47 protein-coding genes and 1 tRNA gene (1 of these 48 running past the window's edge) are annotated in these 57671 nt (G+C 40.1%); 25 read left to right on the top strand and 23 right to left on the bottom strand.

Translation table 11 applies throughout. From position 1 onward, the window contains the following. The 3 genes from yaaA to B879_RS07295 all read left to right on the top strand — a co-directional run. A protein-coding gene (gene yaaA, locus B879_RS07305) for a peroxide stress protein YaaA (RefSeq protein WP_009184517.1) crosses the window boundary here: on the top strand, positions 1-731 show its 3' portion. It extends 19 nt beyond the left edge of the window; 731 of the gene's 750 nt are visible here — the last part of the coding sequence; its start codon lies beyond the left edge, outside the window; it ends in the stop codon at positions 729-731. 165 nt (positions 732-896) lie between these two features. Further along, positions 897-4325, top strand: coding sequence for a T9SS type B sorting domain-containing protein (locus B879_RS07300; RefSeq protein WP_238542102.1), 3429 nt, complete (start codon positions 897-899; stop codon positions 4323-4325). Positions 4326-4482: 157 nt separating this feature from the next. Further along, complete coding sequence (locus B879_RS07295) at positions 4483-5688, top strand: MFS transporter (protein WP_009184515.1); 1206 nt, start codon at positions 4483-4485, stop codon at positions 5686-5688. A gap of 147 nt (positions 5689-5835) precedes the next feature. Here B879_RS07295 and B879_RS07290 read toward each other — a convergent pair whose 3' ends face one another. From B879_RS07290 to purN, 7 genes are all read right to left on the bottom strand, one after another. Then, complete coding sequence (locus B879_RS07290; RefSeq protein WP_009184514.1) at positions 5836-6984, bottom strand: galactokinase; 1149 nt, start codon at positions 6982-6984, stop codon at positions 5836-5838. Continuing rightward, positions 6981-8051 carry an aldose epimerase family protein gene (locus tag B879_RS07285; protein ID WP_040400351.1) on the bottom strand — a complete coding sequence of 357 codons (1071 nt, stop codon included), beginning with the start codon at positions 8049-8051 and terminating at the stop codon, positions 6981-6983. The genes B879_RS07290 and B879_RS07285 overlap by 4 nt, the downstream gene beginning before the upstream one ends. 25 nt (positions 8052-8076) lie before the next feature. Then, positions 8077-9108, bottom strand: coding sequence for a LacI family DNA-binding transcriptional regulator (locus B879_RS07280; RefSeq protein WP_009184512.1), 1032 nt, complete (start codon positions 9106-9108; stop codon positions 8077-8079). Between the two features lie 24 nt (positions 9109-9132). Continuing rightward, positions 9133-10113, bottom strand: a complete 981-nt coding sequence (locus B879_RS07275; RefSeq protein ID WP_009184511.1) for a M28 family peptidase — start codon at positions 10111-10113, stop codon at positions 9133-9135. Next, positions 10103-11596: a cysteine--tRNA ligase gene (gene cysS / locus B879_RS07270; RefSeq protein ID WP_009184510.1), complete on the bottom strand. Its 1494-nt coding sequence runs from the start codon at positions 11594-11596 to the stop codon at positions 10103-10105. The genes B879_RS07275 and cysS overlap by 11 nt, the downstream gene beginning before the upstream one ends. A 201-nt stretch (positions 11597-11797) precedes the next feature. Continuing rightward, positions 11798-13324: a bifunctional phosphoribosylaminoimidazolecarboxamide formyltransferase/IMP cyclohydrolase gene (gene purH / locus B879_RS07265; protein WP_009184509.1), complete on the bottom strand. Its 1527-nt coding sequence runs from the start codon at positions 13322-13324 to the stop codon at positions 11798-11800. A 115-nt stretch (positions 13325-13439) separates the two neighbouring features. Beyond that, positions 13440-13997 carry a phosphoribosylglycinamide formyltransferase gene (gene purN, locus B879_RS07260; RefSeq protein WP_009184508.1) on the bottom strand — a complete coding sequence of 186 codons (558 nt, stop codon included), beginning with the start codon at positions 13995-13997 and terminating at the stop codon, positions 13440-13442. Between the two features lie 254 nt (positions 13998-14251). Between purN and B879_RS07255 the strand changes: the two genes are divergently transcribed. Continuing rightward, entirely contained in the window at positions 14252-15028 is a 777-nt protein-coding gene (locus B879_RS07255; RefSeq protein WP_009184507.1) for a prohibitin family protein, read from the top strand. Between the two features lie 68 nt (positions 15029-15096). Here the strand turns inward: B879_RS07255 and B879_RS07250 are convergent, their stop codons facing one another. The 8 genes from B879_RS07250 to B879_RS07215 all read right to left on the bottom strand — a co-directional run bounded on the left by B879_RS07250 (position 15097) and on the right by B879_RS07215 (position 23702). Next, positions 15097-15912 carry an enoyl-ACP reductase FabI gene (locus B879_RS07250; RefSeq protein ID WP_009184506.1) on the bottom strand — a complete coding sequence of 272 codons (816 nt, stop codon included), beginning with the start codon at positions 15910-15912 and terminating at the stop codon, positions 15097-15099. A 99-nt stretch (positions 15913-16011) separates the two neighbouring features. Further along, positions 16012-17664: a DNA repair protein RecN gene (gene recN, locus B879_RS07245; RefSeq protein WP_009184505.1), complete on the bottom strand. Its 1653-nt coding sequence runs from the start codon at positions 17662-17664 to the stop codon at positions 16012-16014. A gap of 45 nt (positions 17665-17709) precedes the next feature. After that, complete coding sequence (gene porD / locus B879_RS07240) at positions 17710-18615, bottom strand: type IX secretion system protein PorD (protein ID WP_009184504.1); 906 nt, start codon at positions 18613-18615, stop codon at positions 17710-17712. Positions 18616-18655: 40 nt separating this feature from the next. Then, positions 18656-19864 carry a bifunctional phosphopantothenoylcysteine decarboxylase/phosphopantothenate--cysteine ligase CoaBC gene (gene coaBC / locus B879_RS07235; protein WP_009184503.1) on the bottom strand — a complete coding sequence of 403 codons (1209 nt, stop codon included), beginning with the start codon at positions 19862-19864 and terminating at the stop codon, positions 18656-18658. Continuing rightward, entirely contained in the window at positions 19864-20178 is a 315-nt protein-coding gene (locus B879_RS07230) for a DNA-directed RNA polymerase subunit omega (RefSeq protein WP_009184502.1), read from the bottom strand. Before B879_RS07230 ends, coaBC begins: the two co-directional genes overlap by 1 nt. Before the next feature lie 3 nt (positions 20179-20181). Beyond that, positions 20182-21117: an outer membrane protein assembly factor BamD gene (locus B879_RS07225; protein WP_009184501.1), complete on the bottom strand. Its 936-nt coding sequence runs from the start codon at positions 21115-21117 to the stop codon at positions 20182-20184. Between the two features lie 68 nt (positions 21118-21185). Then, a complete protein-coding gene (locus B879_RS07220; protein ID WP_009184500.1) occupies positions 21186-21893 on the bottom strand; it encodes a T9SS type A sorting domain-containing protein in 708 nt (235 codons plus the stop codon). Positions 21894-22046: 153 nt separating this feature from the next. Then, complete coding sequence (locus tag B879_RS07215) at positions 22047-23702, bottom strand: OstA-like protein (RefSeq protein WP_009184499.1); 1656 nt, start codon at positions 23700-23702, stop codon at positions 22047-22049. A 50-nt stretch (positions 23703-23752) separates the two neighbouring features. Here B879_RS07215 and tilS point away from each other — a divergent pair, with 50 nt between their 5' ends. The 5 genes from tilS (at position 23753) to B879_RS07190 (ending at position 31300) form a co-directional block, all read left to right on the top strand. Further along, positions 23753-25075, top strand: coding sequence for a tRNA lysidine(34) synthetase TilS (tilS, locus tag B879_RS07210; protein WP_009184498.1), 1323 nt, complete (start codon positions 23753-23755; stop codon positions 25073-25075). After that, on the top strand, positions 25072-25608 hold the full coding sequence (locus tag B879_RS07205; protein WP_009184497.1) for a Crp/Fnr family transcriptional regulator: 537 nt from the start codon (positions 25072-25074) through the stop codon (positions 25606-25608). Before tilS ends, B879_RS07205 begins: the two co-directional genes overlap by 4 nt. A gap of 146 nt (positions 25609-25754) precedes the next feature. Beyond that, on the top strand, positions 25755-26693 hold the full coding sequence (gene mdh, locus B879_RS07200; protein WP_009184496.1) for a malate dehydrogenase: 939 nt from the start codon (positions 25755-25757) through the stop codon (positions 26691-26693). A 200-nt stretch (positions 26694-26893) separates the two neighbouring features. After that, positions 26894-29515 carry a hypothetical protein gene (locus tag B879_RS07195; protein WP_238542101.1) on the top strand — a complete coding sequence of 874 codons (2622 nt, stop codon included), beginning with the start codon at positions 26894-26896 and terminating at the stop codon, positions 29513-29515. Between the two features lie 114 nt (positions 29516-29629). Next, on the top strand, positions 29630-31300 hold the full coding sequence (locus B879_RS07190) for a mechanosensitive ion channel family protein (protein ID WP_009184494.1): 1671 nt from the start codon (positions 29630-29632) through the stop codon (positions 31298-31300). On the opposite strand, the gene B879_RS07185 is transcribed toward B879_RS07190, so the two are convergent. From B879_RS07185 to B879_RS07170, 4 genes are read right to left on the bottom strand one after another with little or no spacing between them, the layout of a single operon-like run. Then, entirely contained in the window at positions 31297-32904 is a 1608-nt protein-coding gene (locus B879_RS07185; protein ID WP_009184493.1) for a hypothetical protein, read from the bottom strand. The two genes, B879_RS07190 and B879_RS07185, sit on opposite strands and share 4 nt — an antisense overlap. Continuing rightward, positions 32901-34052, bottom strand: a complete 1152-nt coding sequence (locus tag B879_RS07180) for a DUF4249 domain-containing protein (protein WP_009184492.1) — start codon at positions 34050-34052, stop codon at positions 32901-32903. The genes B879_RS07185 and B879_RS07180 overlap by 4 nt, the downstream gene beginning before the upstream one ends. Continuing rightward, positions 34052-36805, bottom strand: coding sequence for a TonB-dependent receptor (locus tag B879_RS07175; RefSeq protein WP_009184491.1), 2754 nt, complete (start codon positions 36803-36805; stop codon positions 34052-34054). Before B879_RS07175 ends, B879_RS07180 begins: the two co-directional genes overlap by 1 nt. Beyond that, the gene (locus tag B879_RS07170; protein ID WP_009184490.1) at positions 36792-37508 is read right to left on the bottom strand and encodes a hypothetical protein; all 717 of its coding nucleotides are present in this window, start codon (positions 37506-37508) and stop codon (positions 36792-36794) included. Before B879_RS07170 ends, B879_RS07175 begins: the two co-directional genes overlap by 14 nt. A gap of 158 nt (positions 37509-37666) precedes the next feature. Between B879_RS07170 and B879_RS07165 the strand changes: the two genes are divergently transcribed. Beyond that, entirely contained in the window at positions 37667-38587 is a 921-nt protein-coding gene (locus tag B879_RS07165; RefSeq protein WP_009184489.1) for a sugar phosphate isomerase/epimerase family protein, read from the top strand. Positions 38588-38651: 64 nt separating this feature from the next. Here the strand turns inward: B879_RS07165 and B879_RS07160 are convergent, their stop codons facing one another. Further along, entirely contained in the window at positions 38652-40073 is a 1422-nt protein-coding gene (locus B879_RS07160) for an SLC13 family permease (RefSeq protein WP_009184488.1), read from the bottom strand. 213 nt (positions 40074-40286) lie between these two features. Here B879_RS07160 and B879_RS22840 point away from each other — a divergent pair, with 213 nt between their 5' ends. Beyond that, positions 40287-40442 (top strand): ORF6N domain-containing protein, encoded by a 156-nt coding sequence (locus tag B879_RS22840; protein WP_009184487.1) that lies wholly within the window; start codon positions 40287-40289, stop codon positions 40440-40442. 72 nt (positions 40443-40514) lie between these two features. Here B879_RS22840 and B879_RS07155 read toward each other — a convergent pair. The 3 genes from B879_RS07155 to B879_RS07145 form a co-directional block, all read right to left on the bottom strand. Next, positions 40515-40598 (bottom strand) — tRNA-Leu (locus B879_RS07155). Positions 40599-40757: 159 nt separating this feature from the next. Beyond that, on the bottom strand, positions 40758-41054 hold the full coding sequence (locus B879_RS07150) for a putative quinol monooxygenase (RefSeq protein ID WP_009184486.1): 297 nt from the start codon (positions 41052-41054) through the stop codon (positions 40758-40760). Next, positions 41054-41830: an SAM hydrolase/SAM-dependent halogenase family protein gene (locus B879_RS07145; RefSeq protein ID WP_009184485.1), complete on the bottom strand. Its 777-nt coding sequence runs from the start codon at positions 41828-41830 to the stop codon at positions 41054-41056. The genes B879_RS07150 and B879_RS07145 overlap by 1 nt, the downstream gene beginning before the upstream one ends. A 105-nt stretch (positions 41831-41935) precedes the next feature. Here B879_RS07145 and B879_RS07140 point away from each other — a divergent pair, with 105 nt between their 5' ends. The 14 genes from B879_RS07140 to B879_RS07075 all read left to right on the top strand — a co-directional run bounded on the left by B879_RS07140 (position 41936) and on the right by B879_RS07075 (position 57648). After that, positions 41936-42937, top strand: a complete 1002-nt coding sequence (locus B879_RS07140; RefSeq protein WP_009184484.1) for a PhoH family protein — start codon at positions 41936-41938, stop codon at positions 42935-42937. Beyond that, positions 42894-43331, top strand: a complete 438-nt coding sequence (locus B879_RS07135; RefSeq protein ID WP_009184483.1) for a GNAT family N-acetyltransferase — start codon at positions 42894-42896, stop codon at positions 43329-43331. The genes B879_RS07140 and B879_RS07135 overlap by 44 nt, the downstream gene beginning before the upstream one ends. A gap of 36 nt (positions 43332-43367) precedes the next feature. Next, positions 43368-43907 (top strand): hypothetical protein, encoded by a 540-nt coding sequence (locus B879_RS07130; protein WP_009184482.1) that lies wholly within the window; start codon positions 43368-43370, stop codon positions 43905-43907. 91 nt (positions 43908-43998) lie between these two features. After that, positions 43999-45963 carry a ComEC/Rec2 family competence protein gene (locus B879_RS07125; RefSeq protein ID WP_009184481.1) on the top strand — a complete coding sequence of 655 codons (1965 nt, stop codon included), beginning with the start codon at positions 43999-44001 and terminating at the stop codon, positions 45961-45963. Between the two features lie 69 nt (positions 45964-46032). Next, on the top strand, positions 46033-46812 hold the full coding sequence (locus tag B879_RS07120; protein WP_009184480.1) for an enoyl-CoA hydratase/isomerase family protein: 780 nt from the start codon (positions 46033-46035) through the stop codon (positions 46810-46812). Between the two features lies 1 nt (position 46813). Beyond that, entirely contained in the window at positions 46814-48724 is a 1911-nt protein-coding gene (locus B879_RS07115) for a RecQ family ATP-dependent DNA helicase (RefSeq protein WP_009184479.1), read from the top strand. Then, complete coding sequence (locus B879_RS07110; RefSeq protein ID WP_009184478.1) at positions 48724-49314, top strand: hypothetical protein; 591 nt, start codon at positions 48724-48726, stop codon at positions 49312-49314. The genes B879_RS07115 and B879_RS07110 overlap by 1 nt, the downstream gene beginning before the upstream one ends. Positions 49315-49318: 4 nt before the next feature. Next, the gene (locus tag B879_RS07105; RefSeq protein WP_009184477.1) at positions 49319-49870 is read left to right on the top strand and encodes an NUDIX hydrolase; all 552 of its coding nucleotides are present in this window, start codon (positions 49319-49321) and stop codon (positions 49868-49870) included. A gap of 16 nt (positions 49871-49886) precedes the next feature. Next, positions 49887-50327 (top strand): acyl-CoA thioesterase, encoded by a 441-nt coding sequence (locus tag B879_RS07100; protein ID WP_009184476.1) that lies wholly within the window; start codon positions 49887-49889, stop codon positions 50325-50327. 113 nt (positions 50328-50440) lie between these two features. Beyond that, positions 50441-51151 carry a tetratricopeptide repeat protein gene (locus B879_RS07095; protein WP_009184475.1) on the top strand — a complete coding sequence of 237 codons (711 nt, stop codon included), beginning with the start codon at positions 50441-50443 and terminating at the stop codon, positions 51149-51151. Next, the gene (locus B879_RS07090; protein ID WP_009184474.1) at positions 51151-52125 is read left to right on the top strand and encodes an L-threonylcarbamoyladenylate synthase; all 975 of its coding nucleotides are present in this window, start codon (positions 51151-51153) and stop codon (positions 52123-52125) included. The genes B879_RS07095 and B879_RS07090 overlap by 1 nt, the downstream gene beginning before the upstream one ends. A gap of 83 nt (positions 52126-52208) precedes the next feature. After that, complete coding sequence (locus tag B879_RS07085; RefSeq protein ID WP_009184473.1) at positions 52209-53408, top strand: phosphoglycerate kinase; 1200 nt, start codon at positions 52209-52211, stop codon at positions 53406-53408. Between the two features lie 208 nt (positions 53409-53616). After that, complete coding sequence (locus B879_RS07080; RefSeq protein WP_083847932.1) at positions 53617-53946, top strand: hypothetical protein; 330 nt, start codon at positions 53617-53619, stop codon at positions 53944-53946. Positions 53947-54204: 258 nt separating this feature from the next. Continuing rightward, positions 54205-57648, top strand: coding sequence for a ThuA domain-containing protein (locus tag B879_RS07075; RefSeq protein ID WP_009184471.1), 3444 nt, complete (start codon positions 54205-54207; stop codon positions 57646-57648). The last annotated feature ends 23 nt before the right edge of the window (positions 57649-57671 follow it).

Raw genomic sequence — 57671 nt, 5'->3', positions numbered from 1 at the left:
CCGCCAAAACCCTGGATTTAAGTTCAACAGATGTAAGCATACAAACTCAGCCTGAGTTTGTGTCTCAGACTATGGAGTTGGTCAATATCATGAAGCAGAAAAGTACAGATGATATCATAAAATTGATGGGCGTCAGTGAAAAGCTTGCTCAGTTGAATGAGGAGAGGTATAAAAATTTTAAAAAGAGCTTTGGGCCTGAAAATGCCAAGCAAGCACTTTTGGCCTTTAAGGGTGATGTATATACCAAAATAGATGTGGATAATTATTCAGAAGAAGATTTTGAATTTGCCCAGGTCCACTTACGCATTCTTTCAGGGCTATATGGTTTGCTTAAGCCCATGGATTTGATCCAGCCCTATAGATTGGAAATGGGGATCAAATTGGAAAACAAGAAAGGAAAAAATTTATATGAGTTTTGGGGGCAAAGGATAGCCAAAGCCATCAATGAAGCTGCTAAAGGAAGCCCAATTATCAACTTGGCTTCCCAAGAATATTTTAAAGCGGTTGATACTTCTGCCCTTTCTTCTGAAGTGATTACCCCGGTTTTCAAAGAATATAGAAATGGAAAGTACCAAATTATCGGATTATTTGCAAAACAGGCAAGGGGAATGATGACGGATTTTATTATAAAAAATAGGATCCAAGAACCTGAGTCCCTAAAAGTTTTTAACGAAGGAGGGTACGAGTTTAAAGAAGTTTTGCCAAAAGGAGAGTGGCTTTTTATCAGGTAATTTATTGATACAAAGATATTTCTATCAATTAAATTTTTGTAAATGTAATTGAGTTAACCTTGGATTTCTTAATTTTGACTAAGGTAAGAATTATTTCAGAATTAAGATTTTGTGAAGGTTAGACGCTCATATCTCATCGTTCAATTACTTTTTTTAGCTTCAATTTTGACAGCGCTTAGCTCCTCATCGGAAAATTTTAGAGAAGTTGGACTGGAAGAAAATAAAAAGGAGTTTGAATTTGATGATTTTACCCTTGATGGTCCAGATATACTTTGCCTATATTATGGAAGTATTATAGGAGATTTTTTCGGCGGGGGATTGCCTTCAGATGTCTTCCGCTGGCAGATTTTTGATGCTGACGGTAATCAGGTTATTCAGCGGGAAGGCGCTTTTCAAAAATTTAGTTTTACTTTTTCAAATGAAGGAATATTTAAAGTGGTTTTGAATGTCCGGAGAGGTGCTAATTTGGTTTTTTCTGCAGAAAAGGAAGTGGAGATTCTTGGTGCTCCTGAACTTATTTTACAGAACACTTATTTTTTATGTGAGGCCGGTCAGACCAGCATGACACTTGTAGCTCCTGAGGAATATCTTCCAGAAAATATTTCCATTGAATGGTTAGATCCGGAGGGGCAAAGCCTTGGTATAGGGAATACAGTACCTGTCGACAAACCTGGTATTTACACGGTTAATTTTTTTCAAATGAATGATAATGTTGCATTTTGCCCATTCTCTCTTACTACCAATGTAATCGATCCATCTGAATTCAATGTGGATATTTCACAAGTGGAAGCATGTGATGGTTTTACGGAAATTTTTCTGGATGCCGGAGAAGGTATTTTTGGCACCTGGTTTTATAGTAAAAAAGATGAAGGGGAGCGAGTTTTATTATCCAGTGATGCAAGCACCATATTTTACCCTTATGATTTAGATGGGCCGGGAGAGTATCAATTGATTTTTGAAGTAGAAACGATAGGTGGAGAGTTTTGTGAAATTGAAAAAACATTGAATTTTACTGTTTTGCCTCAAGCAGAAATTGAGTTAGAAGTTCTTTCCAACGTTACGGATTGCAATCAGGAGGATGGAGAAATTCTTATTAAAGCCAATTCAAGAATTGAACGATTGGATTTAAGAAAAGGCTTAGATAATATTATTACTTTTTTCGATTTACAGGAAGGGGATGAGCGCATTGTCTCAAATTTAGAACCTGGTATTTATGCCATTAGGACTTTTCTGGACGGTTGTAGTACTTGGTATCCTTTTACCATTGAAACAGATGATTTGCCTGATGAAATGGGCTTTGAAATTATTGAGGTTATTCCTGAAACATGTACTGAAACAGGAAAACTTGATGGCAAAGTGAGGGTGAAACTGAACGACCCTGGGTTTTTGGGAGAGTTTCAGCTTTTTGATGTAAACGGCTTGCCTTCGACTTTGGCTGGAGGAGTTATTGAGGCAGATGAAGACGGTGTTTTTGAATTTTCAGTGCGTGCAGGAAGATATTATATTGAAATCATCAGAGATGATGGCTGTAAAAACGCTTCTCAAGAGGAAATAAGAATATTTTTTAAAGGACAAGTAGAATTTTCCGTGCCCAATATTTTGACTGTCTGTGAATTCTTTGATTTTCTTCCAGCTTCAAATCAGCCTCTGATTTATGAATTGACCTTTCCAAACGGAGAGACGCAGCTCAGCGATTCAGGGGATTCTTTCAGGTTGGATCAAGAAGGTATTTATAGAATCGTGGGCAAAGATCCCAATCAAGATGATGGCTTCTGTCCTAGAGAGAGATCTTTTAGGGTGGTCTTGATAGAGCCGATTGAATATGAGCCAGTTTTAATTGAGGAAGATTGTTTCGGTAATAAAAAATACGAAGTTCAATTCTCCAGACCTGTGGATTTAAGTCAGGTCGACATACAGTGGATCAATGAAAATGGAGAAGTGGTTGGCCGTGGAAATTTTCTTTTCCCAACAACTTTTGGGGAATTTACCCTAGAAGTCCAACCTATTGGAAGTCAGGCATGCCCTACTCCTCCAAAAACCTTCCAAGTGAGAAGACCCGATTTCCAATTGGAAATTTCACATACAGCTGATTTTATATGTCCCGGAAACCCAGTTTCTAAAATTGAAGTCCAGACCGATTTTGATGAAGTTGATCGTATTTCCTGGCTTTTTTATGAAGGTGAAACAGGTGTTGAATTGCCTGAATTTGAAGGACTCTCCGAAGTGGAAGTGACTCGTGCAGGAGCTTATGAGGTGGTGCTTTTTAGTGAATTTGGCTGTGAAATAGGAAGAAAACTTATTCTTGTAGAAGAAAGCGATCGAGATGCAGAATTTGATGTTCCTAATCAAATTATTATTTGTGAGTTTTTTGACCTGATTCCTGAAACTCAGTTGGACCTAATATTTACCATAACAGATCCGAACGGGCAAACCTTCACCATCGCCTCTGGGGATTCTTTTCAATTGACATTGGAGGGAGAGTATATCTTTGAAGCTAAGGCTGGGGAAGAGGAAGACCAACTATGTCCTGTTATAAAGACTTTAGAAGTGATATTCACGCGTTCAATTGATTTTCAGCCGGAACTTTTCCAAGAGGATTGTAGCGGTGACAAGGTTTATCGAGCTAATATTTTTGGGGAAGATCCAAATTCCGTAGACTTCTTCTGGTATGACTCAAGCATGAATCGAATTGGTGATCAGCAATTATTTCTTCCTGTTACATTTGGAGAGTTTTTCTTAGAAGTAAGACCAAAAGGCAGTCAAACTTGTCCAGAGCCGCCGATCTCATTTTTTGTTGAAGCGCCTATTCTTTCAGTACCCCTTACATTGACTGGGGAGGTGATTTGCCCTGACCCTGGCTTCACCTTTTTGGTTGTGGAAACACCTTTGGAGCAGGTAGACCGATTGATCTGGTATTATACGGATAGCAGAGGGCTCAGAACTGAAATCAGTAGGTTCGAGAACGAGACTTCTATTGCGGTTTCTGAAGAGGGATTGTATGAAGTAGAAGCTTTAAATTCGATAGGTTGTGTACTTGCATCTGAGTCGGTAATGATCCAAATAAGTACCGATCCGAGCAGACCGGTTACTGAAGAACAATACCTTGTTTGCCCCTTCTATGGAAAAGGGGAGGAGATAGATCCAGGAGATTTTGATCAGTATTTTTGGATGTTGGATGATGAAGTTGTTTTTGACCAAAGATTTTTCAGTCCTGAAAAATCAGGTACTTATACTTTGGAAGTAATCAGCAGAGAAGGCTGCAGCTATTTTACAAGCTTTGAGGTAGTAGAAAATTGTGTACTCCAAGTTGTGTATCCAAATGCCATGCAACCATCTGAAAGCGGTAAGCATTTTGAGATATATGCCAATGAACTGGTCGACGAGGTTCAGGTTTGGATTTATAATAAATGGGGGCAATTGTTGTTTTATTGCTCCAATCCTAATGCTGCAGATTCTGGGGCATTTTGTAAATGGGATGGAACGTACAATGGTGAGAAGTTAGCCCCTGGGATGTATGTGCTTAAAATTCAGTACCGAAATCGCTCTGATGAAAGTTATCAGCAACTTACTGATGGCATTCTCCTCATAGATTAATTTTTTTGGGTAAAGAAGGAAGTAGCGATATATTTCGATTTCAGCTATATTTTTATCAATGGCAAAAAACTAATCCAAATATTTTTTTATATTTTCCGAATAATTTAACCAATCATCCTATTAATAAGTCAATTTAAACCTTTTAAACCCAACTACAATGAACGAAAACATCAATAAGAGTGCCTTGTTTAATGCAAGTTGTCTGGCTCTTATTACCACCGCACTTTCATTCTCCATCCGGGCAGGAATCCTGCCGGAATTAGGCAGTGAATTCGGCTTATCTGCGGAGCAGCTAGGCTTTATCAACTCCATGTGGTTTTTAGGCTTCCCTATTTCCATGATTTTGGGTGGGATATTTTACCACACGGTAGGTCCCAAGAATATCATGAGGATTGCCTTTGTGACGCATACCTTAGGCATAGTTCTGACCATTTATGCGCAGGGCTATGGATTGTTGTTGCTTTCCACCCTATTTATCGGTTTTGGTAACGGATGTACTGAGGCGGCTTGTAATCCAATGATTGCCGATATGTATTCAGGCGTAAAGATGAATAAAATGCTCAACAGGTTCCATATGTGGTTCCCTGGAGGTATTGTAATCGGCGCATTAGTGTCCAAGTTTATGACTGATAGTGGATTTGGATGGCAGGCCCAGATGTGGGTAATTATGATCCCGACGATTGCTTATGCAGTGTTGTTCTTTGGAAAAGCTTTTCCAAAACCAACGGTGGAAGGTGTCACCTCTTTGGCGAGCAATGTAAAAGCGTTGTTTTCTCCGGTTTTCATTTTCCTTTTCATTTGCATGGCCTTGACTGCCATTACCGAGTTTGGCCCGCAGCAGTGGGTAAATATCGTTATGAGTGAAAGTGGTGCCAGTGGCATGCTCATCCTAGCTTTGACTACTGGAATTATGGCTGTGGGAAGATTCTTTGCAGGGCCGGTCGTCAAAAGCCTGGGTCAAACTGGCGTTCTATTAGGTGGAGCAATCTTTGCAACTGTAGGTATTTACTTATTCAGTATAGTTACTGGTCCAATGGCTTATTTCGCTGCTGTTATCTTTGCCATAGGTGTTTGTTACTTCTGGCCTGTTATGGTAGGTGCAGTTGCCCAAAGGGTTCCACTGAGTGGGGCTTTAGGAATGTCCATCATAGGTGGTGTGGGAATGTTCTCCACTGCTATTTTCCAACCAATCATTGGTGGTTGGATTGACTCTGCAAGACTTGTTCATGATACAGAACTAGCCGCTGGTCAGGCCACCCTTTTAAAAATGGTTTCATTTCCAGGAATATTGATCGTGTTATTTATCATTTTCTTTATTTGGCAGAAAAACGCCAAATCAACTGAGGTGATTGCCGCACATTAAACCCGAGGGTTAAATCAAAAAAGCAGCCCCCACAAAGGGCTGCTTTTCTTTTTTTGAAAAACTTAATGCTTGCTCTGCCCTATTTTTCAAGGATTCGGGATTTTAATTTGGTGATGGATTTCCAAGAGGATGATGAGCATTTTGTTATCAAATTTCCCTTGTACCATCACCAAGGCTGATTTCATAGAATTTTGGGGCTTTTCCGAATTTGGACAAATATGCGGAGGCAATGATATCCTTAAATTGCCCTACCTTTTCTTTTTGTAATATATTGATGGTACAACCTCCAAAGCCACCTCCCATCATCCTGCTTCCAATGACAAAATCCAATGATTTTGATTGGTCTACCAGGAAATCCAGCTCTTGGCAACTAACACCATATTTTTTGCTTAATCCTTCATGAGAAGCATACATCAATTTTCCAACTTTTAAAATATTCCCCTCTTTCAAGGCCTCAGATGCCTCTATGACGCGCTCATTCTCTTCAATCACATATACTCCCCTGCCCAAAACCTCGCGGTCTATGAAAGGTTTGATTTCATTTAAGTGCTTCAACTTTAGGTCCCGAAGGGAGGCTACGCCCACTTGGTTTTGCTGTGCCATTAGCACCACTTCCGCACATTCATTTCTCCTACGATTATACGCGGAGTCAGCCAATGAATGTTTTACTTGCGTATCCACTAATAGTAGCTTAAAGTCTCCCAAATCTAGCGGGAAATAGTTGAAAGATAAATCTCTACAGTCCAATTTGATTACATGGTCTTTTTTACCCATGACTGAGGCAAATTGATCCATGATGCCACACTGAACTCCTGCAAATAAATGTTCAGCTTTTTGGGCATAATGCATAAGAGAATGTTTGGGTATATTAAACCCAAATAAGGAGGATATGCTAAAGCCAACAGCACATTCTATGGCGGCAGAAGAGGACAAACCTGCCCCCACTGGCAAATCCCCTCCAAATACCATATCAAAACCTTTTACAGGGTAGCCTGCCTGCTGTAGTTGGGAGATAACCCCCATGATATAAGTTGCCCAATGGCCTTTTTTGGGTGCTAATGAATTTAAGTTGATTGAAAACTCTTCATCGAAATCTAAGGAGTAAATCCTACAAACATGTAATTCGTTGGCCGATATAGCAACATAAATTCCTAAATCAATGGCTGCTGGCATGACAAAGCCCTCATTATAATCTGTATGCTCACCAATCAAATTTATTCTTCCGGGAGAAAAATAGAGGGAATAAGGCTCTTGTTGAAAGATCTCTCTGAATTTATCGCTGATTTTGATTTTCATTTTTCTACTGAAAATGCAAAAACTGTCCTTGATTGGAAGACCTCCCCGGGAAGCAATAAGGTGGAAGGGAATTCAGGTTGATTAGCCGCATCAGGAAAATGTTGGGTTTCTAAACAAATGGCAGCTCTTCTATCAAATTTTACCCCACCTTTTCCAGCAAAAGATTGATTCAGGTAATTGCTGGTATAGACCTGTAAACCAGGGGCGGTGGTGCTTAAGGTGAGTTTTCTTCCAGTTCCAGGATGAAAAAGCGTAGCACAGGTTTCTGATTCCTTCAAAGCAAAACAATGGTCAATACCTCCTGCTAATTTGAGCTGCTCATCTTTTTTGTGAATTTGCTCGGAAATGGGTTTAGGGGTTCTAAAATCAAAAGGAGTTCCTGCAACATGGGCCACTTCTCCAGTGGGCAGGCTATTCTCATTGATGGGTAAATAGTGGTCTGTGTCAACAAAAAATTCATGGGCTTCTATAGACTGACTGAAATCTCCGGATAGATTGAAATATGAGTGATTGGTTGGATTGATAACCGTTTTTTTATCTGAAATAGCGCGGTAGCTGATTTCCAGTTTTCCGGTAATATCTAAAGTATAGGTCACCCACACTTCTACTGTTCCAGGATAATTTTCCTCTCCATCTGGACTTTTGTAATAAAAGGTAATGCCAACAGAATTGTCGGTTTCAAAAGGAGCGGCTGCCCAAATTTTTTTATCCCAGCCCTCTATGCCCCCATGCAAATGGGTTTCCCCTTGGTTTGGTGGTAAGTGATAAGTCTTATCATCAATGGTAAATTGATTTCCGCTTAACCTACCGGCAACTCTTCCTACAGTTGAACCTATATAACAGTAATTGTCCTGGTAATCTTTCTGCAAGTAACCTTCCAGGTCATCAAATCCCAGTACGGTGTCTTCCATTTTTCCATTGCGGTCTGGAAGTAACAAATGGGTCCAAGTGGCCCCATAGTTCATTACAGATACCTTGATTTGGTCTTTAATAAATAAGGAAAATAGAGTGATTTCATCACCTTTGGGAGAAACACCAAAGGTTTTTGATTCTAACTGTGGGCTCATAGGCTGTTTAATTTCTTTGCCCGGATCAGGCATTAGGTTTCTTTTTGGAGGAATTTCTAGGTACAAGTGTGGTAAGTAGTACAAATGATTGTGGCTCATCTGGTACCAAATCGTCTAATTGGTCTAGTAAATGGTTGGCGGCAATCTGCCCCATTTCGTAACCCGGCTGAGAAACAGTAGTTAATGAAGGTTCTATAACTGCTGATGTTGGATTATTGGTAAATCCAGCGAGTGCTATCTCTTCAGGAATCTTAAGCCCCTGTTCTTTTAATACCATCATAATATCGATCGCCAAGGGATCAATCATGGCAAATATCCCATCAGGTCTATCTTCACTGGCCAGCATGGCCAAGGTTACCTCCCGGTTTTTTTCTGAAGTAAGGTCAGTCATGTAAACTTTACTTTCACTTGCTGGAATGCCAAACTCAGATAAGGCTTTTAAATATCCCTCTTTTCTCTTTTTGCTGATGTATAAGTCCTCAGGGCCTGAAAAATAGGCTACTTTTTTACAGCCTTGTTCTAATAGATGCTTGACTGCCAAATAAGCACCATGGGCGTCATCTACTGTTACTTTGGATACAGGAATATCCTCTGTTACCCTATCAAACATGATAAATGGAATTTCCCGATTGTACAACTCCATAAGATGTTCATAGTTTTTTGTTTCCCGACTTAGAGAGATCAGTAACCCATCCACCTGTGAGGAAACCAAGGTCCTTACGTTAGCTTTCTCCTGCTCAAAGGATTCGTTGGACTGGCAGATCATGATATTGTACCCTCTTTTGTACGCTGTGTCTTGAATACCACTTATATTACTGGAAAAAAAATGAGAAGTCAATTCAGGAACAATAACTCCCAATACTTTACTTTTACTGATTCTGAGACTTTGGGCCAATAAATTATATTGATAATTCATGCTTTTGGCCATCTCCACAATCCGCTTTTTGGTTTCAGGATGAAGTTCCGGAGAGTCTTTCAAAGCCCTTGATACGGTAGAAACGGAAACGCCAAGTTTTTTGGCAATTTCTTTCATGGTAACCTGATGGCCTTTTTTCATGGTAGTGAGTGGTTTTGGAATACTTTATTCCTGATACAAGGTGAACAAAACTGTTTGCCCGACTGCTTTCAAAGTTCTTCTGTCAATGATGTCCATATTGTCTGCATGGGTATGGTGATAATGACCAAATCCATAATCAGGAGAAAATTCAACAATATTAATCATGGGGATTTTGGCATCTCTATTTACAAAGACGTGATCATCAATGATTTCAGGAGCATCCCTTGCAATAAAGAAGTCTGAATATCCTAATTCTGAGGCAAAATTCCACACTTTATTTACAATGTTTTTTGCATAGCGCATAGAATAGCCTTCTCTGTAAAATCTTGCACCTTTAGCCCCTACCAAATCTACCAAAATACCATAATAGGCAGTATAACCGGGTTGATGTGGGTTTTTAGCCCAATGCTGGGAACCCAAACACCACCATACTTGTGAACTGTTTCTGGAATTACTGTATTCAGGCTCTCCATCATCCTCGCCGTCAAACAGGATGAAATCAATACCAATTTCAAGTTTATCATCCGAAGAAGTGATAACCCGTGCAATTTCCAAAAGAACAGCTACTCCAGAACCACCGTCATTAGCTCCATCGATGGGCTCATCGATCCTTTCTGTATCCTTATCTGCCATCCGCCTTGTATCCCAATGGGCCCCTAGCAAAATCCTCTTTTTTGCAGATGGATTATAGGAAGCAATAATGTTACTCAAATTCCAAGTTAGGTTATCGTATGTTCTAGCCTGAAAATCCTGGGTTTGCACCTCCAAACCATAACTCCTGAATTTTTCAATCAACCAGGCTCTGGTTTTTCTGTGACCCTCAGTATTTGGTACCCTAGGACCAAAATCAACCTGTTGCTGGATAAAAGCATATGCTGAATCTGCACTGAAATCCGGTGCAGACCTGTAGACGACCGGTTCCTGAATACGGCCGTTTATCTTATCCCCACTGCAAGACCAAATAATTGCAAGTAAGATGACAAAAATTAAAAATCTATTCTTCATATGCCCAATCAATTTTATCCTTCATGTCTTTAACCACATAGCCCATTTCTTTTAAGGCAGCTCTAATTTCATCTACTCTATTGTAGTTTCTTGCAGTTTTTGCTTCACCATAAAGTTGAAGCAGAACTTCAATAAGGGCTTCTTGGGTCTCAGGTTTTTCATCCTTTAGTCCCAGTATTTTTTCTACAAACACAATAAATGTACTGATTAGTTTTTGAAAAACTTCTTCCCCGAAATGACCTGGTTTCAATTGACCTGTGTACAGGGAGTTGATTTTTTTGAGCAAGTTAAATAGATGACCAATGGCTTGAGCTGTGTTAAAATCGTCATCCATTGCCCTATAGGCCTGCTGAATGCTAGATTCAACCTGCTTGATTTGCTCCTCATCTAAGGCTACATCTACATCTGCAAAATATTCGAGTTTTTTAGCAATCCTTAAACCATTGATGATTTTTTTATAGCCCTTTTGAGCCGCCTTCAATGCTTCATTGGAGAAGTCCAAAGTAGACCGATAATGTGCGGTCAACATGAAATATCGAATGGTCATTGGGCTGTAAGCTTGCTCTAGAAGCTGATGGCTTCCAGTGAAAAGCTCCTGCAAGGTGATAAAATTACCCAGTGACTTACCCATTTTCTGGCCATTAATGGTAATCATGTTGTTATGCATCCAATATTTGGCGGGATCCTGATGATTGCAGGCATTACCTTGTGCAATTTCACATTCATGGTGGGGAAACATGAGGTCCATCCCACCTCCATGGATATCAAAATGTTTCCCTAAATATTTGGAAGACATGGCCGTACACTCCAAGTGCCAACCTGGGAAACCTAATCCCCAAGGCGAATCCCATTTCATGAGGTGTTCTGGCGCAGCTTTTTTCCATAATGCGAAATCAACCTGATTCCTTTTTTCACCCTGACCATCCAGATCCCTCGTGCCAGCCATTAATTCTTCCAACACCCTACCTGATAACTTACCGTAGCGCTCTTTTTCATTGTACTTCAGGACGTCAAAATACACTGAACCATTTACCTCATAAGCCAAACCTTCTTCTAAAATTGCCTGTACCAAAGCAATCTGCTCTGGAATATGTCCAGTAGCTCGTGGTTCTATGCTTGGCTTGATGGTGTTGAGCAAGTCCATATCCCTATGGTAAGTGTCCGTATATTGTTGGGCCACTTCCATAGGTTCCAATTGTTCCAATTTGGCCTTTTTTGCAATCTTATCCTCGCCCTCATCCGCATCTCCAGTCAAATGGCCAACATCGGTAATATTCCGGACGTATCTAACCTTGTAACCTAAATGGTTTAAATAGCGGTAGACCGTGTCAAAGGTTACTGCAGGACGGGCATGGCCCAAATGTGCATCTCCATAAACTGTAGGCCCGCATACATACATACCCACAAAAGGTGCCTTTATGGGTTCAAAACTTTCCTTCTTTCTTGAAAGTGTATTATGAATTTTAAGTTGGTGTTCTCTCATTGTAGATTAGTACGGAGTATAATGACGGAAAGTGACATGCAAATCAGTATAAAGTCCAATTTGAATACTTTTCTGGTGTCCTTAAACCAAAATGCAAAATAGTAGATAGAATCCGGTAAATAAAAAAACCATCAAGGTTTTCCTTTGGAGCACCCTGATGGCTTGATACAAAACATGAGTAAATCAGCTTTGCCGGCTTTTTTAATGTTTAAAGTGTCTGATACCAGTCATCACCATGCTCATGCCATGGGCATCACAGAAATCAATAGAGTCTTGGTCTTTTATTGACCCTCCAGGTTGTACAACTGCAGTAATACCGGCTTCATGGGCGATTTCTACACAATCAGGGAAAGGGAAAAATGCATCTGAAGCCATGACAGCGCCATTAAGATCGAACCCAAATGATCGTGCTTTTTCGATAGCTTGTTTTAATGCGTCTACCCTAGAGGTTTGCCCCACGCCTGATGCAAAGAGCTGGTTGCTATTGCTTAAAACAATGGTGTTGGACTTGGTGTGTTTACAAACTTTTGCAGCGAAGACCAATGCCTCCAGTTCTCCTTTGTTAGGTGAAACTTTTGTCGCTACCCTAAAGTCCTCTTTGCCCTCTGTCTGTAAGTCCTTGTCCTGTTCAATAAAACCATTTAGTAAGGTTTTGATCTGTTTTGTGCCAGGAACGGCAATTTTTTGAAGTAAAAGGATTCTGTTTTTCTTACCTTTTAACAATGCTAAGGCTTCGGTATCAAAACCGGGGGCAATCAATACTTCGAAAAACAGACTGTTCATTTCTTCAGCGGCTGCCAGGTCAACGGTTTGGTTTGTTACCAAAACACCTCCAAATGCTGATGTGGTATCTGCGGAAAAGGCCTTTTGATAGGCTTCCTTGACAGTAAACGCTGTTGCAACACCACAAGCATTGGTATGCTTTAGGATGGCAAATGCAGTTTCTCCCTTAAATTCGGAAATCAAAGCTACAGCAGCGTCAATATCGACCAAGTTGTTATATGAAAGCTCTTTTCCGTTCAGCTGATCAAACATTTCATTCAAGTCTCCAAAGAAATGAGCCGCTTGATGTGGGTTTTCCCCATAACGTAGGGATTTCGCTCTGTTTTCAGAGATTTTCAAAGCAGGGATTTCCTCTGACTGGTTGAAATAATTAAAAATATGGGTGTCATAATTGGAAGAAACTTGAAAGGCCTGTGCCGCAAAATACCTTCTGTCATCCAATGTTGTAGCTCCGCCTTGAGCTGTTAATTTTTCCTCCAATTCCCCATATTGTGCTTTTGAAGCGATGATGGTTACATCTTTGAAATTCTTGGCAGCGGCTCTGATCAAAGAGATGCCTCCGATGTCAATTTTTTCTATGATGTCTGCTTCTGAGGCTCCTGAAGCAACAGTTTCTTCAAATGGATAAAGATCTACTATAACCAAATCAATGGCAGGTATGTCATATTCAGAAGCTTGGGAAACATCTGAATCCAAATCTCTCCGGTGAAGGATTCCTCCAAAGATTTTGGGATGGAGTGTCTTGACCCTACCCCCAAAGATGGACGGATAGCCGGTTAATTCTTCGACAGGTACTACTGATGCCCCCTGTTCTTCAATAAACTTTTGGGTCCCTCCTGTAGAATAAATGGTTACACCATGTTCTTTCAAAAGGGCGATAATAGGTTCTAGGTTGTCTTTGTAATAGACAGAAATGAGTGCAGTTTGGATTTTTTTGCTGGCCATAATTTTTGAAGACCACAAAGTAGACGCTAAGGAGACACAAAGGTGTGAGGCGTAACTTTGTGGCTATATTTTGATAGATAAATTTTCAAGTTGCAAAGGTAGGAAAATCAAGGCATTAAAGCAGACTTTCTATCACATTTGGAAAGTATTTGTATTCCAGTTGATGAACTTTTTTTGCTATGGTATCGGGGTTGTCCTCTGGATCTAGCTGAACAGCTGCTTGAAAAATAATCTTTCCTTCATCATACTGTTCATTTACCAGATGGATGGTTATACCTGTTTCAGTATCTCCTGCACCCTTTACCGCCTCATGCACTTTCATACCATACATTCCCTTACCACCATATTTGGGTAGAAGGGCTGGATGAATATTGATGATTTCGTTAGGATAAACCTCTAACAGGTTTTCAGGAATTTTTAATAAAAATCCTGCCAATACCACCAAGTCCACCTTGGCATCTTTAAGTATTTGGGTAACCATTCCCTCCTCCAATTGGGTTTTGTTGAAAATAAAGGTAGGAACATCAAACTTCTTGGCCCTTTCCAAAACATAAGCCTCTCTTTTGTTAGATCCGATCAGTATAACTTTCCCTTTCTTTGAATCCTGAAAATGTTTCATGATTTCCTCGGCATTGCTACCACTACCGGATGCTAATATGGCTATGTTTTTCACGCTGGACCTAGATTTCTTTTGTCAAAAATAGGGATATGTAATTAACTCTCCAAAATCCCGATATCCATTAGGTAGTATTGTCTTAAATCCAAAAAATAAACCCGTATGCGTTCTGTTGCTGGTCAGTTTGTAACGTAGATGGTTTTAAAATGTTGTAAAAAAAGAAATATAATTTTAATATTTTTCAAAAAATAAAATATAATGAATCCAAAGCTTTCTTTTACCGTATAGGATGTTAAACTATTTGATGTGTTATGAGAAATATCTTTGTATTTGTTTTGGTTTTATTACTCAGTGCTTCCTGTGCTGTAATTCGGCAGGGAGAAGTAGGTGTCAAGAGTAAATTTGGAAAACTTGCACCTGAACCCTCAGAAGCCGGTTTGGTTGGATTTAATCCATTTACCACTAGGGTAATCAAAGTTCCAGTACGTACAGTGAATCAAGAAGTCAAACTCAATCTTCCAAGTAAAGAAGGCTTGACAATTGAGTCTGAAATCTCTATCCTGTATAGTATTGAAAAAAATAAGGTCCCCTTTATTTTGGAGGATGTAGGTGTTATGTATGAAGAGGTTTTGATTTTAAATGTTTTTCGTTCTGCAGCGGCCGATATTACTGCGCAATACATGGCCAAGGACATGCACTCTGGTATGAGGGCTGAAATTGAAAAACAGATTCAAAACCGTATGCATGAAAACTTAAGGGAAAGAGGTTTTGTTATCGAAAGAGTTCTGATGAAAAGTATTCGCCTTCCAACAGAATTGAGCCGAGCCATCGAAAGAACGCTCAAAGCTGAGCAGGATGCCTTGCAAATGGAATTTATTCTCGACAGGGAAAGAAAAGAGGCTGAAAGAAGAAGAATTGAAGCAGAAGGAACAAGAGCAGCACAGATGATATTAGCAGAAGGATTGGTAAAGGAGATTATTGAGCTGAGGAGCATAGAGGCTTTCCGGGAACTGGCCAATTCCCCCAATACAAAAATCATCATTACCGATGGGAAAACACCATATCTGATTAATTCACCTGATCAATAAAAAAGAGGGGTTTAAGCCCTCTTTTTTATTTGATTTCAACGGGGAATCGGACTTTTATCTGATCCCAATTATAGGTCTTTGAATTGTTCCATTAATTCTTCTGAAATACCAGTCGTAGAATACCCTCCATCATGGAAAAGATTCTGCATGGTCACGTATCGGGTCAGATCAGAAAACATGGTGATGATATAATCTGCACATGCTTCAGCAGGGGCATTTCCTAGTGGTGACATTTTATCAGCAAAGTTGAAGAAAGCATCAAAACCACCAATACCGGTTCCAGCAGTGGTCTTTGTCGGAGATTGTGAAATGGTGTTAACACGTACCTTCTTGGATTTACCAAAGCGGTAACCATATCCTCTGGCGATACTCTCCAATAAAGCTTTGGCATCAGCCATGTCGGTGTAGAAAGGATAGACACGCTGAGCGGCAATGTATGACAGTCCCATGATAGACCCCCATTCGTTCATTATATCCATTCTCTCTGCCACATGCATCATTTTATGAAATGAGATGGCTGATACATCGTAGGATTTATTGACCCAGTCATAATTTAAATCCCCGTAAGAACGACCTTTACGGATATTGGGAGACATACCGATGGAATGAAGTAAAAAATCGAAGTTTCCTCCAAGATACTCCTTGGATTCAGTATAAAGTTTTTCAATGTCTTCCAGGGAAGTGGCATCAGCAGGTATTACAATGGTTTTACATTCTTCTGCCAGCTCTTTAATGGCTCCCATTCTCATGGCAATTGGAGCATTTGTTAATACAAACCTTGCACCTTGTTCATGGGCCTTTAGAGCAGTTTTCCAAGCGATGGAATTTTCATCCAAAGCTCCGGTGATGATGCCTAATTTTCCTTTCAGTAAATTCTCCGCCATAGTATCTATTGTTTGATTGGTTCTATAATTCAGATTGAAGCGGTAAAAATAAGGAAAAAATTAGGATATTGAGACAGAAGTGCCTTAAGGAGGACCAAATCAGTAATTAAGCAGCTCTTTAGCACTTTCAAAGGCAGAAGCAGAGGGGTTGGCACCTGCTATCATTTTGGCAATTTCCAAGATTCTCTCTTCTGAGCTGAGTAATTTGATTTTACTGATAGTCTTATCACTACTATTGTCTTTAAAAACGAAGTAATGCTGATCTCCTTTGGCTGCTACCTGTGCCAAATGCGAGATACAGATGACTTGGTGCTTCTTAGCAATATCCTGCATCATTCGTACCATTTGTAGGGCAATTTCTCCTGAAACACCTGTGTCAATTTCGTCAAAGATTAAAGTTGGAAGGGCCATTTTATCTGCCATAATGTATTTTATAGCAAAGATTAACCTTGAAAACTCTCCACCAGAGGCCACCTGCTTTAAGGGTTGAGCATTTACACCTTTATTGGCAGAGAAAAGAATGTCCACCTGATCCAGTCCTTGAAGGTTGGGTGTGATTGCTTGGTGCGACATTTCTATTTTGGCATTTTCCATACCCAAATGACGCAGTAAGGATTCCAATTCCTCACTGAAAGCTTGGAAAGCAGACTTTCTTTTATCACTTAATGCTTTTCCTTGGGAAAGCATTTCTTTCTCTGCAGCTGCTTTTTTGTGTTCTAGCTTTTCTATTGTTTCATCCAGATTTTCAACTTGAAATACCTTGTTGGCCAACTCCCGCTCTAATTGCATCAAACCCTCTACCGAATCTATGCCATGTTTTTGCTGCAAGTGGTAAATTTTGCTCAGTCGCTCTCTGACTGACTCCAGTTTTTCAAAATCCACCTCGATGCCTCCATCTTCATCCTCAAGACAATCGGCAATGTCCTTTAATTCAATTAAGACACTTTGGAAGCGTTCATAATATGTTGAAAATTTTTGTGCTAGTCTCCCCAAATGTTGAATGCCCTGACTGGCTAGGGAAAGTGTGCGTAAAGCGCCAAACTGTTCGTCTTGAAATTGGCTTAAAACTTCCTGGATCTTTGTTTTGATTTCCTCCGCATTTTCGAGCAATTCCTGTTCGTTTTCAAGTTCTTGTTGTTCCGCCTCCCGCAACTGCAAGGAGGAAAGTTCCTCGAGTTGGAATTTATTGAAATCCGCTTCTTTTTTGAGTTCTTGGGATTCTTGGAATGCTTTTTCTAATTCCTTTTTTGTTGCATTGTATCTCCGGTAGGCTTGTTGATAGGCTTCTTTTTCTGACCGAGATGCTGAATAGGCATCGATCAAGCCCAATTGATAAGCACCGTCCGCAAGCATAAGGCTATCATGTTGGGAATGGATATCCATTAAAGATTTCCCCAGTTCTTTGAGGGTTTCCAACCGGACTGGTGTATCGTTAATAAAGGCACGGGATTTTCCTGAGGGGCTTATTTCCCTTCTAATGATACACTCTGGTTCAAAATCCAAATCCTCTTCCCGGAAAAAGTCCTCAAGACCATAATTTTTGATCATAAAACAGCCTTCCACCACACACTTTTTTTCAGGATCAGAAAGCGCTTTGGTATCTGCCCGATTGCCTAAAAGTAAGCCCACTGCCCCCAACATGATTGATTTACCGGCACCTGTTTCCCCGGTAATCATACTCAATGTAGGACTTGGTGACATTTCCAGTCCCTGAATCAATGCATAATTGGAAATACTGAGTGATTGAAGCATCTGCTTGGTCAAAAATTGGCTGTAGGCAAATCTAATAAAAACTAATCAACCTTTCAGGATATCGTTATACCTTCTGGCATTATTGGGATCAATTTTCATTAAATATCCCACAGCTTCGGTTCTCACTTCCATAGGAGCTCTTTTGAGAATTTTACTGATTTCATCCCCTTTAGCATCAATAAAAGCAATGGTAAATATACCATTGGGCTGAAGGGTATTGACCTCTGAAACTAGTTTAATAGCCTCGGTAATGTTTCTAAAGGCTTCATCGGGGTCAGTTGTCAAAAGGTCCAGTCCCTTTCTATGGTACAGGTAGACTGCCTCCCTTATAGGAGCGAATACTGAGGAGGTATAAATGTCATTGACAAGCCAATAACGATTCCTTCTGTCATTTGGATTAGGTTGCCAACCCGGACGGGGAGATTGCTGTGCATTATTAACGATGTTGTTGGCTATTTCAAAAAAAGGATCTCCCCCCCTTAGAGAAAAGCTATCGTAATCAAATCCCAAAGCAATATAAGCATAATAGGCAAGGAGCGAGCTAATATTATTTAAAAACGAAAACCTATTGAATTCCAGCGGTTGGGACTGCAAGAACTCAAAGGACCAGTTTCTGTCAATAAAGTTCAGGACCATGCTTTCGTAATTGGTGCCATAGACAGGTCTGACTGTCTGGATCTGAACGGTAGCATTGTAAAATCCTACCTGGGGCATATCGCTAATTGTGATCAGTACATTGCCTTTAATCCGTTCAAATGCTTGGAATTGATCTGTCGTCCATGATCTACCATTGAGGAATTGTTCAAAGTTGATCTTCATGTCCTCAAAAACCCCAGTCTCTTGTGTTCTGGCCCGGTCGCTGTTGATGATCACAGTGAAATTCAATTCTTGAGCCGATAAAAGGCTGAAGCTAAATAAAAAAAGAAGCCCTATTAATCCCGTTTTGATCATAACATGCGTTCAATCAATATACATAACGCCACAACATCAATTAAATTTTTACCGGAACTTTTTTTACACCTTCTAAGATCAATTGAGCGATTTGCTCTTTGGGCAGTACCGTTGACTCCAAAGAGGAACCATCCTCAAAAAATAAATTCACCTTATTGGTATCTACCTGAAAACCTGCCCCCTCTTGTCTCATGGAATTAAGTACAATCAAATCAAAGTTTTTCTTTTCCAGCTTTTGTTTAGCATGAAAAATCTCATTTTCTGTTTCCAGTGCAAACCCTACATGGATTTGGTGAGGTTGTTTGGCTTTTCCTAAACAGTTAGCGATATCTACGTTTTTGACCAGTTCGATGGTCATGCCTTCCCCTTCTTTTTTGATCTTCTCCAAGGCGATATCTTTGGGAGCATAATCAGCTACAGCCGCGGCAAACACACAGATGTCCATTGCCTTATGAATGCTGTTGGCTGCCTGAAACATATCATTCGCGCTTTTTACAGGATAAATTTTTATGTTTTTGTTTTTAGGCTTTTTGGCTCCTGTACCCAAAATTAAATGTACTTCTGCACCGCTTCTTGCAAAAGCATCTGCGATGGCTGCTCCCATTTTACCACTTGAATGGTTGCTAATGAATCTTACAGGGTCAATTGCTTCTTGGGTAGGGCCTGAGGTAATCAGTATCTTTTTCCCATAAAAATCAGTATTACCGCTAAAATGGCTGATGACTTTTTCCAGAATATGTTCAGGTTCCATCAACCTTCCCTGTCCGGAAAGCCCACTGGCCAGTTCACCACTTTCAGCATCCAGGATGATATTTCCAAAAGAGGCAACAGTTTCAAGATTTTTACGCACGGATGGGTGCTGGTACATATCCAAGTCCATGGCTGGGGCGATCATTACCGGACATCTGGCAGATAAGTAAGTAGCTGTAAGGAGATTGTCACATCCCCCATTAGCAAGCTTGCTCAAAGTATTCGCACTGATAGGGGCGATCAAAAAAAGATCAGCCCAAAGACCAAGGTCAACGTGGTTGGTCCATGAACCTGTTTTGGCATCAAAAAATTCATGGTGTACGGGACCTTTTGATAAGGTTGCCAGCGTCAATGGTGTAATAAAATCAAGAGCAGAAGTACTCATGATAATTTGTACTTCTGCTCCTTCTTTTACTAATAATCTGGTCAGGTGTGCGGATTTATATGCCGCTATACTTCCCGTAACACCTAATAAAATTTTTTTACCTGTTAAAAGCATTATTCTTCATTAGTTTCGTCCGGATGGCGGAAATATAATTTGCCTTCCAAGAACTCTTCCATTGCTAATGTACTAGGTTTTGGCATCCTTTCATAAAACTTAGATATTTCAATTTGCTCTTTATTTTCAAAAACTTCCTCAAGGTTATCCACAGTTGAAGCAAATTCTGATAATTTGTTATTCAGCTCTTCTTTCATGGAAGAAGAAATTTGCTTTGCTCTTTGCCCAATTACATGAATGGATTCATACAAGTTACCGGTAGATCCTGAGATTTTATTTAAGTCTCTGGTGATGATTGATGGATTGATTGCCATATATTAATTATTTGAAATTTCTAATACGTTTTCTGATTGATTGACTTCAGCAGATGGGATAGCTGCATCCTCTTCCAATTTGGCTTTCGCTAAGGATTCTTCATATTCCTTCTTGACCTTTAAATGTGCAGTTAATTCCTTTTCAGCCTTATTCAGTAGCGGGTCAATTGCCCCTATGTATTTGCTATCAGGGTATTTTCTCTTGAATTGATCAGCATAATTGAATACCTCTTTTAGCCTTTCCTCCTTTTTATCAAATACACTTCGGGTCCCATAGGCCAAAGAGACTTCTACTAATTTGTAGGCCAGTTCCTCATTATATTTACTGTCGGGAAAGTCTTTGGCAAAGTTTTGAAAATTGATCTTGCATGCCCTGTAAAAATCCCCAGGGAACAGCCCTTCTGTCAGGCGAAGGTACAACATAGATTCTTGATAAGCTTTTTCTTCAAATCTTTTCTGAAGGTCATCGATCATTGACATTGCTCTTTCATAAGAATCAGATTCAGGGAACCTATTGATGAAAAGCTGTATCGCATTGACCGCGTCTCTACTGCTTTTTTGATCTAAATTATAATCCGGGGAGTCCAAATAAAGGGAATAAGCATTCATGAACAAGGCCTCTTCAGCCAATGGACTTCTGCTGTAGGTCTGATAAAAAGTATTAAAATAACCCGCTGCTTCAATATATCTTTTTGTACGGAAATGACTGTAAGCATAGTTAAAATCAGCCATTTCAGATTTTTCACTTCCTCTGATTACAGGAAGTACTTTATCATACAAAATAATGGCTTTGTTAAATTCACCTTCATTGTAGTATGCATTGGCAGCATCGTAGATTTCTTCCCAGTTTGTACTTTTTTCAAGCTTGTAGAATTTGCCACAAGAAGAAAAAGCCAGTACGATTATTACTGCCAGTATATATAAGTAGTTTACTTTCATGATTTTTAGAGGCGCAAATATAAGGGATTTAATGTTGTTATCAAATTTAACCTGTGGACATAAGGGGCTTACTTTTTAACAACGAGTTTCTTGGTAACTATATTTTTATTTTCCACAAATAAGGTGTAAAAATAAATACCCGGATTCAAATCTGCCACATTGATGACCAAGGTATTTTGTAAGGGGTCCAGTTGAAATTCCGCAACCGGATTACCAATAAAGCTATTGATGGCAATTCTGGCCGAAACATTGGGATTTTTGAAATGATAATCTATTTGTGCGATTTTATGGCTTGGGTTTGGATAAACACTTCCTAAGGTTATGTCCCGATGATTGGTTTCATCTTCCACTGGATTATAGACCTCGTAAACAGCTTCTACCACGAAGATGTCCCTAATATTGTTTGTGTTTACAAAATGTAAATCAAAACTACCACGCAGCTCACTGATTCCAAAATCAAAATCCAGGTATAAATCAGTGAAAATTTCGTTTGGCTGAAGTATTAATCTTACTTTGCTTAATTCTTTTTTGGGGTCAAAGCATTTCTCTGAAATGCATATTTTTAAATTCTGAGAAGATCCTATGTTACCTCTTAGAAATTTTAATTGGTATTCTTTGGTTTGGTTTGATTCGTTTTGTAGGATGAGCGATTGCCTTTGAGAGGTGCCTATTTTTCCACTGAACTCTAAATTCTCAGACAAAACACGTACCTGAGCTTCCCCAAAAAGCGGAAGCAATAGAAGAATGCATACAGAGAGAACAAAGAGGTTTTTCATGTAGATTTTTCCAATAAGCTTTCAGTTTATATATTACTGATTCTATTTCTATTACGTTTAAATTTACCAAAATGATTTGAACTTTTTGGTAAAATCCGGTTAAATTTTGTTAACCCCCTTAAAATTTTTTTTGGCAAATTTCGTTCCGAAAAATCAATCTTCTACTCTGAGCTCCTCTGAATTATTTTCCTTCTTGGATTTGGTCTTTTCCTCCAATAATTTTTGTATTTCATCCTCTGAAGGCATAGGTATAATTACATCTGGTCTATCAAACAAATTGTCTGTTGGCCTCTCCCTTCTTTTAGGGGTGCGCCATGAAAAAATTGTTTCCATGCTTGGTTTTTCATCTTCCCTCCAGACAAAACCTTCTAGTCTTTTATCATCTTCCTCAATCATATGGGGAGGATTAAATGCCCCTTCCGGTTTAACAAGCCAATTGATTTTTTTGATATTGCCCTCCTCAAAAAACATCATGATATTGGCGCAGAGCATTTTGTTCATACCTCTTAAGACGGAGTCACCTATGATGTCAAAATAAATCGATTCACCATTACCCTCTACATGAAACCTGCTGATTTGGCCTTCTGAAAAATAACCGGTCATTTTTCTCCCCTTAATCTGGTTAAAGTTTCCCAAGGTATCTTTGGTAATGTTAAAAGCTCTTCTGTTCAGGTATATCCGATCAATCTCCTCATTAGCAATCAAAAAACTTACGCTGTCAGCTGTAATCTGACTTTTATTGTTCCACATTACCGGATCCTCATACAGGTAAACAGTGGAGTCTGAATAAATATAGGCCAAAGAGTCCGCTACTCCATAAAGATCTGACTTGATCATTTTAACTTTATTGAACGCCAATAGGTGCCTTTGGGTAACATCTTCACTATCTTGTGATATGAGCGTGTCAGCAATCAAATAGAGCGTATCCATCTCAAAGTATTTCTGCACCAGGGCATTGCCATAGACCAAACTGTATTTCCTGTCTTCCCAATATTTGCCCTCTTCTCCAAAAATCTCCACTTCCCTTTCTTTGTTCAGCATACTTACATTGCTTCGGCCTTCATAGTATTTTGCCAGCTCATCATAAAACAAATAATCTGCATAAATCTTATTGGTTTCAGTTTCTACTTCTCCCTCAAAAAAGCGAAACTGTTTTCTTTCAGTATCATAAAAGCTACCTTTTACTGCATTCAACCGATCTCCTTCTGCTGATAAAATATTGGTTATGCCTACAGTCTCCGCCGTTTTTGGAACAGTCATGTAAATCAGGAAATTGGTCTTCATGGTGTAATCCGGGTTAACCAAAATTACATCCTCCGTAAAAGTTATTTTTTCTGCCCTTGTATCATAGACCGCATTGATGCTTGTAAGTACATTGGTAGAATCTACCACTTTGCCATTATTAAAATAATTGGCCATGCCCGTTTCCCTATTATAATCCAAAAAGTCAGTGTATAACGTAGTTTCTTCGTTTTTTAAGACCACATTATTTCTCAATTTGGCTATTTTGGTAAAACCGTCATACTCCGCATAACGGCTGGTCGTAACCACTGGATCCTCTGTATCAACGATTCTTACCCTGCCGTATAATTTCGCCATGTTGTCAGCTCTGAAAAAATGGGCAGAATCACAATAAATCAATGAATTTTGGTGCTTCATACGCACATTATTGATCAAACGCTCAAAGCCACTCGCTCCCTGTAAAAGGTCAGCTTGCTGGATTTCGAGCAAATTACTTTGCTGGGCGAAAATGCAGTTCCACATCAAAACGAATGAGCTGATCAAGAAAATGAGCGTCTTTTTTATCATTGTCAGTAAAGGTCGGCGACAAAATTAGCCAAAAATGATATTTTTGGGTTATGGTAAGCGCTTTTATCGAACATATACGGCAAAAAAATCTTTTTGATCAAAGTAGCAATTATTTATTAGCCGTCAGTGGAGGTATGGATAGTGTTGCACTGGGATATTTGTTAATTGAGGCGGGAGTTTGCTTTGAAATCGCTCATGTCAATTTTGGTCTAAGAGGAGAGGAAAGTGATGGGGATGAATTTTTTGTTAAAAAACTTGGGCTCAAATGGGGTGTGATTGTTCATCTAATGCGGGTTGATGATAAAGCTTTTTCAAAACAAGGTGCTTCGGTGCAGATGACTGCAAGAGAAATTCGTTATCAGTGGTTTGAAGAGCTGTTGAAGGAGCGGTCCTTACAGGGAATTTTGGTTGCACATCATTTTGAAGATCAATTGGAGACAGTTTTATTGAATCTTTTGAGAGGTTCAGGTATTGAAGGGGTTTATGGGATGTCTGATCGGAGAGGAATGATCATTAGGCCTTTGCTACCATTTAGAAAAACTGAAATATCTCAGTTTATGCTTGAAAACCAATATGATTGGCGAGAAGATAGCTCAAACATACAGGATAAGTATAAAAGGAATTTCATTAGAAATCAGATTTTACCTTTGATTGAGCAAAAGTTTCCCGCTGGGTTGTCCATGATGGGGCAAAGTTTTCAAAGGGTTAAGGATACGGGAAAAGCATTCTTCTATCTGTATCAGGACTGGAAAGGAAAGTACATCAGGCAAGAGGGGCCGTATCAGCTTTTAAGTGTCCGGGATTTCTTGACTTTGCCAGGAAGCCATTCCTTTTTATTTTATTGGCTTAGGGATTACGGTTTTGGTCCAGCTGATATTGAGGATATTATGCATAGTGCACAAAATCGAGTCGTAGGGAAAGTGTTTCATGCAGGTAATTATACCATTAATCTGGATAGGGAAGAATTGATTTTAGGTGAAAAAGGTCAAGATTGGCAACCTTTTGAAATCCATAAGGATGAAATAAGGTTTGCTATCCAAGGTGATGTATACGATATACTTCGTGTAGAACAGGATTTTCCTTTGGACAGGAATAAAACAAATGCGATGTTGGATTTAGACAAACTTTCCTTTCCACTTAGCGTTAGAAAATGGAGGACTGGTGATAGGATGGTTCCCTTGGGAATGAAATCAGAAAAGAAAATATCGGACATCCTAATTGACCTCAAATTACCTTTGTTGGAAAAAGAAAAGATAGCGGTTGTGTTGTCCGGGCAAGATATCGTATGGCTCGTAGGTCACAGGATCAGCGATCGTTATAAATGTGAAGCTGAAAGCAAAAATATTTTATATTTGAAAAAGATTAAGGTATGATCAACCCGTTTTCTAGAACCTTTAGCGTCAGTGAGTTAGAAACTTTTCAGTTTTTATCACAAGTTAACCTTTTTGAAAAACTGAAAAACATGGAAATGGCCAGGTTTTTACCGGCACTTCATTACCGAAAATACAGGAGAAATGAGGTGGTTTTTTTCGCGGGGGACCCCAGTCAGGCCCTATATGTCGTTAAATCAGGCAGGATTCATCTCACGATAGATATCAAAGCAAACTTTGAAGTGATCAACGAAGTGAATAAAACTGAAGCCTTTGGCGAAAACTCTTTACTGGATAACGTTACAAGAATATATACGGCTATTGTGGCTTCGGAAGAGGCTGAGCTTTTGGTAGTCCCACATTTTGCTGTTCAGGAAGTGTTTGACAGTAATCCTAAAATAAAAGCTAAAATGATGTCATCCTTGGCTGAATTTTATAATCAAAACAATAAAAGGCTGTTTAAATCTTACAAAAATTCCTTTGGCTTTTTCAATCTTCAAGAGATGTTTGACAGGAATAAAGAAGAGATCAGATAGTCATTTATTCTTTGTCTATATCAATTAGCAAGTATCTGCTTTCTAAGCCCGAGGAATCAGCAGGATTGTTTTAGAAAATGTTCTTTCTTTAATAAATTAGCGCTTCTTTTGAAATTCAATGTATCAACTTAAATAAATCCATAATCATGACAAAAGTAACCGTAGTAGGTGCCGGAAATGTGGGAGCAACCTGTGCCGATGTTTTGGCATACAGAGAAGTTGCTGAACAAATCGTTTTGGTAGACATCAAGGAAGGCGTAGCAGAAGGTAAAGCCTTGGATATTTGGCAGAAAGCTCCAATCAATCAATACGATAGCAGAACCATCGGTAGTACCAATGACTACAGTAAAACAGCAAATTCCGATGTGGTCGTTATTACTTCGGGTTTGCCCAGAAAGCCAGGGATGACCAGAGATGATCTTATCGAAACCAATGCCGGAATCGTGAAGTCTGTTACTGAAAATGTCATCAAGCATTCACCTGATGCTATTATCATCGTGGTTTCCAACCCACTGGACGTGATGACTTATCAGGCCCATATCACTTCAAAGCTTCCTAGAACTAAAGTAATTGGGATGGCGGGTATTCTTGATACAGCCAGATATAGGGCTTTCATAGCAGAAGAATTAAACATTTCACCTAAAGAAATCCAGGCAATTCTTATGGGTGGGCATGGAGATACCATGGTTCCACTCCCAAGATATACCACTGTAGCTGGAATACCTGTCACTGAGCTGATTGGAAAGGAAAAGCTGGATGCCATCATCGAAAGAACTAAATTTGGAGGTGGTGAATTGGTGAAACTTATGGGAACTTCTGCATGGTATGCTCCAGGTTCAGCATCTGCACAGATGGTAGAAGCCATTTTGAAAAATCAAAATAGGGTGTTCCCAGTTTGCATCAAATTGGATGGAGAGTATGGTATTGATGATTGCTATTTGGGAGTTCCGGTTATTTTGGGCAGAAATGGAGTCGAGAAAGTCATCGAACTTGACCTCAATGAGGAAGAAAAAGCCCTTTTGGAAGTTTCTAGGGGACATGTAAAAGAAGTGATGGATGTACTGGATAAATTATCAGGGAAATAATTCCTAGCAATCAGAATATTAAATCCCGGTTTTTAATCGGGATTTTTTTATTTATTTTGATTTCCAGTTTTCTCAATCAAAAAAAGTATTAAGTGAGCAATAAGAAAATTTTAATAGGGCTGCTTTTAATATCAGTCATTCTGGGCGCAATATTTTACATAAACAAATTTGGATTATCGCTTTCCTCAAAGAGAAATGCCTTGGAACTAGTATCTTCTGAGGCTGTACTCGTTTTTGAAACTACTGAACCTGTTATGGCTTGGAACCAATTGGTGACACAGCCATTTTGGGAACGGTTGGCAGAGTTGCCGGCCTTGGATCAGGCACAGGTTCAAATTATGGCATTGGATAGTGTGCTCGGGAAAAGTGGCAGGCTGGAAAGAGCACTGAAAGGGAATCAGTTTGTGATATCTCTGCACCCTGTTGGCAAGGAGGAATTTGATTTTTTATATACCATAGCTTTTAATGATAAATTGGGATTGGAAATATTGAAAGACCTGGAGGATAACCTGCCTGAACTTTCAAGGATTAATACCCGAAGTTATAGTAATGTCCAAATTAAAGAGTTTCAAAGTCTTGATCTGGAAAGAAACCTTAGTTATACGCTCCTTGGAAATGTTTTTGTTGCCAGTTACAGTTCATTTTTGATAGAAGAAGCTATCCGTTATGCCCAGGGAGGTAATCTTTCAAATTTCAAGTCTGCCCATAATGCCCTCTTTGATGCACTTCCTAATCCAAAAGGCCTGGGTGTTTTCAGGCTTTCTTCTCCAGGGTTTGCTAGAATTCTAAGTGGCATTACCAGAGATACTGATCTCGGGATGATTCAATCCTTTTCAAGAAGAGGGATTACTGCCAATTTAGAATTAAAATTTGTTGACAGTAAGATTGTCATGGAAGGAAGTGCTTTTTTTCCCGATGGAAAAGCCTTGGATTTTTCCACTGCTGCAGGCGGTGAGATTAAAAAGTTTCAAAACCTCATCAGTAACCGAACTGCAGTCTTGCACCAGTACCATTTAGCAGACTTGATTCAACTGAAAACAATGGAGGATGATGGGTTTGAGTTTACCAGTACCTTAAAAGGAGACATCCAGAAAGAGTTGGTTGAAAAAGGTTTTTTTAAAAATCTAACGGGTGAACTGGCATTTATTCTTTTTGAACGCATACCCAATGAACCACTCGACAAAGTACTTTTGGTACAAACAAGGTCCATTGAGCAACAAAAAGAGCTTCTCAATTCATTTGCACTGAACCTTATCCGTTCAGAAGGAGAAATACTCCCCACTGACTATTATCAGCAACAGGAAATTTTCATGATTTCTAATGAGGATTTTCCAGCACATCTTTTTGGAGGAAAATTTCAAGGTTTTCCTGACACTTATATTACCGTGGTGGACGATATCCTTGTTTTTTCAAATAGCAGCAAGTCCATGAAATTGTTCATAGATGATGTGAATAATGACAATACTTGGGGTAAATCATTAAATCAAAAAGTGATGCTGGATAACTTAAATGAAGAATTCGGGTATCATTTCCTTCTGCCTATACCTAGATTCTGGTCGGCAGTTTTAGAAAAGAGTTCGCCCAACTGGCAACCTTTTTTTCAAAAATATGCGCCCCAACTCAAATCTATGGATTTGCTAAGCTTTAAAGTCAGGCAAAAGGATAAAGGCAATCAGGTTATTATGGAATGGGGTTACAATTTGGCTCCCATTAAGGCCGTTCAGGATGTGCTTTTGACAGAAAACCGCTCTGTCCAATTCCAGAATAGATTGACTTATGGACCTGTCATCGTTCAGAATTTTATAGATCGTAGTCAGGAATTCGTTTTGCAGGACCTTGAGCATAACCTATTTCTATTATCAGCCGAAGGAGAACAAGTCTTTGGATACCCATTGGATGGGCCTATTGTTTCGGAAATCTTTCAAGTGGATTTTTATAAGAATGGTAAACTTCAACTGCTTTTTGCTACAGAAAACCAATTGTATATTATTGATCGACTTGGGAATATGATACCGGGTTATCCCATTAGCATTTTGGACGAAACGATAGTTCACCTGAACCTAGTAGATTATAACAACACCAGGGATTACAGGTTTTTTATTGGTACAGCTGAAGGGAAGTTATTTCTCTTGGATAAAAACGGAACTCTTTTGGAAGGATGGGATCCTAAAGTTATCAGTGCCCCCACTGCTGTAAAACCAGCACACCATAGAATAGCCGGAGTAGGGGATAGAATGGTAGCGCTGTCTTCTGCAGGGGAATTGTATTTCTTCAACCGTCGGGGAGAACCAGAGCATGGAAGCCCCATCAGACTAGGGAATGGGCTTTCGTCGGATTATATACTTTTGGAAAGGGGAAGCGCTAAAGAAAGCCGATTGGTTACCATTACTACTGATGGAGAAGTGGTACAGGTCAACTTGAGAGGTGAACTTACTTACAGAAACCAGCTTTTACGTCCTGATAGAGAGAGTAAGTTTGCGCTGATCAAAGACCAAAAAGAGGACCGGTACTTATTTGTGGTCCATGAATATAATAAGGTGACGGTCCTGAATAATGAATACCAAACATTGTTTAATGTGGATATATTTTCAGAGGAGCTGGATTTTCAGTTTTTTTCTTTCGGTACCGATAAAAATATATTTGTCATCATAGACAAAAATCAGGAATTCATCTACCTCTACAACCTAGAAGGGTCTCTACTGAATACTTTGCCGATTACTGGTGAAAATCAAGTAGTGATCAGGTATTCAGGAAGCCAAAATGACTATATCATATTCACGGTTTCTGGAAATAGATTTTCTGAATATAGGCTGCCATTGTAATAATAGTTTATTCCGTAGAAAACCTGAGGGATAATGAATGACAAACCTCTTTTTTCTTTTTGTTTCCCTCTTTTTGCAGGAGTTATTACCTTTGCGAAAGTTAAAAGTTAAGTTATGCCTCATTTGAAATTAGATTTTACACTTTTTGTACTCACATTTTTCATCAGTTCAATACTATCTGCCCAGGTAATATTAGATGATCAACTCATTCCTTTGGAGGAGTCTGATTATCAAAGCTTGAGCAGTCCATACCATACTACGTTGACCTTTTTTTATAACCTCAGAGAGGATAATTATGATCCCAAAGTTGCTGCAGGTGCACTTTTTTTAGAGGATAAAGATCAAGCAAAAGCCGAAAGGTTGGCGGTAAAACTCAAGCAGATTTTTGATGGAAACGGTGTGTATGTCAAAATCTCAGAAGTGCCGAATGATCCTAATTATATTGACTCACTATATACCAACCAAGCCAGATTCTTTTTCGATACCAGGAGACTTCCCATGGTATACCTGGAAAAAATTAATGGAGAATGGAAGTTCAGTGCCTTTACGGTTTCCAACATTGACGAAATGCATAAAGAAACCTACCCATATGGGACTGATCGCTTGTTAAATATCCTTCCCAAAATGGGAAATGAAGTTTACTTAGGCCTTCATTTTTGGCAACTCGCCGGACTGTTTCTATTGATCTTGAGCCTTTTTGTAGCCCATAAATTGATGACATTTTTACTCGATAGAGGGTTCCTTTATGTAATTAGACGCTTGGGTTATGGCTATGTGGGCGAAAAATACCTGCTTCCCGTAGCTAGGATTACCAGTATTTATCTAATAATAGTCATCTCTTCACTTTTTATCAGATTGCTCCAGCTCCCAATTGAAGTAGTTTCAATGGTTCTAAAGCTTCTGAATGCAGCCAAGCCATTGGTGGTTACCATTGTGTTTTACAAGATTGTAGATATCGTTGCACTGTATTTTGCCAGGCTGGCTCAGAAAACAGAATCCACGTTAGATGACCAGTTGGTGCCTTTACTGAGAAAAACATTGAAGGCATTTGTAGTGATCGTAGGTACGTTGTTTGTCTTGAAGGAAGGACTTGAGGTAGATATTGTACCCTTCCTTACCGGACTGTCCATAGGAGGTTTGGCGTTTGCTTTGGCTGCCCAAGATACCATCAAGAATTTTTTTGGTTCCATCATGATATTTATTGATAAACCCTTCCAAGTAGGGGATTGGATTACTTCAGGAGATGTTGATGGGACTGTGGAAGAGGTTGGTTTTAGATCCACTAGGGTAAGGACCTTTAGAAATTCGGTCATGTATATCCCCAATGGCAAAATAGCAGACGCAACTATTGACAACCACGGGCTACGACAGTACCGGAGGTTTTTCACCACACTGACCATCACTTATGATACGCCTCCTCATTTGGTAGAAGCCTTTGTGGAAGGGTTGAAGCAGATTGTTGCCAATCACCCTGATACCAGAAAGGATTATTACAATGTTTATTTCAATAATCTTTCTTCATACAGCCAGGACATCATGTTTTACATCTTCTTTGAAGTGCCTACCTGGCCGGAAGAATTGAGGTGCAGACATGAAATTCTTATTCAAATTGTGAAATTGGCCAATTCATTGGGGGTAAGGTTTGCGTTCCCTACACAAACTTTGCATATGGAGAGTTTTCCGGAAAAGCAGACGTTGACCCCTAAATATGCAGAAGATGCCAGGGCTTATAAAGCGAAACTACAGGATTTTATGACCAAAGAGCTAGGTAAAAAGGATAATTAATCGATTACCTCTATATTGGTTTTAAAAGATTGAGGTATGCCGTTTTCATTGAAAAAGGATACCGTTATTTCGTATTTACCAGTGATTTCTGAAGTGTAAAATTTGAGTTGCTCAGCGGATTGGGTTGTGTGCCAAATCAGGCAGCTCCTGAAATCAGGGTAGTTGGCTACACCTATGTTTGGATTAAAGTGTGGTGTTTCAAGTTTTTTGGGCTTTAATATCGGCCAGTAATTCAAGTACAAGGAGTTTGTAGGGAGTTCGAATTTCCCAAAATCATTTTGGAATGAGGTCAAACTCATTACTCCGGCAAACTTGTCTTCATTAAATGAGAATTCCCTAGTGAGTACTTCTAATTTTTCTATATCCTTTGGATCAAATTTTGCCAAAGCATCGGTGTCAAATACTGGCATCGCATCAATCAAGATGAGGGGGTTTTCTTGAAAAAGGCCATTTAATGGGCTGTTGAGCAATTTAAAAACGGTCTTACGATTTTGTCTTCGGACCAGTACCTCAGGGACATATTCCCTAAGGGTGGTTTCCATATTTTCAAAGCGGGAATAATCATCCAGGAAGTAGGTTTTATCTGCCACCAAGCCCGTGACAATGGGCTGTGGTTCAGGTGCTTTCTCGGGGATAAAGTGTGGGTTGAGCTGGGCAGCCAAAATCAATACTTCCAAAAATTCCCGATCTTTTTCATTCAACTCGAGCGATGGAAAAATTAAATCATCCTTCAATCTTAGGTTCCAAAAAGGGGATTGGGGAGCAAAATTGAGCTGTTTTTCATAATTTAGGGACTGGGCAATTAAAAAGTCATATGCCTTCAGGGGGCCAAGTTCGAAAAACATGTTGCCCTCTTGGTCAGGATTAGCTGAATGCAGTACGGATTGTCTTCCATGTGCAGAAAGGAAAAAAGTTTCTGTGGGATCAGCCATCTGATCAAGATTTTTCCCATGGACGATATGTCCGTATAGCTCTGGGATCACTGTATTTTTTTCATCCAAAGGTTGGTAGATTTCCTGTCCGATGAAGCCTTGAAAATCTTCAGGAAGAAAAGGGTTTTCTATCGCAATTGAAATACAGTACGGATCTTGGAGGGTAGTTTGAGTCAAAATATTTTCAGAATTTTTCCTTACGCTACTTTCCGAAATATGAAAAACTCCGGCTCTTTGGAATTTGTATGTTTTTTGAGATTGCTTTTGCCTTGGTGAAATGGGCCCTTTTTTAGGATTGATAATGGTGATCATTTGATTGAAAACACCTTTGTCACTTTTCTCATTGAGAGGGCTAATTCTTGTATAAAACCGTAGGAGATAGTGGTCAGATTCTAGGTGTGGTGGTATTTCCAATACGCCTTCAGCCCTTCCCTGATGCAAAGGGATGATCAACTGCATAACTGGCAGGCTCTCTCTGTCTATGATTTCTGCATAAGCAATTTTAGAGGGGCTGGCTTGATCATTATTGCTCACCGAAAGGTAGAACCAAATTTGTTCGTTGACCAGACTGATATTTTTGGAAATATGTGCAAAGACTTCTTCTTTTTCCAAAGATTGGCCAAAAGCGCTAAAACTTACAAAAAAGAGTAAAATCAGTTTCAATGGTTTCATTGTTGGTCCTCCCAAAATTCAGGTCTGACATTGGTCCCTCTTAAAGTGCAATCTGTACAGGCACGGTTGGAAGCCCTGTAACCTAATAAAGCCCCCATTTGGTTAAAAATATCCCTGGCTGGAATAAGGTTGCCAGAGGCGAATTGAGTGCTGACTAAATTCGGAGGGATAGTATCGTTGAGTACAAAGCAAAACTCATATTCAGGAATGAATACCGGCCATGGAAATACATCATCTAAATCAATGTATATCCTTTTTGTGCTGGTTTTTCCCATACTTATATGTCCGATTGCTTGTGGTACTTCTTCGGAAAGGCTTTGGATGTTTCCATTGATCAAAGAAGGAAGAGGACTGAAAATACCTCCCACATCTTCGGAATTCCTTCTCAAAATGTCCCAAAAATCAAAGGCAGATTGATCTATGGCCATTTGCCGCACTTCAATGCTATACCGTTGTGTCAGTTTTTCAGATAGATTCGGGATACGGACCAATTCCCTTTGAAGGATTCTATTGTCCTCAAACCTTGCCGCATTTTGAAGTACAATGGAGGGATTGAGGTTGCTATCCCAGCACCTGTCAATGCGCTCCTGTTCAGATCTCCGCCTTACAGTGCCATTTTCATAAATGAGTTGGGATACCACCCCCGGCTGAAAGATCCAATGCTCTTCAAAAGTCCATAAGAAATATTGCGCAGCCTCTGTCCCTCGGGTACTGACAAAAATTTCTACACCATCCTCATCCCTTATATAATCCAAAACTTCAATTTCCGGACTAATCACCGGGATTAAGGGTTCGGACCTGTAGGTATGGCCATTTCTCAATTGTATGTGCAGAAAATAGGTGCTGTTTTCTGAAAAACTCCCCTCCAATGAATAAATTCCTTCTTCTAATTCTACAAAGTCCCACCTATTGTCTTCCCCATCGCTTAAGGAGATAAATGCAGATGAAACCAAATTCCCGGTAATCTCACTTTGTAACGGGCTGGTTTTACTCAATCTTACAATAGACTCACCCTCCAATTCAATAAAGCCCTCTACCACCAGAACTTCAGTGGAAAATGCGCTCAGTTCAGGCTCAAATGGATCTCTACAGGAAACCATGGTAACCAGAATAAAAAGGCCATATTTAAAGAGAGAACAAATACGCATCAGATTTTAAAATTGTAAGTGATGAAAGGAATTGGTTGGGCAAATATCGAAAGTTGATAACCTTGCAATGTGCCATTGACCGGCGTGAAAAAGACGGAATAGGGATTCCTTCTTCCAAGCAAATTGTACACCCCAAATGACCAGGAAGAATGCGCCAGTTTTCTGACTTTATGGTTGCCCTCTATGTTGACAGAAAGGTCAATTCTAAAATAGTCCGGGATTCTGTAAGCATTTCTGTCTGAGAAAAATACCCTTTCAGAACCTCCGTATTGAAATTTGGCCACTGGTAGGGTGATAGGTCTTCCGGTACTGTAATTGGCATTGATGGACGTACTGAATCTTTTGCTCCACTCATAATTGCCTACCAAAACCGCATTATGGGGTTGATCAAAATTATTGGGATACCATTCCCCATTGTTGATTTTTTCTGCTTCTTCATCTTTTGCGGTTCTCAACAATGACCTGGAATATGTATAACTCACCCAACCGTTCAATTTGCCTGTATTTTTTCTCAGCAGTATTTCTGCTCCGTAAGCCCTTCCCTCTGATCGAACCACAGCTTGTTCTACGGTATTGTTCAAAATCAAGGTACTTCCTGATCTGAAATCCAAAAGATTCCGAAGGCTTCTGTGGTAAGTCTCTACAGAAAACTCATACCTGTCCAGCTTCAAGTTCCTGTAATATCCCAAAGATATTTGATCTCCCCACTGAGGAAGGATATTGTTGTCACTGAGCTTCCAAATATCCGTTGGAGCGATGGCGGCATTATTGGTAACCAAATGGATAAACTGTCTTCCGGTATTGTATCCTGCCTTGATGGAAGAGATGTTATTGAGTATGTACCTGCCCGATATGCGGAATTCAGGACCATGGTACGTTTGAATCACATCCCCTTGGTTAAAGGTTTCTTCTCTGCTGAGCGTGGTGGATGAAATAGGAAGTCCGGGGGTGTAAAACCTGCCGGTATTTGGTCCTAAAAAGTGATACAGCACATATCTTCCCCCTAGACTTAGGGTTAATTGCTCACTGATTTCAATGTTGTCTCCAAAATAAAAAGCACTCTCCAGGGCATGTTCCTGATTGACTTCTTCTGTAACTACGATTGATTCTAATCCTGAGGGTTGGATTTTGCCTGGGTTTAACCTGTATCGGGTACTTTGGACGCCAAAATTGAACTTATGCCTAAAATTGTAATCGTAGTTGAAATGTATTTTTGCGAAGTCCTGCCTGATATTGAATCCAAAGTCATAGGCATTGCTTGGATTGTCCCTTCCTTCAATTCCAAAAGCATAATTGTCCCTTCCAAGCACCAATTCAGCTTCCAGCCTTTCATTGAAATAATGTGTCCAGCCTATATTGAAATTCAGGTTTTCATAGCGGAAAGTGGTGTCTCTATCAAATCTAAAGTTGTCATTGCTGTTGTAGGCATTGACCCGGATAATGTTTTTGTTGTTCAGTTGATGGGACATACTGAAATTGAGGTCATAAAATGAAGCCCTGCCATCATTGAAATCTGTGTTTTCTTCTAATAACTGAAGGAGCCAATCCGAGTAGGTACTTCTAGCGCCTAAGGAAAAAGTGGTGCGTTCGCCAATTGGGCCATCTACACTCAATCTTCCCGTCAGAAGGCCTATACCTCCTGTGACCCGTATTTTCTCATTATTGCCATAATTGGCTTTGATGTCCAGTACGGAAGATAATCTGCCACCATATTGGACAGGAATACCTGCTTTATACAGCTCTACTGATTCTACAACATCCGGATTAAAAGCAGAAAATAAACCAAATAAATGAGAGGGGTTATAAATGGTACTATGGTTATAAAGAATAAGGTTTTGGTCAGCAGCACCACCCCTGACATTAAATCCAACCGAAGCTTCTCCAACAGTCTGTACTCCAGGTAAAGTAAGTATGGAGCGGATGACGTCCACTTCTCCCAAAATGGCCGGGATTTTTTTCATGGACTGTATATTTAATTTTTGAACACCCATCTCAGGACGGGAAACGTTGGTCATTCGGTCAGAGCTTACCGTGACCTCAGACAGGGAAATGATATTTTCCTCAATGGCCACATCCAGGATACCATCTCCTTGAAGGCTGATTTGCCTTTGTTCAATAAAGCCGCCCAGATTTTGAATAAACAGGGTATGTCTTCCCACCGGCAACAAGATTTGGAAATATCCATCTTCATTGCTGATGGCCCGCCTGTATTCAGCCCTTTCAAAAACGACAGCGCCGAAAACAGGATTTCCGGTTTCAATTCCGGTAATTTTACCGCTTAAAGTGGCTTCTTTTTGGCTGCTAGGATTTCCGATTACATACAGTTTATTTCTTGAATAAGCCCTCTCGATATCAGTTTGCCGATTGAGACTATCTAAATCTTCTTTCGAATTGCCCCTTTCAAAAAAGTCCTTTGCCAGCTTAAGGTCTAAGGGTTGGTGCTTGGTGATAAATACTCTTTCTTCACTATCAATGCTGAATTTGAAATCTGTTTGGTCAAAAACAGCCTCTAGAATTTGTGATAAAGTGTTGTCCTTTGCGCTGATGTTGACCTGAAAATCCTGAAGGTCATCCGGTGAAAAATAGAAACGGTAGTCCGTCATTGAAGTCACTTGTTGGGTAAACCTTGGAAAAGGTATTCCTGGAAATAAGCCAGAAATTTTTTCTTGGACCTGGGCATGCGATGGGGCATGAAAGAGTGAATTGATCACCAATGAATAGATTATAATCAAGAGCAATTTATTTCTTTTCATCCTGCGCTTGATTATAAAGTTCCACCAAAAGGGAAAGGTAATCTTTCTTGTCTGTCCTGAAATATAAATTAGAGGCTCTACTTAACCGCTTGACAGCCTTCTTTTCCAAGGCTAAAAAATCTATGGCCTGTTTTCTATTGGCTACTTTGAGAATTTCCCCATTTTTTTTCAGAAAATAATCCTGCTCTTCATAAAACTCTTTACTGAAAATGCTGACCTCCCTTTTTGATCGGGTAAGCTTTCTATGTTTGATCAACAGTCTTGCGGGGCCATCTCCAAGGGATTCATAAATGCCACTGCCATGATGGCTATAAGATGGATTGTCTTCCAAACGTACAAATGACACCGAGGTGTCTAGTTGAAGGGTAAATGCATTAATTTTATCCGATCTGATCAATATTTTTTGTTTGTGGATGGGATGAAAGGTCAAGACCTGATCTTCCCAAATATTGTATAAAAGGGGTACTCCTTTATAGTTTAAACCGTTGATGGTTATTTCGCTTGATTCAAAATTTCTGGTGATAAAATAGGGATGGCCCTCATATTCCTTTGGAGGATCCACAAAATAGCCCCCGCTGATTACCTCTTGGTCTAAAGTAATGTTCTTTCTGTAAGTGATCTCCAGTCCGTTACCGTTTTGGGAAAATACCTCATTTATATACGGGGAAAACACCAAAAAAAACACAAGTACAGGAGCTTTCATGTAAAAGATAAAACTGATCAAAAATTAATTTACCAAATTAATTTAGTTCAAATGGATTTAGTCTGAATATTTTTATGAATGGTTGATTCTTGAGTGTTAATTCGCTTATTTTTAAGTTCTGATGTAAGATTATCCATCAAACCTAAAACCTCAATTACATGATATCCAGACGAGATGCCATCAAATCAATGGGCCTTGGAGCCGGTGCTTTTTTGACAGCCAATGCATTGCAGGCCAGTCCTGCCCAAGCAGCTGCTCAGTTTAGTTTTTGTTTGAATACCAGTACGATTATGGGGCAGCAACCGGGTCTGAAAGGTTATCTTGATATTGCAGCAAGAGCTGGATATGACGGAGTGGAATTATGGATCAGGGACCTTCAGGAATATATTAAGGCCGGGAATTCAGTGGGCAGTTTGAAAAAGCTTATCGCTGATAGCGGATTGAAATTTGAAAATGCGATTGGATTTGCCCCTTGGATGGTAGATGATGAGACTAAAAGAAAAGGCGGCTTTGATCAAATGGAGCAGGAAATGGAACTTTTGGCCGCTTTAGATTGCACACGGGTTGCAGCCCCCGCATTTGGAGTGGATGCTGACTTGGATTTGTTTCAGGCAGGAGAGCGCTATAAAATGCTTTTGGATCTAGGAAGAAAAACGGGTGTGATGCCTCAGTTGGAGTTTTGGGGTGCTTTTCCATACTTTCATCATTTGGGCCAAGTCCTAATGGTGGCAGCGGTAGCCAATGATAAGGATGCAAGGATTCTTCCTGATATTTATCATTTGTTTAGGGGAGGTTCCGGCTATGATGGCTTGAAAATGGTTCAAGGACATGTCATAGAAGTTTTTCATATGAATGATTTTGTCACCCATATTCCCAGAGCCGAACAGCAGGATAAGGATAGGGTTTACCCTGGAGATGGGGCCGCTCCTATGAAAGAAATATTAGCTGACTTAAAGGCGATGGGAGGGAAGAAGGTCCTATCCTTGGAGCTATTTAATCCGGATTACTGGAAACAGGATGCTTTAGCAGTGGCTAAGACCGGATTAGAGAAGATGAGGGCTTTGGTGGCGCAAGTTTAATTTCAATAGCTTTTATTAACCTATTTTCCGGTCTTCTTTTGACATGTGCAATAAGCGGTAGCTGTTAATGAAATACCCAAGTATAAAGCAATACGACTAAGAAGGCCAAAATAGGTCCCAGAATAATCATCAATAAGCCCCCTGGTCTGAAGCTTTTCTGTTCTACCATTCCTGTGGAGAAGGAAATGGCGTTAGAAGGCGTGGAGACGGGAAGGAGGAGTGCTGATGAGCAGCTCAAGGCTACTATCAATGGCACAGCAATTCCCCAAATCCCAGGGAGTGAAAGTCCTAAAGGTACTAGGATGGCTGAGGCAGCTGTATTGCTCATAATATTGGAAATCAGTACAGCAATAATGGCAAAAACCAATGCCACTCCGACCATTGGAATGGGCAATTGGGAGATTTTTTCCATGATGATGTCAGTCAGTCCCACATCTACCATAGCAATCCCCAAGGCCAGACCTCCTGCTACCAGCATTAAAGTATCCCAAGGTAGTCGGCGAACATCTTCTGCCTTGATGACCTGAAATAGGGTCAGGAGAACAATGGGAATGGCGGAAGTAGCTGCTATGGGAATGCCATGTAGGGGTTCGGAGAGCCACATACTTACAGTTATAAAAAGCGTGAAAAGCACCGCATTGCGCTCAAATCCTTTTTTGCTTTGGTTGCGCCCTTTCATTTCGGAAAGGTCCAATTGTACTTGGCTTAAATGAAGTTTTTTAGTGAGGAATTTCCAAAATAGTAAAACGGCAATCAATGCTGTGGGCAGTCCGAAAATCATCCAATCCACAAAAGTGAGACTGATGCCTTTTTCCTGTAGGGCACCAACAGCAATGGCATTGGGAGTGCTGCCAATGATGGTGCCCATTCCGCCTAGCGTTGCTGCTGCGGGAATCCCCACGAGGAGGGCTTTGGTGTATTCGGAATCCTTACCCATTAACCTTGCCAAAGGCAAAATGGAAGAGATCATCATAGCAGTGGTGGCTGTGTTGGACATGACCATACTCCCCGCAGCCGTGGTGAGCATCAATCCTAATAGAAGCCGGTTGGGATCCTCTCCAAATTTATTCAAAGTAAAGCGGAATAGAGCCCTGTCCAGTGCAACAATGCTCATCCCTTCTGCGAGAAAAAAACCACCCAGTAAAAGCCAGATCACATTACTTGTCCAGGTACCCAGGTACATTTCTACAGGCGTTTTGTGGTCTTCTAGAATAAAATCGGTTCCAAACCCCATCAATAAGCCTGCAATGATAAATATGCCCACTGCAAAAGGGGGTATGGATTCAGTGACCCAAAGGCCAATAGCCAGAACACTTAGAAAAAAAACATAATTAACATCATCTTCATACCCTAGATTCCGAAAAAAGGAAGTGATAACAATGGCGAGTATAAAGTTGCCGGTAAATGTAGAGGTAGCCCAAATCCATCCATATTTTAATTTTTTGAACAACCTAAAGGCTGCTCTCCGGGAATCATTGTAAGCCATGAAAAAAGATGTTTGATGAAACGCTTAGGTAAAATTAAGGATTTTATAGTGCTGAGGAAAGTATAGGGGTTAATAATTGTTCAACCCGAATTATGTATGGATGGCTTTGACAATGCTTCTCGAGTCCAAGTCGGTTGTCAAGCAGATAGGGGACTTGGTAAGAGAGTGAAATTGTAAGAGTTTTTAGTAGCTGTTTTATTTTAAGTTTAGATTATGACAAAAGGATTCGAAATTATTTCTGATACCAAAATTCAAAATCTGATCAATTCTATTAGAGACGTGCAGGTGATGGTGGACAGAGATCTTGCAGCTATTAATCAGGTAGAGACTAGAGTGCTATTTTTTAAAATATTGATTTCAATTCAATGAAGCTTATTCTTCCTTCAGCCTTTGCCATAAAAAAAGGTCCAACTCTGATGAGAAGGACCTTTTCTGTTTAAGTACCCAGGGCCGGAGTCGAACCGGCACGAGTGTAACCTCATTGGTGTTTGAGACCAACGCGTCTACCAATTCCGCCACCTGGGCATGGTGCTGTTAAGCGGATTTTTTTATTCCCGGAATTTTTGAAATCATTTGATTTTTAAATTCGGCGGACAAGTCCGCCGCTTGGGAATTTCAAACTTGCCCATTCCTTGCTGAATGGGATGCAAATATGAAGACTATTTTTTTTCCTTGCAAGAAGTCCTAAGGCAGTTCTTCAATTTTTTTCACCGAAAATGCAGTGGGTTTATCCGCAAACAAGGTTTTGGTATACGTCCACACTGATTTAAATAATTCAGAATCACGGTATTGGTTCAGGGCTTCTTCAGAATCCCAATGGCTGTAAGTCATGAAAATATTTTTAATATTTTCATCTTGCCAAAGCTCGAGGTGTCGACACCCTGGAAAATTGCGGATTTTTTCCTTATTGACATCAAAATTATCTTGAAAGGCCTTTACCTTATCTTCCTGGAATGTCATGCGTACTATCCTGATTAACATCAGCTTTCTGTTTCAAAATGTATAAATATAGGACTATCGTACCTCAAACCCAGTAAATCTGCACCATGTCCATGGTTGATACCAATTTCCAATAGGCCTAAGCTATTGAAAAATGCAAAGCAATCTCCCGGCTCAACATGGTCATAAGTACTATTTAACCTATTCAGGCTTTCCCTTCCAAACTCTATGGTGAATTTTCCCGGATTGAGGGTGTCAAAAACCTCTTTGGTGATATTGGTGATCAAATTACCATAATGGTCCACCCTGATCACATGGCCTGTAATCTGTTTCTTTGTAGCCTTAAAGTTTCTTGGAATCATTTTCTTAATGCTGGTCAAAGGCCCTCCAAAATCATGGATGGCTGCTCCTGAAGCGACTTTGGCAGCAATGGGGGCTAAAATATCCTTGGCAGGGAAGGTACTTTGTTGAACATGGATATCTGCAAACTTCACGATAATTCCTGGGTCATTTTCCGAAAGCAGGCTCAAAACTCCATTATTAGGGCCAATAAAAATGTGGTCTTCCAGCTTGACGCCAATGTAGCCATCAGTGACATTACTCGTGGCATTCATAGCCACCAGGTGTACTGTGCCTTTAGGAAACTCTTTGTAAACACTCTTGAGGATGAAGGCTGCATGGGCCACATCATAATTTTCAACCTGATGGGTAATGTCTATAATGTTCAATTGGGGGTTTATGGATAACATTTTAGCCTTTACTGAAGGTACATAATAATCGCTGTCTCCAAAATCTGAGGTGAATGTTATCAAGGCCATATAAGCAAGTCCGTTAAAATTTTATATTTTTGTGATAGGTGTGAACAAAAATATAAATTTATTTATTACACCATTAATAACAAATCATTATTCAAAACAATCGTATTGGTAGAGAAAGTAATTACCTTAGAAAATATTCCCTTACTGGATTTTTTAGGTACGGGAAATGAGAACATCAAGCAGATAGCTGCAGCTTTTCCCCAAAGCAAAGTGGTATCCAGAGGAAATGAAATAAGGATACAGGGAAGGGCTCCGGAAATCCTGCGCATCAATGACCTGCTCAATATGCTTTTACAGCATTTCCATCGTTTTGGTCACATCACACCGGAAAATATAAAGGAATACATCGCGCTGGAAGGAGCTCCATTTGAAGAAAACCAAAAAAATGATGTAATCATTTATGGGAATAAGGGACTGGTGGTTAAACCTAAATCGGCCAACCAAAGAAAACTGGTAGAGGCTTCTTTAAAAAATGACCTTGTTTTTGCACTTGGTCCGGCCGGAACAGGGAAAACGTACATTGCTGTAGCTTTGGCAGTAAGGGCTTTGAAAAACAGAGAGGTCAAAAGAATCATTATTACACGGCCCGCTGTGGAGGCGGGTGAAAATCTTGGGTTTTTACCTGGGGATCTTCAGGAAAAACTCGACCCTTATCTCAGGCCGATTTACGACGCGTTGAGTGATATGGTGCCCTCAGAGAAGCTGAAATTTTACCAGGAAACCAGGGTAATTGAAATAGCTCCACTGGCTTACATGAGGGGGAGAACACTTCATGATGCCTTTGTTTTATTGGATGAAGCCCAGAACACCACCGGTGAGCAAATCAAAATGTTTTTGACCCGTATGGGCCCCAATTCCAAAGTAATCATTACCGGGGACCAAACCCAGGTAGATTTACCTAAGAGGCAAAAATCCGGCTTAAAGGAAGCCCTTCATGTTTTGAAAGATGTCAAAGGTATTGGAATGGTCTATCTTGGGGGAAAAGATGTAATCCGCCATAAATTGGTAAAGTCAATTATAGAAGCCTACGATAAGGTTGAATCTCAAAAAGTATCAGACAAAGATGAAGATAAGCGTACAAAAGGTCCTGAACAAGGAACAGCTTGATAGGGTGTTCCAGATCAGGGAAGAAGTTTTTGTAATCGAACAAGAGGTTGATCCTGCTGAAGAATATGATGAATTTGAAGCCACATCGGTTCATTTTTTGGCCAAATTAGATGGAGATCCTGCAGGAACTGCACGATGGAGATTTACGGATAAAGGGATTAAACTGGAAAGATTTGCAGTTCTCAAACCCATGCGGGGCAAGGGGGTAGGCCAAGCCTTGGTCAAAGCTGTACTGGAAGATATTGGCAGGCAGCCTAAATCCAAAGGAAAAAAATGCTACATGCACGCTCAACTCGATGCCATGCCCCTCTATGCAAAGTTTGGTTTTAAGCAGGTCGGAGAAATGTTTGAGGAGTGTAACATACTACATTATAAAATGGAACTATATTTGTGAGTCAAATAGATCTTAATCCTTTTAAATTTTACCATTATGAAAAAACTATTATTTCTGCTGCCGGCACTTTTGTTGTTTGCCCAGCTAACTTTTGCTCAGTCCTTGGAAAACCCAACAGGTGAGGTCAGGTTAAACTTCCTCAATACCATAATCATAGGCTCTGTAGAATTGGGTTATGAACACTTTGTTGGACACGATCAATCCATAGGAGTAGAATTGCATATCAATGACCGTTTTAATTATAGAAGTGCGTCAGGGGGTAGGGATTTTGACGCCACATCTATTCTATTGTCTTATAATTTTTATTTTGCAGGCGATGAAAATGGAAAATTGCACATTTCTCCCTTCTTTAAGTACAGGTTTGGGGAGTTTAGAGAGGCCGTTGATGGGTCAGGTGTTACTACTACAGATTTGAACAGTGGTTATATCGGACTGATAGGAGGCTACAAGTGGAACTACAATAATTTTGCTTTTGGTCCATTTGCTGCTGTGGCCAGAGGATTTTCTTCAAAAGTTGCCGATCGTTTCAATGCGGTTGAATTTAGGGCAGGCTTGAATGTGGGATACAGGTTCTGATTAACTTATCCGATTAAATCATAGTAGAAGGGGGCCTATCGGTCCCCTTTTTTATTTTTTCTACGTAAATTTTCTTCAAACTTTTAAGCCTATGATTTTTGCAGATTTTCCATTTTTGAGATACCTGATGTTTTTTATAGTCGGGATTCTACTGTATCCATTCTTTCAGGAACTTCCTTTGAAGGGGGTGGTATTGATGTTAGGCTTGGGTTGGGTTATTTATGCTTTACTCTTGATTTCCGTGGAGAGGAACCAACTTTTCCCACGCTTTAGATTTATATTCCCTTGCCTGGCCTTTCTACAATTGGTACTGGCTGGTTTGATTTTTTCTTATCTCCGTGATTTCAAGAATGACCTAAACCACCTGATTCATGTTGAAGAAGAAGTCAAAGGTTACTTGGCTTTGGTGGTGGGGCAGGATGAAGCCAAACCTAATTCTATTGCCAATCGCGTATTCTTAAAAAAAATATGGGTCGGAGATGAGTTGCGGGAAAGTAAGGGAGAAGTACTGGTGTATCATAGGGCTAATCTAGGTTTATCGCCAGGAGACCTAATTTGGATAAAAGGAAAGCCCCAGTATATCCCTGGACCAACTAATCCAGATGAATTTAATTATCAAAAATTCACCAGCAGACAAGGGGTAGCCCATCGGCACTTTATTGGAGACCAATTTGAAGTTTTGGGAAGCGTATCTGAATTTCCTATTGAGTCCTTTTTTATCAGACTTCGTAGAGCGCTTATGGACCGAATGGATAGGGTTTTTAAAGATTCCAAGGCTGTTCAAATTGCCAAGGCCTTGCTATTGGGGCAAAAGAAAACCTTAGATAAAGAACTGAGTGATGCCTATGCGACCGCAGGAGCCATGCACGTATTGGCAGTATCGGGCTTGCATGTGGGGATCATATATGGGTTCTTCTTTCTTTGGATTAAGCCTTACCGTCTAGGTATTAGAAAAAGGGTGTTGTACTTAAGCACCATTATTTTACTCATCTGGGCCTATGCTTTATTGACCGGGATGTCTCCTTCCGTGATGCGCGCGGCGACCATGTTTTCACTCATGGCACTGGCGCAAATGAAGGCTAGGAATCCTTCGATTTTCAATGCTATTGCCCTTTCTGCGCTCATTCTTTTGGTTTTTGATCCCATGCTTATCTATGCTGTTGGCTTCCAGTTGTCTTATGTCGCCCTGTTAGGCATTTTGCTGATTCAGCCCATTCTGGTGAAAACCTGGCTGCCAGCCAATAAAATATTGGAATATGCCTGGCAGATCAGCACGGTGGGACTGGCAGCTCAGATCGCTACTTTTCCATTATCAGCCTACTATTTCCATATTTTCCCCACCTATTTTTTGCTTTCCAATTTGGTGGCAATACCCGGGGCATTTCTTATCATGACGGTAGGGATACCCTTTATGCTTTTTTCCAAATTCACATTAATAGGTTCATCACTTGGCTTCTTGACTGAGAGGATCATCAAGTTATTCAATACCTTGGTCTTAGCCATTCAAGATTTGCCTGGGGCCAGAGTCTCTAGTATTTATTTGGATAGTTTTGAAGTATACCTGTATTTTTTGTTTTTGGGCTTGTGCTTATGGTTGTACCATCAGCCAAGAAAGGCCTTATTATGGACATTGTTGGCGGGGTTATTCTCCTTTGGTATTCACAGGTTGATCCCTTATCACCTTCACCCCCAAAAAGAAGTATTGACGGTTTACCAAATGGATAAGGGGTTTGCCATTGATTTCGAGCAATCCTTGTCGCTTTTTACCTATGATGCTGCCGACAATTCATCAATAAGTTTCAAAGTGTCTCCACATCGGGAAAGAAGAGGGATTGAAAAGCAGTACCCTTTACAGGTGTTAGAAAAGGAGACTGCTAAAGTATTATTGCTGCCCAATGGAGCATTGCTGTCCCTATTAGATGAGGGATTAATTATTGCTACTCCTTCCGTTCCCCAACATGAATTATGCTCATGGGGAAATGGGGTTTGGACGCCAATGGCCAATTTGGATACTTTGAATTTTGGGGCCTCAGCTTATAGGGTAGTTTTTGACTGATATGATGACATCGTTATTTTTGATTAGCTTTCTTTCTATATATTTAGCCATTCATAATACCAAATCATAATGACAGCACAGCCCATCATCACATACAAAAAAGAAAGAATCGGGTATTTAGAATTGAATAGACCCGAAAAGCGTAATGCCCTGAATGCTGAAATGGTAGCAGCTTTAATGGAGGCGATTATTGAATTTGAGCAAGATCAGGAGGTAAAAGTGATGGTGATCAAAGCCGCTGGAAAAGCATTCTGCTCAGGTGCAGACCTTGCCTACCTTCAATCCCTGCAAACCAATACCTTTGAGGAAAACCTGGTGGATAGCCGAAATCTCATGGCACTTTTTTATAAAATATATACATCATCTAAAGTGATTATTGCCCAAATTCAGGGGCATGCCTTGGCGGGAGGCTGTGGTTTGGCTACTGTATGTGATCTTTCTTTTGCCGTTCCAGAAGCCAAGTTTGGCTATACGGAAGTAAAAATCGGATTTATTCCTGCCATTGTTAAGGTGTTTCTCCTGCGCAAAATTGGAGAAGGTAAAGCCAAGCAATTGCTGCTGGATGGGGATTTGATTTCAGCGGTAGAGGCACAGGCCATGGGCTTAGTAAATTGGTTGGTCAGTGCAGAACAGTTGGAAGAGAGGGTTTATGAATATGTCCAAAAATTAATACGACAGAATTCAGAACAGTCCATGGCTTTGACTAAGGAAATGATAGGAAGGGTTCAGGAGAAAACTTTGGAAGAAGGTTTGGAATATGCCGCAGTCATGAATGCCAAGGCCAGAGGAACTGCCGATTGTCAAAAAGGAATAGCTGCCTTTTTAAATAAGGAAACAATTAACTGGTGATTTGAAAGCCCAAGCTTACCATATTCTTCAAACCGTATTTGGTTACAGTGATTTCAGGCCTGCCCAACTCGATATTGTCATGGCTTCTCTTGAAGGCAGGGACTGTTTGGCTTTGTTACCTACCGGTGGTGGTAAATCCATTTGTTTTCAGGTTCCTGCATTGGCCCAAGAGGGGATTTGTATCGTCATCAGTCCTCTTATTGCTTTGATGAAGGATCAGGTGGATAATCTGAGAAAAAGAGGGGTTTTAGCTGCAGCCATTTATTCAGGAATGGGTAGAAGGGAAATAGACACGGTACTTGACAATTGTATTTATGGGAATTACAGGTTTTTATATGTATCTCCGGAAAGGCTAAAGACAGAACTTTTTATAGAAAGATTCAAACGCATGAAGGTGAACCTGATCGCAGTAGATGAGGCCCATTGTATTTCCCAATGGGGTTATGATTTCCGGCCACCCTATTTGGAAATAGCCAAAATCAGGGAGTTTCATCCGGGTATCCCCTGCCTTGCGCTCACAGCTTCCGCCACCCTGCAAGTCAAACAGGATATCATTGATAAACTGGAAATGAAGGATCCTGCTGTTTTTGTCCGCTCATTTTCCAGGAAAAACCTGAGTTATTCTGTGAGATTGGCGGAGAATAAGTTGGAAAAAGCCTTGGAGATTCTACAGAAAATCCAGGGGGCGGCGATTGTTTATGTCAGGAATCGCAAAGGAACTAAGGAAATAGCATCAGTTCTAAATCGGATGGGGATATCGGCAACTTTTTATCATGCTGGCCTGGATAACCAAATCAGAGAAACCCGTCAAAATGAGTGGAAACAAAATCGTATTCGCGTGATGGTGGCTACCAATGCCTTTGGCATGGGAATAGATAAACCTGATGTCAGGTTGGTATTGCACCTAGATCTACCAGAAAACCTGGAAAATTATTATCAAGAAGCAGGTAGGGCAGGTAGGGACGAAAAAAAAGCCTACGCGGTATTGATTACACATCAACAGGATCTTACGGTCCTTGAGGAAAGGTCGGCAACAGCTTATCCTCCGGCAGATTTCCTTAAAAAAATTTACCAAAGCTTGGCCAATTATTTTCGCATAGCAGTCGGAAGTGGATTCATGAGTAGTTTTGATTTTGACCTATCAAACTTCGTTTCGACTTATAATGTTGAACTTTTAAGTAGTTATAACGCCCTCAAAGTATTACAAGAAGAAGGCTTATTGGAACTTAATGAAAGTTTTTTTAGCCCTTCGACCATGAAGTTTTTGGTCGATCAAAGCAAAATTTATGAATTTCAGATTGCCAATGCCAAACTTGATCCTTTGGTAAAAATTTTATTGCGCTCCTATGGCGGAGAGTTATTTATGGATTTCCTCAAAATTCAGGAAGGGAAGTTGGCCAAAGCATTGAATCTATCTGAGCAGGATGTGATACGTATGTTGAAACATATGGACAAAGTAGGCGTAATTGCCTATAATCAACGTAAGGATCAGCCGCAGATAACATTTTTGACTGAACGTTACGATGCCGGAAAACTGCCATTGAACCTAAGACGTATAGAGGAAAGGAGGCGTAATGCAATAGTAAAGGCTGCCGCAATGGTGACATATGTCAAGCAAAAAACAATGTGTCGCTCCAATCAGATTTCCTTTTATTTCGGTGAAGATACGGATGTGAGATGTGGTATTTGTGACGTATGTATAGCGCAGAAAAAAGAACAGGTCAATGAGGAGCAGCACTTAAAAAACATAATTATTCAAAACTTAAAGCGGGGAACCTTGTTTTCCATTCATAACTTCCAGGAGCTACCTGGTCTTGAAGATGAACAGAACGCCATTAAGGTTTTACGCGAAATGGAAGAAGAAGGGCTCATAGTAACAGCCCCAAATGGTATTTATAAACTTAATCTTTAATGGCTTCATTTATAGACGATTTACTGGGGCGTCTTTTCCCCAAAAAAACAAAGCAGGTTCAAATCAAGGAAAACTTCAAGCAGTCAGAATCCGAAAAAGATGCAGGAACCGAGTGGGAATTATCTGAAGAGGGTAAGTCCATGTTAGCCTTGGTTGCTAAGAATTATCATTTCAAGAAATCAGGGATTAACAACTATCCAGAGGTACATATTTTGAATTCACCTTATGCCAATGGTTTTGCTGTTTCTTATGATAGTCCCTTTGATGAAAAAACTTTTTCTTATCTTTTCTTTGCTTTTGGCAAGCGAATATTAGATTTGGGATATAATCAAGTGAGTTTGGACAGAAAAATTGAAGAATTAAAAGATTTTGTCAAGACCACAGAAAAACAATATTTTAAGCTGCCTTTGAGTAATGTTGATTTTGGACAAAAGATAGACCAGTTATTTGGGAACATCAGTGTAGAAAAGGTGAGTATTAACGATAAGCCCAGTTTCTTAAAGATTTTAGTCACAGTTTACTCCGATCATTTATATCAGGAGGCAAAACCTTTCGACCAATTTATCGACGAAATATTTGAAAACACATAATGATATGGATAGACTTTCTCTAAGAACTAACCTTGAAAACTACAGGACGCCTTTTGAGGAAGAAGCCTCCTTTATCCCTGATTTTACTGCCCTTACCTACGATAAAAATGCTTTTGTGAGAGAAAGGCTAGCCGGACATTTTACAGGATCAGCTTGGATTGTTAACAAAAGGAGGACGCATGCCTTGATGACTTTGCATAGAAAGCTTAACAGATGGCTACAATTGGGAGGGCATGCAGATGGCAATGAGAACCTCTTGGAGGTAGCATTATTGGAAGCCCAGGAAGAAAGTGGTTTGACCTCGCTGAGGATTGTAGATGCGGGTATTTTTGATATAGACAGGCATGTCATTCCCCAAAAAGGTGAAATTCCAGAGCATTTTCATTATGATGTAAGGTTTCTCATTGAAGCGGAAATGAATGAACCTCTGGTGATTTCTGAAGAGAGTAAAGATTTGGCATGGATTCCCTTTGATGCGGTGGATGATTTGGTGGGTTTTAATCCTTCTATTTTGAGGATGCTTGAAAAAACCAGTAAGTCTGAAATATTGCTTTAATTCTATTTTATTCATCATGAAGAATTACAGTATAGAGGAAGTCAAATCCTCTTTTTCTTTTTCTGTCCCAGTTCAGGTGCGCTATTCTGATATTGATGGGTATATGCATGTTAATAATGGTGTATATTTCAGTTACTTCGAGCATGCACGGGCTGCTTTCTTGTATAAGGTTTGCAATTGGGATATTATGAAAACCGGAACTGTCGTCGCCAATATAAATATTGATTACCTGAAACCCATTCATGTTTTTGACCTTATAAAAGTTTATGTTCGGTGTATTCATATTGGTCGGAGCTCTTTCGTTTTGGAACAAGTGCTGATGGGGAATAGTGAAAAAGGGGAAAATAAAGTATTTGCTCAGGCCCTTACCACCATGGTTTCGGTGAATATGCAAACCATGAAGCCCGTGCCAGTACCACCTGATTATGCCCTAAAATTGATGGCAAAGGAAGACTAAGCCTGTAAAATCATTATCTTTACGGGGTAAAGCATTGAGCACCTTAAGGAGCTTTAAATTTTTGCAACGAACTGAAAAAGCAGCCGTACTTAACAGGTAAAAAATCTAAAACAGTGAGAAATAATATAATTTGGCTAGTAGTGATAGCAATGATCTGGTCTTGTAGTCCTTCAGATGAAGAATTGTTTGAAGAGGGGGTAAAGCTTCTACAAAACTCTCAATATCAAAAAGCGATAGAATTTTTTGATCGAGCGATCGAAAAGAATCCTGACAATACTTCTGCCCTTAATGCCAAAGGAGTGGCACTTTTCCAACAGGGGAAATATGATGATGCCATAGCAGTGTTTTCTGCTTCAATCGAATTAGATCCCAATAGCTACAAGCCTTTTTTTAACCGTGGAAATGCCTATTTGGAAAAAAAGGAATTTAGAGAAGCTTTATTGGATTATAATATGGCTAATGGTTTAGACCCTCAGCAAGTGGATGTATATTATAACCGCGGCTTGGCACTTTTGGGATTGGAGGAATATGAAGATGCCATTTTTGATTTGGATGTGGTCATTCAAGCGGTCCCCGAACATGCCTTGGCGCATTTCAATAAAGCTAAATCCCAACTTGGTAATAACGATCCTGTAGGTGCTGTTGAATCCCTTTTTGCTACGGTTAATTTGGATAGTAGAAATGGTGCTGCTTATTATTTGCTGGGTGTAACTCAGATGAGTGCTTTCGGGCAAAAGGAAGAAGGCTGTGCCAATCTCAAAATGGCCCTTAATTTAGGTTTTACTGAAGCCAAGAGTTGGGTGGATGATTTTTGTTCCGAATAATGGCTGAAATCGGAAAAGATATTGACAAAGCAAAAGCGATTTTGGAGAAGGGCGAATTGGTCGCTATTCCCACGGAGACTGTTTATGGTTTGGCGGGGAATGCCCTGAATCAGGATGCAGTAGCCAAAATTTTTGCTGTAAAAAGCAGGCCTAGCTTTGATCCTTTAATCCTTCATACCAGTGATTTAGAGCGAATTCATGAATTTGTTTCAGATATTCCTGAGCCTCTGGAAAAACTGGCGCTTGCTTTTTGCCCTGGACCACTGACTTTATTGTTGCCTAAAAAAAGTCTGGTTCCTGATTTGGTGACCAGTGGTTTGGAAACTGTAGCCGTAAGGGTTCCAGATCATCCACTGACCCAAGCGCTACTGGCCAGCTTAAGTTTTCCACTGGCGGCCCCAAGTGCCAATCCATTTGGTTACATCAGTCCCACAAAGGCCAGCCATGTCAACGATCAGTTGGGAAAAAAAATTGAATATATTCTGGATGGAGGAGATTGTCAGGTTGGTGTTGAAAGTACGATTGTTGGTATGGAAGGAGATGAGGTGATAGTTTATCGTTTGGGTGGATTGGACTTGAGGTCCATTGAGTCCATTGTTGGAAAAGTTGAGGTGATGGCCCATTCCAGTAGTGATCCCAAGTCGCCTGGTATGTTAAAAAGTCATTATGCGCCCAGGAAACCATTAATTCTTGGAGACCTGGATAAATTGGTTCCGGTTTATCGTTCTAAGGGGGAGAATATAGGGGTACTGGCTTTTAGAAGTGTATATCCCGAACTTCTTGGTCAATTTCAAATACAGTTGAGTCCTTCAGGAGACCTTACGGAGGCAGCAAAAAATCTTTTTGCCGCCATGAGGGCTTTGGATAGCATGGATGTTTCTGTAATTTTATCAGAAGAAGTGCCAGATGTGGGTTTAGGAAAAGCCATTAATGACAGGCTGAGGAGGGCAGCAGCTCAGGAAATTGAGGAATGATATTTGTAAATTCTAAATAAGTATAAGCTCGAAATAGGTTTTTACAATTAAATTTTAACCAAACCTTTTAAACATAAAAGCATATGATCAACAGAATTAAAAGCGTGGACAATCTGGATTTTAAAGGTAAAAGAGCCCTGATTAGGGTAGATTTTAATGTCCCTTTGGATGAACATCAAAGTGTTACAGACGATACGAGAATTAGAGCAGCCATCCCAACGATTGAAAAAATACTCAAGCAGGGAGGCTCAGTCGTTTTAATGTCTCATTTGGGAAGGCCAAAGGATGGGCCTACCGATAAGTACTCGCTTAGACATGTAGTGGCTAGCCTTCAAAAATTACTCAACAAACCAGTTAAATTTGCGCCTGATTGTATTGGTGATGAAGCAAGGAATCTTGCAGTTGGATTAAAGGATGGTGAGGTGCTGTTGTTGGAAAATTTAAGGTTTTACAAGGAAGAGGAGAAGGGTGATGCTGCATTTGCCGAGAAATTGTCCAAATTAGGAGATGTATATGTCAATGATGCCTTCGGCACAGCTCACAGGGCACATGCCTCTACGGCTGTTATTGCCCAATTTTTCAATACCAAAGCAGCCGGTTACCTGATGTTCTCTGAATTGAACAATGCAGACAAGGTATTGGAAAACCCACAAAGGCCATATACTGCCATCATGGGTGGTGCTAAAATATCCGATAAAATTTTGATCATTGAAAGGTTACTGGATAAGGTGGATAACCTGATCATTGGAGGAGGAATGTCTTACACTTTTTCCAAAGCCAAGGGTGGAACAATAGGGAATTCCCTATGTGAAGAGGATAAATTGGATTATGTCTTGGGCTTAATGAAAAAAGCTGAGGAAAAAGGGGTGAAGATTTATCTTCCTGTAGACACAGTTACCTCCAAAGCCTTTGCGAATGATGCTGAACAGGGACTTGCCAAAGCTGGAGAAATTCCTGATGGTTGGATGGGGCTGGATATTGGTCCCGAAACAAGAAAGTTATTTGCAGACGTGATCAAATCTTCAAAAACTGTTTTATGGAATGGCCCTATGGGTGTATTTGAAATGAGCAGTTTTGTCAATGGAACGGTGGCTGTGGCAGAGGCTATTGCAACAGCCACAGCAGGTGGGGCTTTCTCTCTTATTGGCGGAGGGGATTCTGCCGCAGCGGTCAACAAGTTCGGTTTTGGAGACAAAGTTTCTTACGTTTCCACAGGAGGCGGTGCATTATTAGAACACATGGAAGGCAAAGTACTTCCGGGAGTCGCTGCGCTAGAACCATGAAAATCTTTTATAGAATGAAACAAAGAAAGGCCAATATCGGTCTTTCTTTGTTTTTGTAATTCTTCCTGTTAATCAAGAACTTGGAGCAAACTTTTAACAATTTGGAAAACAATGATATATTTGAAAATTCGTTATAATGCATAAGCTTTAAAAACCTTTTTATTAAGTTTCAACCTGAATAGTGAAATTCAACCCACTTTTATTTGATATGAAAAAATCAATACTATGCCTGATTCTTTTTGCGGGGATAACTGTTTCCTGCCTGGATATTGAGAAAATCAATGAAACCTGTGAAGTTTATATCGTAATGGATGACGGCTCTGTTCGCTTTTACGAGATTTCTGAAGATGTAAGGAGAAACAAAGCAACCGGCGTTTTCACCTATAGGGATGAGTCGGGAAGGCTTTGGTCCATCAATCAGGATCCTGAGACAGGGGAATGGTACTCTAAAAGTACAGATGAAAGGCCTAGGCTGGTTGAAAGAATTGTTTGCGGGGAAAAAACATTCCTAGAGCCGGAGGAGGAAGAGGAGGGTTGATTTTTCAAATATCAATCGTATACCCTTAAAAAACGTAAGCAGCTTAACTCAATTGATATTTAAATCAGTGGATGATTGATACTTATTTTTTACCCAACATGTAATTTTCACATGTTGATTGTTTGGCATGAAACTTTTTTTTTAACTTTCAGGCAGTTAGAAAGGGATTGACCAATCTTAATCAGAAATCACCATTTATGGGAATTAGTTCTCAAATACTTAATTATTCACTTTATATTTCCTGAAAATCAATAACCTATGATAGCCTATAAAATTGTTAAAAGCAGTTTATTACTTGCTTTATTAACCTTATTTGTATTTGCCTCTTGTAACAAAAGGAGTGGAAAGCCAAAAGTTCTTGTTTTCAGTAAAACGGCTGGATTTTATCATGAGTCCATTCCTGACGGCATTGCGGCGATTCAGAAGCTGGGTGCTGAGAATGGTTTTGACGTTGATACTACCACCAATGCGGAGCTTTTCAATGAAGAAAATCTCAAGCAGTATGCTGCAGTCATTTGGTTGAGTACAACTGGAGATGTGCTGAATCATTATCAAGAAGCGGACTTTGAACGTTATATTCAAGCTGGAGGAGGCTTTGTAGGAATTCATGCTGCCTCTGATACAGAATATCATTGGGGTTGGTACAATCGTCTTGTTGGGGGCTATTTTTCTTATCATCCCGGTATTGGGGATCCATACCCCAATGTTCAGGAAGGCACCTTGAATGTTACGGATAGAAAACATCAGAGCACCCGATTTTTGCCTGAAATATGGAACAGAAGAGATGAATGGTATCATTTTAAAAAATTAAATCCTGACGTCAATGTTCTGATGGATATCGATGAGGAAAGTTACCAACACACCCAACCGATGGGTTTTCATCCTATGGCATGGTACCATGAATATGATGGAGGAAGAGCCTGGTATACTGCCGGAGGCCATACCAAAGAATCTTTTACAGAAGAGCTTTTTCTCCAGCATATTTTAGAAGGTATTAAGTATGCGATGGGAGATAATAAGAAGCTGGATTATTCCAAAGCTAAGACCCAAAGGTTACCAGAAGAGAACAGGTTTGAAAAGACACAACTGGTTTTAGGAGAGTTTACCGAGCCTACCGAAATGACTATCTTACCCAATTTAGATATTTTGATTGCTCAGAGAAGGGGAGAGGTTCTACTTTATAAAAACGGAGATTCAACAGTAAGCGAAGTGGCTAAATTTGATGTTTACTGGAAAACTGATGTTCCCGGAGTCAATGCAGAAGAGGGATTGATGGGAATTCAAAAAGATCCAAATTTCTCGAAAAATGGATACGTATTTGTATTTTATAGTCCGGCAGGTGATCAGGAAATCAATAGGCTTTCGAGGTTTACTTTTAAAAATGACACCTGGGATATGGCTTCAGAAAAAGTCATTTTGGAGCTTTATTCCCAGCGCAACATTTGTTGCCATACCGGAGGCTCGATAGCTTTTGATAAGGATGGTCTGCTCTATCTTTCTACTGGCGATAATTCCACACCATTTGATCAAGCAAACAGCCGTTTTGTCAATAGAGGCTATGCTCCATTGGACGATCGTCCAGGGTTTGAGCAATTTGATGCCAGAAGAAGTTCCGGTAATTCCAATGACTTAAGGGGTAAAATTATTCGAATCAAAGTAAATGAGGACGGAAGCTACAGTATTCCGGCAGGAAATCTTTATCCCCAGGGAGTGGAAGGTGCCAGACCAGAGATATATGTCCAAGGTAACAGAAACCCCTACAGGATTTCTGTAGATCAAAAGACGGGATTCCTGTATTGGGGGGAAGTGGGACCTGATGCCAATGTAGATAGTTTGTCAACCAGAGGCCCAAGGGGTTATGATGAAGTCAATCAGGCCAGAAAAGCAGGTAATTTTGGCTGGCCCTATTTTGTTGGAGATAATTATGCTTATGTAGAATACGATTACGCGACAGGAAAATCAGGTTCATCTTATGATGTTTCCAAACCTGTAAATAATTCAAGAAATAATACAGGTTTGCGCGAACTTCCACCTGCTGAGCCTGCATTTATTTGGTATCCATATGGGATATCTGATGATTTCCCCCAATTGGGAACGGGGGGAAGGAATGCCATGGCCGGACCTGTGTACTATTCGGATATGTTTCCTAAAGAAAGTAGGTACCCTGCTTATTATGATGGGAAGCTATTTATTTACGATTGGGTTAGGGGATGGATAAAAGTGGTAACCATGCAGGAAAATGGTGACTTTGATAAAATGGAGCCTTTTATGTCTTCCACCAAATTCAATGCGATGATCGATATGGAAGTGGGGCCTGATGGGAAAATTTATATCCTTGAATATGGAAATGGCTGGTTTAGTAAAAACCCAGACTCAGGTCTTTCGAGAATTGATTTCAATGCAGGAAATAGGAGTCCGGTAGTTACAGGTATTGCTGTAGATAAAACTTCAGGCGCACTACCTTTCACAGCCACTTTTACCGTGGAGGCCAGTGACCCTGAAAATGATCCATTGTCTTTTACCTGGGATTTGGGAACTGGGGAAAAGATCACCACCAAAGAACCAAGTTTGACATATACTTTTAAAGAAATCGGTGATTTCGATGTGCAGGTAGAAGTCAGTGATCCTGCCAAGTTATCTGCAAAAAGTACTATTGTTTCTGTCTATGCAGGCAATATTGCACCAGAGGTCAATATTCAAATTTTGGGCAACCAAAGTTTCTATTTCCCAGGTCAATCCGTTAGCTATAGCATTACAGTAAATGACCCTGATGATCCTGCTGCGGGGGATGATCTTTCAACACTTTATGTTTCTGCTGATTACATTTCCGGAATGGATCAGGCTGAAGCTTCTAAAGGTCATTTGATTATGACTGAGGCTATGATAGGAAAAAGCTTGGTAAGTACACTTACCTGTAAGACCTGTCATAAGGAAGATGAAGCCTCCATTGGACCATCTTATGTAGATGTTGCTAGGAAATACAGGAGAAACGCTGATGCAGCCAGCTATTTGATCAACAAGATCCAAAAAGGCGGAGGTGGCGTTTGGGGAGAAACAGTCATGCCTGCTAATCCTGATCTAAAATTTGATGATGCCAGTAAGATCACCTCCTACATCCTATCCTTGGGCAGAAGGACAGCGGAAAAACCTTCACTGCCTGCTTCAGGTTCAATAGATCCTACAGTAGGTAAAGTGCTGAGCCCTACAGGTGTCTTTGTGCTTTCGGCAAGCTTTACTGACAGAGGTGGTGATAATATTAAGCCTCTCACCGGAAATACTTCAGTGGCCTTGAAAAATCCAACGATGAGTATGGGACAGGTCAGAAATCTGGAAGGTGCCAGTACCATGAATTTTAATGGTATGGATTTGTTGATTCTACCATCAGCTCAGGCTTCTTTCATGATTCCTCAAATTGACTTGACCGATATCGGCTCCTTAGTATTAACAGGAGGTGGCCAAGAGGCCTCAAGGAAGGGGTTTGCGATTGAGTTAAGGCTTGGCAGTATTTCAGGAGAGAAAATAGGAGAAGGGGTTTTCAAAGTGAGTAGTCAAGGCGAAGGCGGATTGATGTATGGCATGGGTGTTTTGCCCATCAAGGAGCCTCAAGCTGGAAAATTACAGGATATCTATGTGATAAGTAAGGCCTTGGAAGGAGATGAACCCAATGCTGCTCTTATGTCCTTAGAGTTTAAAAGGAAATGATTCACAACAATAAGGCCACACTC

Origin of the sequence: Cecembia lonarensis LW9, from assembly GCF_000298295.1 — a bacterium.
GTDB classification, from domain to species: domain Bacteria; phylum Bacteroidota; class Bacteroidia; order Cytophagales; family Cyclobacteriaceae; genus Cecembia; species Cecembia lonarensis.
The sequence above is the reverse complement of the archived record's forward strand: the minus strand, read 5'-3'. Positions and strand labels throughout refer to the sequence as shown.

Bases quoted from the DNA above. Each gene is read 5' to 3' on its own strand.
- B879_RS07180 (WP_009184492.1), bottom strand. From the start codon at position 34,052: ATGCGTATTTGTTCTCTCTTTAAATATGGCCTTTTTATTCTGGTTACC.
- B879_RS07175 (WP_009184491.1), bottom strand. From the start codon at position 36,805: ATGAAAAGAAATAAATTGCTCTTGATTATAATCTATTCATTGGTGATC.
- B879_RS07255 (WP_009184507.1), top strand. From the start codon at position 14,252: ATGAGAAATATCTTTGTATTTGTTTTGGTTTTATTACTCAGTGCTTCC.
- B879_RS07105 (WP_009184477.1), top strand. From the start codon at position 49,319: ATGGATAGACTTTCTCTAAGAACTAACCTTGAAAACTACAGGACGCCT.
- mdh (WP_009184496.1), top strand. From the start codon at position 25,755: ATGACAAAAGTAACCGTAGTAGGTGCCGGAAATGTGGGAGCAACCTGT.
- B879_RS07110 (WP_009184478.1), top strand. From the start codon at position 48,724: ATGGCTTCATTTATAGACGATTTACTGGGGCGTCTTTTCCCCAAAAAA.
- purH (WP_009184509.1), bottom strand. From the start codon at position 13,324: ATGGCCAGCAAAAAAATCCAAACTGCACTCATTTCTGTCTATTACAAA.
- porD (WP_009184504.1), bottom strand. From the start codon at position 18,615: ATGATCAAAACGGGATTAATAGGGCTTCTTTTTTTATTTAGCTTCAGC.
- B879_RS07080 (WP_083847932.1), top strand. From the start codon at position 53,617: ATGAAAAAATCAATACTATGCCTGATTCTTTTTGCGGGGATAACTGTT.
- B879_RS07290 (WP_009184514.1), bottom strand. From the start codon at position 6,984: ATGAAAATCAAAATCAGCGATAAATTCAGAGAGATCTTTCAACAAGAG.
- B879_RS07185 (WP_009184493.1), bottom strand. From the start codon at position 32,904: ATGAAACCATTGAAACTGATTTTACTCTTTTTTGTAAGTTTTAGCGCT.
- B879_RS07230 (WP_009184502.1), bottom strand. From the start codon at position 20,178: ATGGCAATCAATCCATCAATCATCACCAGAGACTTAAATAAAATCTCA.
- B879_RS07220 (WP_009184500.1), bottom strand. From the start codon at position 21,893: ATGAAAAACCTCTTTGTTCTCTCTGTATGCATTCTTCTATTGCTTCCG.
- B879_RS07190 (WP_009184494.1), top strand. From the start codon at position 29,630: ATGCCTCATTTGAAATTAGATTTTACACTTTTTGTACTCACATTTTTC.
- B879_RS07285 (WP_040400351.1), bottom strand. From the start codon at position 8,051: ATGAGCCCACAGTTAGAATCAAAAACCTTTGGTGTTTCTCCCAAAGGT.
- B879_RS22840 (WP_009184487.1), top strand. From the start codon at position 40,287: ATGACAAAAGGATTCGAAATTATTTCTGATACCAAAATTCAAAATCTG.
- coaBC (WP_009184503.1), bottom strand. From the start codon at position 19,864: ATGCTTTTAACAGGTAAAAAAATTTTATTAGGTGTTACGGGAAGTATA.
- B879_RS07120 (WP_009184480.1), top strand. From the start codon at position 46,033: ATGACAGCACAGCCCATCATCACATACAAAAAAGAAAGAATCGGGTAT.
- B879_RS07170 (WP_009184490.1), bottom strand. From the start codon at position 37,508: ATGAAAGCTCCTGTACTTGTGTTTTTTTTGGTGTTTTCCCCGTATATA.
- B879_RS07295 (WP_009184515.1), top strand. From the start codon at position 4,483: ATGAACGAAAACATCAATAAGAGTGCCTTGTTTAATGCAAGTTGTCTG.
- B879_RS07075 (WP_009184471.1), top strand. From the start codon at position 54,205: ATGATAGCCTATAAAATTGTTAAAAGCAGTTTATTACTTGCTTTATTA.
- B879_RS07085 (WP_009184473.1), top strand. From the start codon at position 52,209: ATGATCAACAGAATTAAAAGCGTGGACAATCTGGATTTTAAAGGTAAA.
- recN (WP_009184505.1), bottom strand. From the start codon at position 17,664: ATGCTTCAATCACTCAGTATTTCCAATTATGCATTGATTCAGGGACTG.
- B879_RS07215 (WP_009184499.1), bottom strand. From the start codon at position 23,702: ATGATAAAAAAGACGCTCATTTTCTTGATCAGCTCATTCGTTTTGATG.
- B879_RS07205 (WP_009184497.1), top strand. From the start codon at position 25,072: ATGATCAACCCGTTTTCTAGAACCTTTAGCGTCAGTGAGTTAGAAACT.
- tilS (WP_009184498.1), top strand. From the start codon at position 23,753: ATGGTAAGCGCTTTTATCGAACATATACGGCAAAAAAATCTTTTTGAT.
- B879_RS07125 (WP_009184481.1), top strand. From the start codon at position 43,999: ATGATTTTTGCAGATTTTCCATTTTTGAGATACCTGATGTTTTTTATA.
- B879_RS07225 (WP_009184501.1), bottom strand. From the start codon at position 21,117: ATGAAAGTAAACTACTTATATATACTGGCAGTAATAATCGTACTGGCT.
- B879_RS07280 (WP_009184512.1), bottom strand. From the start codon at position 9,108: ATGAAAAAAGGCCATCAGGTTACCATGAAAGAAATTGCCAAAAAACTT.
- B879_RS07275 (WP_009184511.1), bottom strand. From the start codon at position 10,113: ATGAAGAATAGATTTTTAATTTTTGTCATCTTACTTGCAATTATTTGG.
- cysS (WP_009184510.1), bottom strand. From the start codon at position 11,596: ATGAGAGAACACCAACTTAAAATTCATAATACACTTTCAAGAAAGAAG.
- B879_RS07165 (WP_009184489.1), top strand. From the start codon at position 37,667: ATGATATCCAGACGAGATGCCATCAAATCAATGGGCCTTGGAGCCGGT.
- B879_RS07090 (WP_009184474.1), top strand. From the start codon at position 51,151: ATGGCTGAAATCGGAAAAGATATTGACAAAGCAAAAGCGATTTTGGAG.
- B879_RS07130 (WP_009184482.1), top strand. From the start codon at position 43,368: ATGAAAAAACTATTATTTCTGCTGCCGGCACTTTTGTTGTTTGCCCAG.
- B879_RS07160 (WP_009184488.1), bottom strand. From the start codon at position 40,073: ATGGCTTACAATGATTCCCGGAGAGCAGCCTTTAGGTTGTTCAAAAAA.
- B879_RS07145 (WP_009184485.1), bottom strand. From the start codon at position 41,830: ATGGCCTTGATAACATTCACCTCAGATTTTGGAGACAGCGATTATTAT.
- B879_RS07135 (WP_009184483.1), top strand. From the start codon at position 42,894: ATGAAGATAAGCGTACAAAAGGTCCTGAACAAGGAACAGCTTGATAGG.
- B879_RS07100 (WP_009184476.1), top strand. From the start codon at position 49,887: ATGAAGAATTACAGTATAGAGGAAGTCAAATCCTCTTTTTCTTTTTCT.
- B879_RS07250 (WP_009184506.1), bottom strand. From the start codon at position 15,912: ATGGCGGAGAATTTACTGAAAGGAAAATTAGGCATCATCACCGGAGCT.
- B879_RS07150 (WP_009184486.1), bottom strand. From the start codon at position 41,054: ATGTTAATCAGGATAGTACGCATGACATTCCAGGAAGATAAGGTAAAG.